At 56.3% G+C, this 55,027-nt stretch carries 54 protein-coding genes, 1 other RNA gene, 1 pseudogene and 1 other annotated feature (1 of these 57 cut by a window edge); of the genes and pseudogenes, 27 read left to right on the top strand and 29 right to left on the bottom strand.

Annotation, left to right across the window (positions count from 1 at the left end):
* Positions 1-144: 144 nt before the first annotated feature.
* Complete coding sequence (locus IM271_RS16645) at positions 145-807, top strand: winged helix-turn-helix transcriptional regulator (RefSeq protein WP_028012851.1); 663 nt, start codon at positions 145-147, stop codon at positions 805-807.
* An 87-nt stretch (positions 808-894) separates the two neighbouring features.
* On the top strand, positions 895-1,533 hold the full coding sequence (locus IM271_RS16640; RefSeq protein WP_082697278.1) for a winged helix-turn-helix transcriptional regulator: 639 nt from the start codon (positions 895-897) through the stop codon (positions 1,531-1,533).
* Between the two features lie 15 nt (positions 1,534-1,548).
* Here the strand turns inward: IM271_RS16640 and IM271_RS16635 are convergent, their stop codons facing one another.
* The 6 genes from IM271_RS16635 to IM271_RS16610 are packed head-to-tail and all read right to left on the bottom strand — an operon-like array spanning position 1,549 to position 7,556.
* Positions 1,549-2,190, bottom strand: a complete 642-nt coding sequence (locus IM271_RS16635) for a LuxR C-terminal-related transcriptional regulator (RefSeq protein WP_028012849.1) — start codon at positions 2,188-2,190, stop codon at positions 1,549-1,551.
* A 41-nt stretch (positions 2,191-2,231) separates the two neighbouring features.
* The gene (locus IM271_RS16630; RefSeq protein WP_193052890.1) at positions 2,232-2,744 is read right to left on the bottom strand and encodes a fimbrial protein; all 513 of its coding nucleotides are present in this window, start codon (positions 2,742-2,744) and stop codon (positions 2,232-2,234) included.
* An 11-nt stretch (positions 2,745-2,755) separates the two neighbouring features.
* The gene (locus IM271_RS16625) at positions 2,756-3,703 is read right to left on the bottom strand and encodes a fimbrial protein (RefSeq protein WP_193052889.1); all 948 of its coding nucleotides are present in this window, start codon (positions 3,701-3,703) and stop codon (positions 2,756-2,758) included.
* A 1-nt stretch (position 3,704) separates the two neighbouring features.
* Complete coding sequence (locus IM271_RS16620; protein ID WP_193052888.1) at positions 3,705-6,248, bottom strand: fimbria/pilus outer membrane usher protein; 2,544 nt, start codon at positions 6,246-6,248, stop codon at positions 3,705-3,707.
* Positions 6,249-6,290: 42 nt separating this feature from the next.
* Positions 6,291-6,968: a molecular chaperone gene (locus IM271_RS16615; RefSeq protein WP_126300203.1), complete on the bottom strand. Its 678-nt coding sequence runs from the start codon at positions 6,966-6,968 to the stop codon at positions 6,291-6,293.
* Positions 6,969-7,025: 57 nt separating this feature from the next.
* Positions 7,026-7,556, bottom strand: coding sequence for a fimbrial protein (locus tag IM271_RS16610; RefSeq protein WP_155026188.1), 531 nt, complete (start codon positions 7,554-7,556; stop codon positions 7,026-7,028).
* Positions 7,557-7,978: 422 nt separating this feature from the next.
* Between IM271_RS16610 and IM271_RS16605 the strand changes: the two genes are divergently transcribed.
* Together IM271_RS16605 and IM271_RS16600 are read left to right on the top strand one after the other, a co-directional pair.
* Positions 7,979-8,638 (top strand): winged helix-turn-helix transcriptional regulator, encoded by a 660-nt coding sequence (locus IM271_RS16605; protein ID WP_049000776.1) that lies wholly within the window; start codon positions 7,979-7,981, stop codon positions 8,636-8,638.
* 77 nt (positions 8,639-8,715) lie between these two features.
* Positions 8,716-9,346, top strand: a pseudogene (locus tag IM271_RS16600) (helix-turn-helix domain-containing protein).
* 50 nt (positions 9,347-9,396) lie between these two features.
* Here IM271_RS16600 and IM271_RS16595 read toward each other — a convergent pair.
* The 3 genes from IM271_RS16595 to IM271_RS16585 form a co-directional block, all read right to left on the bottom strand.
* The gene (locus IM271_RS16595) at positions 9,397-9,591 is read right to left on the bottom strand and encodes a YdiH family protein (RefSeq protein ID WP_003857766.1); all 195 of its coding nucleotides are present in this window, start codon (positions 9,589-9,591) and stop codon (positions 9,397-9,399) included.
* A gap of 85 nt (positions 9,592-9,676) precedes the next feature.
* Complete coding sequence (gene menI / locus IM271_RS16590; protein ID WP_028012841.1) at positions 9,677-10,087, bottom strand: 1,4-dihydroxy-2-naphthoyl-CoA hydrolase; 411 nt, start codon at positions 10,085-10,087, stop codon at positions 9,677-9,679.
* Complete coding sequence (locus tag IM271_RS16585; protein WP_193052887.1) at positions 10,084-13,140, bottom strand: FAD-binding and (Fe-S)-binding domain-containing protein; 3,057 nt, start codon at positions 13,138-13,140, stop codon at positions 10,084-10,086. Before IM271_RS16585 ends, menI begins: the two co-directional genes overlap by 4 nt.
* Positions 13,141-13,338: 198 nt before the next feature.
* Here IM271_RS16585 and ydiK point away from each other — a divergent pair, with 198 nt between their 5' ends.
* Positions 13,339-14,454 carry an AI-2E family transporter YdiK gene (gene ydiK / locus IM271_RS16580; RefSeq protein WP_028012839.1) on the top strand — a complete coding sequence of 372 codons (1,116 nt, stop codon included), beginning with the start codon at positions 13,339-13,341 and terminating at the stop codon, positions 14,452-14,454.
* Positions 14,455-14,663: 209 nt separating this feature from the next.
* Positions 14,664-14,771: antisense sRNA RprA (rprA, locus tag IM271_RS16575), an RNA gene on the top strand.
* Positions 14,772-14,776: 5 nt separating this feature from the next.
* Here the strand turns inward: rprA and IM271_RS16570 are convergent.
* From IM271_RS16570 to ppsA, 3 genes are all read right to left on the bottom strand, one after another.
* A complete protein-coding gene (locus IM271_RS16570; RefSeq protein ID WP_193052886.1) occupies positions 14,777-17,152 on the bottom strand; it encodes a glycoside hydrolase family 3 N-terminal domain-containing protein in 2,376 nt (791 codons plus the stop codon).
* Positions 17,153-17,155: 3 nt separating this feature from the next.
* Entirely contained in the window at positions 17,156-18,556 is a 1,401-nt protein-coding gene (locus tag IM271_RS16565) for an MFS transporter (protein ID WP_193052885.1), read from the bottom strand.
* Between the two features lie 234 nt (positions 18,557-18,790).
* Complete coding sequence (gene ppsA / locus IM271_RS16560; protein ID WP_028012836.1) at positions 18,791-21,169, bottom strand: phosphoenolpyruvate synthase; 2,379 nt, start codon at positions 21,167-21,169, stop codon at positions 18,791-18,793.
* Positions 21,170-21,504: 335 nt separating this feature from the next.
* Here ppsA and IM271_RS16555 point away from each other — a divergent pair, with 335 nt between their 5' ends.
* The 8 genes from IM271_RS16555 (at position 21,505) to IM271_RS16520 (ending at position 29,639) form a co-directional block, all read left to right on the top strand.
* Entirely contained in the window at positions 21,505-22,338 is an 834-nt protein-coding gene (locus IM271_RS16555) for a pyruvate, water dikinase regulatory protein (RefSeq protein WP_028012835.1), read from the top strand.
* 152 nt (positions 22,339-22,490) lie between these two features.
* Positions 22,491-23,537: a 3-deoxy-7-phosphoheptulonate synthase AroH gene (aroH, locus tag IM271_RS16550; protein WP_028012834.1), complete on the top strand. Its 1,047-nt coding sequence runs from the start codon at positions 22,491-22,493 to the stop codon at positions 23,535-23,537.
* Between the two features lie 212 nt (positions 23,538-23,749).
* Complete coding sequence (gene hemP / locus IM271_RS16545) at positions 23,750-23,938, top strand: hemin uptake protein HemP (protein WP_028012833.1); 189 nt, start codon at positions 23,750-23,752, stop codon at positions 23,936-23,938.
* A gap of 72 nt (positions 23,939-24,010) precedes the next feature.
* Complete coding sequence (locus tag IM271_RS16540; protein WP_193052884.1) at positions 24,011-25,993, top strand: TonB-dependent hemoglobin/transferrin/lactoferrin family receptor; 1,983 nt, start codon at positions 24,011-24,013, stop codon at positions 25,991-25,993.
* 35 nt (positions 25,994-26,028) lie between these two features.
* Positions 26,029-27,057 carry a hemin-degrading factor gene (locus IM271_RS16535; protein ID WP_193052883.1) on the top strand — a complete coding sequence of 343 codons (1,029 nt, stop codon included), beginning with the start codon at positions 26,029-26,031 and terminating at the stop codon, positions 27,055-27,057.
* Complete coding sequence (locus IM271_RS16530) at positions 27,054-27,875, top strand: hemin ABC transporter substrate-binding protein (protein ID WP_028012830.1); 822 nt, start codon at positions 27,054-27,056, stop codon at positions 27,873-27,875. Before IM271_RS16535 ends, IM271_RS16530 begins: the two co-directional genes overlap by 4 nt.
* Entirely contained in the window at positions 27,875-28,867 is a 993-nt protein-coding gene (locus IM271_RS16525; RefSeq protein ID WP_045261574.1) for an iron ABC transporter permease, read from the top strand. Before IM271_RS16530 ends, IM271_RS16525 begins: the two co-directional genes overlap by 1 nt.
* Positions 28,860-29,639, top strand: a complete 780-nt coding sequence (locus IM271_RS16520; RefSeq protein WP_193052882.1) for a heme ABC transporter ATP-binding protein — start codon at positions 28,860-28,862, stop codon at positions 29,637-29,639. Before IM271_RS16525 ends, IM271_RS16520 begins: the two co-directional genes overlap by 8 nt.
* On the opposite strand, the gene IM271_RS16515 is transcribed toward IM271_RS16520, so the two are convergent.
* The gene (locus IM271_RS16515) at positions 29,606-30,529 is read right to left on the bottom strand and encodes a LysR family transcriptional regulator (RefSeq protein WP_032644866.1); all 924 of its coding nucleotides are present in this window, start codon (positions 30,527-30,529) and stop codon (positions 29,606-29,608) included. The two genes, IM271_RS16520 and IM271_RS16515, sit on opposite strands and share 34 nt — an antisense overlap.
* Positions 30,530-30,669: 140 nt before the next feature.
* Here IM271_RS16515 and IM271_RS16510 point away from each other — a divergent pair, with 140 nt between their 5' ends.
* From IM271_RS16510 to IM271_RS16490, 5 genes are read left to right on the top strand one after another with little or no spacing between them, the layout of a single operon-like run.
* The gene (locus IM271_RS16510) at positions 30,670-31,377 is read left to right on the top strand and encodes a CoA transferase subunit A (protein WP_049000745.1); all 708 of its coding nucleotides are present in this window, start codon (positions 30,670-30,672) and stop codon (positions 31,375-31,377) included.
* A 2-nt stretch (positions 31,378-31,379) separates the two neighbouring features.
* Positions 31,380-32,036: a CoA transferase subunit B gene (locus tag IM271_RS16505; protein ID WP_193052881.1), complete on the top strand. Its 657-nt coding sequence runs from the start codon at positions 31,380-31,382 to the stop codon at positions 32,034-32,036.
* Positions 32,037-32,045: 9 nt separating this feature from the next.
* Positions 32,046-33,227 (top strand): acetyl-CoA C-acetyltransferase, encoded by a 1,182-nt coding sequence (locus IM271_RS16500; RefSeq protein WP_193052880.1) that lies wholly within the window; start codon positions 32,046-32,048, stop codon positions 33,225-33,227.
* A 41-nt stretch (positions 33,228-33,268) separates the two neighbouring features.
* Positions 33,269-34,663 carry a GntP family permease gene (locus tag IM271_RS16495; protein WP_192971188.1) on the top strand — a complete coding sequence of 465 codons (1,395 nt, stop codon included), beginning with the start codon at positions 33,269-33,271 and terminating at the stop codon, positions 34,661-34,663.
* A 10-nt stretch (positions 34,664-34,673) separates the two neighbouring features.
* Entirely contained in the window at positions 34,674-35,444 is a 771-nt protein-coding gene (locus IM271_RS16490; protein WP_045261579.1) for a 3-hydroxybutyrate dehydrogenase, read from the top strand.
* Between the two features lie 43 nt (positions 35,445-35,487).
* On the opposite strand, the gene selO is transcribed toward IM271_RS16490, so the two are convergent.
* From selO to thrS, 14 genes are all read right to left on the bottom strand, one after another.
* On the bottom strand, positions 35,488-36,930 hold the full coding sequence (selO, locus tag IM271_RS16485) for a protein adenylyltransferase SelO (protein ID WP_193052879.1): 1,443 nt from the start codon (positions 36,928-36,930) through the stop codon (positions 35,488-35,490).
* 61 nt (positions 36,931-36,991) lie between these two features.
* The gene (locus IM271_RS16480) at positions 36,992-37,708 is read right to left on the bottom strand and encodes an EAL domain-containing protein (RefSeq protein ID WP_028012821.1); all 717 of its coding nucleotides are present in this window, start codon (positions 37,706-37,708) and stop codon (positions 36,992-36,994) included.
* 291 nt (positions 37,709-37,999) lie between these two features.
* The gene (locus IM271_RS16475) at positions 38,000-38,464 is read right to left on the bottom strand and encodes a C40 family peptidase (RefSeq protein WP_028012820.1); all 465 of its coding nucleotides are present in this window, start codon (positions 38,462-38,464) and stop codon (positions 38,000-38,002) included.
* Positions 38,465-38,538: 74 nt separating this feature from the next.
* Complete coding sequence (gene btuD / locus IM271_RS16470) at positions 38,539-39,294, bottom strand: vitamin B12 ABC transporter ATP-binding protein BtuD (RefSeq protein ID WP_193052878.1); 756 nt, start codon at positions 39,292-39,294, stop codon at positions 38,539-38,541.
* Positions 39,294-39,845, bottom strand: coding sequence for a glutathione peroxidase (locus IM271_RS16465; protein ID WP_028012818.1), 552 nt, complete (start codon positions 39,843-39,845; stop codon positions 39,294-39,296). Before IM271_RS16465 ends, btuD begins: the two co-directional genes overlap by 1 nt.
* A gap of 22 nt (positions 39,846-39,867) precedes the next feature.
* On the bottom strand, positions 39,868-40,848 hold the full coding sequence (gene btuC / locus IM271_RS16460; protein WP_088205301.1) for a vitamin B12 ABC transporter permease BtuC: 981 nt from the start codon (positions 40,846-40,848) through the stop codon (positions 39,868-39,870).
* A gap of 102 nt (positions 40,849-40,950) precedes the next feature.
* Positions 40,951-41,250, bottom strand: coding sequence for an integration host factor subunit alpha (gene ihfA / locus IM271_RS16455; protein ID WP_003857805.1), 300 nt, complete (start codon positions 41,248-41,250; stop codon positions 40,951-40,953).
* A 4-nt stretch (positions 41,251-41,254) separates the two neighbouring features.
* Positions 41,255-43,642 (bottom strand): phenylalanine--tRNA ligase subunit beta, encoded by a 2,388-nt coding sequence (gene pheT, locus IM271_RS16450; protein WP_193052877.1) that lies wholly within the window; start codon positions 43,640-43,642, stop codon positions 41,255-41,257.
* A 15-nt stretch (positions 43,643-43,657) separates the two neighbouring features.
* Positions 43,658-44,641 carry a phenylalanine--tRNA ligase subunit alpha gene (gene pheS / locus IM271_RS16445; RefSeq protein WP_193052876.1) on the bottom strand — a complete coding sequence of 328 codons (984 nt, stop codon included), beginning with the start codon at positions 44,639-44,641 and terminating at the stop codon, positions 43,658-43,660.
* A 62-nt stretch (positions 44,642-44,703) separates the two neighbouring features.
* Positions 44,704-44,828 (bottom strand) — a sequence feature (Phe leader region).
* Positions 44,779-44,823, bottom strand: a complete 45-nt coding sequence (gene pheM, locus IM271_RS16440; protein ID WP_001386830.1) for a pheST operon leader peptide PheM — start codon at positions 44,821-44,823, stop codon at positions 44,779-44,781. Its footprint overlaps the feature before it by 45 nt.
* A 117-nt stretch (positions 44,829-44,945) precedes the next feature.
* On the bottom strand, positions 44,946-45,302 hold the full coding sequence (gene rplT, locus IM271_RS16435) for a 50S ribosomal protein L20 (RefSeq protein WP_000124850.1): 357 nt from the start codon (positions 45,300-45,302) through the stop codon (positions 44,946-44,948).
* A 50-nt stretch (positions 45,303-45,352) separates the two neighbouring features.
* Positions 45,353-45,550: a 50S ribosomal protein L35 gene (rpmI, locus tag IM271_RS16430; protein ID WP_003030583.1), complete on the bottom strand. Its 198-nt coding sequence runs from the start codon at positions 45,548-45,550 to the stop codon at positions 45,353-45,355.
* A gap of 97 nt (positions 45,551-45,647) precedes the next feature.
* A complete protein-coding gene (gene infC, locus IM271_RS16425; RefSeq protein WP_023616141.1) occupies positions 45,648-46,190 on the bottom strand; it encodes a translation initiation factor IF-3 in 543 nt (180 codons plus the stop codon).
* A 3-nt stretch (positions 46,191-46,193) separates the two neighbouring features.
* Entirely contained in the window at positions 46,194-48,122 is a 1,929-nt protein-coding gene (thrS, locus tag IM271_RS16420) for a threonine--tRNA ligase (RefSeq protein WP_028012814.1), read from the bottom strand.
* A 323-nt stretch (positions 48,123-48,445) separates the two neighbouring features.
* Here thrS and yncL point away from each other — a divergent pair, with 323 nt between their 5' ends.
* Together yncL and yniD are read left to right on the top strand one after the other, a co-directional pair.
* Entirely contained in the window at positions 48,446-48,538 is a 93-nt protein-coding gene (gene yncL, locus IM271_RS16415) for a stress response membrane protein YncL (protein ID WP_021241082.1), read from the top strand.
* A 98-nt stretch (positions 48,539-48,636) separates the two neighbouring features.
* The gene (yniD, locus tag IM271_RS16410) at positions 48,637-48,744 is read left to right on the top strand and encodes a small membrane protein YniD (RefSeq protein ID WP_008500658.1); all 108 of its coding nucleotides are present in this window, start codon (positions 48,637-48,639) and stop codon (positions 48,742-48,744) included.
* A gap of 79 nt (positions 48,745-48,823) precedes the next feature.
* Here yniD and IM271_RS16405 read toward each other — a convergent pair whose 3' ends face one another.
* Positions 48,824-49,582, bottom strand: a complete 759-nt coding sequence (locus IM271_RS16405) for a YdiY family protein (protein WP_045261584.1) — start codon at positions 49,580-49,582, stop codon at positions 48,824-48,826.
* 294 nt (positions 49,583-49,876) lie between these two features.
* On the opposite strand from IM271_RS16405, the gene pfkB reads away from it, so the two are divergent.
* The 3 genes from pfkB (at position 49,877) to IM271_RS16390 (ending at position 52,170) form a co-directional block, all read left to right on the top strand.
* Complete coding sequence (gene pfkB / locus IM271_RS16400; protein ID WP_041910452.1) at positions 49,877-50,809, top strand: 6-phosphofructokinase II; 933 nt, start codon at positions 49,877-49,879, stop codon at positions 50,807-50,809.
* A 104-nt stretch (positions 50,810-50,913) separates the two neighbouring features.
* Positions 50,914-51,204 carry a type V toxin-antitoxin system endoribonuclease antitoxin GhoS gene (gene ghoS / locus IM271_RS16395; protein WP_028012811.1) on the top strand — a complete coding sequence of 97 codons (291 nt, stop codon included), beginning with the start codon at positions 50,914-50,916 and terminating at the stop codon, positions 51,202-51,204.
* A 105-nt stretch (positions 51,205-51,309) separates the two neighbouring features.
* Positions 51,310-52,170: a fructosamine kinase family protein gene (locus IM271_RS16390; protein WP_041910453.1), complete on the top strand. Its 861-nt coding sequence runs from the start codon at positions 51,310-51,312 to the stop codon at positions 52,168-52,170.
* Positions 52,171-52,206: 36 nt separating this feature from the next.
* On the opposite strand, the gene IM271_RS16385 is transcribed toward IM271_RS16390, so the two are convergent.
* Positions 52,207-52,743 (bottom strand): YniB family protein, encoded by a 537-nt coding sequence (locus tag IM271_RS16385; RefSeq protein WP_049000725.1) that lies wholly within the window; start codon positions 52,741-52,743, stop codon positions 52,207-52,209.
* A 147-nt stretch (positions 52,744-52,890) separates the two neighbouring features.
* Here IM271_RS16385 and hxpB point away from each other — a divergent pair, with 147 nt between their 5' ends.
* The 3 genes from hxpB to IM271_RS16370 form a co-directional block, all read left to right on the top strand.
* Positions 52,891-53,562, top strand: a complete 672-nt coding sequence (hxpB, locus tag IM271_RS16380) for a hexitol phosphatase HxpB (RefSeq protein ID WP_028012808.1) — start codon at positions 52,891-52,893, stop codon at positions 53,560-53,562.
* A 127-nt stretch (positions 53,563-53,689) separates the two neighbouring features.
* Positions 53,690-54,451: a 2-dehydro-3-deoxy-D-gluconate 5-dehydrogenase KduD gene (kduD, locus tag IM271_RS16375; protein ID WP_041910455.1), complete on the top strand. Its 762-nt coding sequence runs from the start codon at positions 53,690-53,692 to the stop codon at positions 54,449-54,451.
* A gap of 94 nt (positions 54,452-54,545) precedes the next feature.
* Positions 54,546-55,027, top strand: partial view of a metal-dependent hydrolase gene (locus IM271_RS16370; RefSeq protein ID WP_032644865.1) — the 5' portion only. 109 nt of this gene lie beyond the right edge of the window; the window shows 482 of its 591 coding nt (coding positions 1-482); it begins with the start codon at positions 54,546-54,548; the stop codon falls past the right edge of the window.

The following is a 55,027-nucleotide window of genomic DNA, read 5'->3' as shown; positions in this document are numbered from 1 at the left end:
TAATTGGGCTATTTCAAATTATTAAATATTTGTTAATGGTCGAGTCCATTATGAAATCAACCTATTATTTATTTATACTCCCCTCGGATAGATAATCTCTGACGCATCTTTTGACAAACATAAAGAGCGTCTGGAGGGATTAATATGAATACTAAAATGTCAACGGGAGAAATCACTGAGGTTACTCCTGCGCATGCATTTAAGCCCGTTGATGATATCAATAAAATTATTGAACAAATCGCTCCCTTTGCCACGCGTTTTAATGCGAATAAAGGCGAAGTCCTGCGCTATCATTCCGGTAAAAAAAGAACCTGTTACATACTTCATCAAGGTGGTGTCACGCTGAACCGTCGAGGGGATGGTATGGTGCTTAACTCTGAACAAGCGACTTTCATTATGGGTATCAGTAATCAGTTCTCACAGACCGAAAACCTGTACGTCAGAGTGAATGAAAATGCTGTGATGAGCCGCCTTTCTCTGGAACGTTTCAATCTGCTGATCGAGAGTTTTGGACTGTGGGAGAGTTTGTGCAAGTTAGTGATTTACACCGCTTCTCGCGTTTACGAGCACTGCACATTGATCTCACAGATGTCCTCATATGAGATAATCCGGTTCCAGCTGCTTGAACTGATGAACGAATCGGAGCGTATCCGCAGCAATATTACCGCAGCGAATTACATCCAAAGCAGAACCTACCTGTCTCGGAGCGGCATAATGCGGATCCTTGCAGAACTTCGGGATGCGGGATGCGTTGAACTTAAACGCGGTATCTTGATTTCTATCAATCACTTACCTTTGAAATACTGAACAAAACGCGCGCTTAGGGAGACTCGGCAGGATCCACGCTATACTGAACCCCATGACTACTGGAAGGTTTGACGGACAGGCGCGCGTATGCTCGATGAGTTCTCCACAAAATGGGTATGTGATCCTTCATCAGCGACAAATTTGCTGATCGATTATCTTCAACACGGTTCAGATTTAAAAAAAGTGCTGCCACGCCGTCGATTAAATTTTGTGGTTGGCAATGAGCGTCTCTGTTATGTATTGCTCAAAGGACGTGTCATGATACACCGTAGCAACCACGATTTAGCGATGGCTACGGTTCAAGGGCCCGCGGTGATCGGCCTCAGCAATTTGCATCAGACCCAGATGCGCGGCTATATCAAGACATTCAATAACTGTGACATCGTCATCCTTAAAATGGATTTTGTTAATGAGACGGTTAAGCGTCATAACCTTTGGGAGCCCCTGGCATATCATCTGATGAGCCTGGCAGGTAAGCTCTTTCACAGTTATGAAGATTTAACGGGCCCTTCCGCTTATGATATTGTCATCGCCCAACTTTATGCGCTCTCAAACGAAGAACCCTCGTTCAGGCTCAGTGTCACTGCTGAAAGCTATATCAGAGATAAAACCCACCTGTCCCGGAGTGGCGTGATGCGTATACTCTCGGCATTAAAAGAAGGGGGCTATATCGACATGCAAAGAGGTGTGTTACTTAATATTAATAAGTTGCCTGAAAAATTTTGATTGAGCATTGCCAGGTTATACATAATCGTTTTCCAGGAAGTCGCGAAGCTGGTTGGGTTGGCTCTTTTTCTCCATCAACCTTCTCAGCAATACGATCAGCTCGTAATCGCTGCGCAGATTAAATTTTTGCATCATCATATATTTATGGGTAAAGACCGTTTTCTCGCTCATCTCCAGCGCGTGCGCGATCTGCACAACCGACAGCCCTCTGTAAAAATTCACCATAATGCGAATTTGTTGCCGGGATAAACCTTTATGCTGGCAGTCGAAACAGCTCCTTTTAGTCCACTTGTAACCCGGTAGTTGTGTCCTGAACCACGCGATAAACAGTTCACCACTGATACGATCAAGCGATGCACGGCGAGAGAGAAAAATGATGTCCTGAAAGCAGGAGGGCGACGCTGAAAATCGCAGCTCATCGTCGACGAAACCTATCACAATCCCTTTTTTCCGGGCCAGTAACTCGGGAAAACAGGTCAGTGTTTCACCCTGACACAATGACAGAACAATAATATCGGCCTGACTGACGTTTTCATGGGTCAGGTCAAGATTAAAGGTGATGGCGCGATTAAAGTTTTGCTTAAAAAAATTCTCTAAAAAGTTCTGTAGCCCAGCCTGAAAAAACAGATCCGTTTCCTGAATCAGGATATTTAACATAGTTCCTACCAACGTCTTTAATAGATACGTATCACTGTCATTTAGTTGTACTGCATGGTCATCACAACAACGGCACTGATGCTTCCGGGCGTAACACCGCCTGAAGCGGATTTGACCCAGGCCTGCATGGGCATCGTGGCAGTGCTGTCTGCCGCAATAGCCTTTGTGATACTGGAGCCCGTCCCTTTAAGCGAGCCGGTCGCGGCGTCACTCATGGCGACGGCAACGCCAGTGGCCGTTCCGCTGTTCATGTAGTAGTCCGCGCCTGCTGCGGGATCCGGGTTACCTGCGAACGTCACCGTGACGCTGCGGGTTCCCAGCGGACAGCTTGTAAAAAGCAGATTGAACGCAACCGGATCGGACGTGGATCCTGGCGTCGCCATATTGGAAGCCTGAATATTGCCGAGGTTAATATCCAGATTCGTATTCCCGCCATTAAATATGCAGGGCGATGCCACGATATTCCCCGTTACGCCGATATTGACCGTATCGGCGGAAAACGCCCTCCAGCTCAACAGGGCAAGCAGGAGCGTTTTTTTGTGCGCTATTTTCATCTTCTCACCTGCTACTGGTAGGTTATATTAAGCGTGGCCGAGGCGTTGGCCGTTCCCGACTGAACGGTCCCCAGCGTTTGATAATAACGGGCCGTTAACGGGAGCGTTTCGACTCCACCCGCGGACTGTTTTAATAGCAGGCGACTGTTCATGGCCAGCGGCGTACCGTTATAGATGAGCTGAACGCCCACCCCTTTTGCTGTTCCTGAATTACCCTGCCCCGTCAGGGCCATCACGCTGGTATTGCCGCTATCCGGATTTTGAATGCCGCTCAACGTGACGTTTATATTGGTCCCGGCGCTGCAGTTTAATCCGAGGTTCTGCGTATTTTGCGCGCCTACCGGCGACGTCCCCACACCGCCAGTAAAGGAAGAGGCGGGTATATTTCCAATGGCGAAGGTTAATTGTGGCGTATTAATCGTACACGCCAGGGCATTGATCGTGCCGCTGGTCAACTGCGTTGTCAGGCCATCGCGATAAATAGCGTCGCTGCCCTGAAGGGTTACCACGCCGATGACGCCGGGCGTGAGCGCCCCGGATGAAACCGGCCCGGTCACCACCAGTTCAATTTTTCCGCCATACCAGTCGACGTAGGAGGTTTGCGCGTTGTATGAGAAGGTATTGCTCGGGTTATCAAAATAGTTGTTCGATGAAAATCGAATCCCAATCCCGCTGACGTTGGTATTGTAAACATGATTCCCATAGGTGCTGAGCGTGGCGCCGTTATACCGCATGCTAAAACCCAGCATTAATGGATTGCTGCAGCCGGTCAGATAGGACCCCGTATTTGACGCCGCACCGGAGAATATCACCGTTCCCACAGGCGCATCGCGCTGCACGTTGAGGGTGCCCACCGACAGCGAAGACGTTTGCGGCACGATCGTCGTGCACGTCCCGGCCCAGGCACCATTCCAGCCCGCCAATAAACAGAGCAACAGCAAAAATTTCATCGTTTTCATCTTAATGTTCCCGACGACAAAGGGCGTTAACGAGGGTGACGCCACCATAGGTGGCCTGTTTCGGCAGCGTGAAATCCGCGCGACACTGCTGGCCGGACTGATTTCCCCACGCCACGATCAGCGTCCCCTGCTCGCTCATGCCGGTTAAATAGACTTGTCCGCGATCGCCGACGATAAAACTACTGTGACCGTCTCCGGCGAGCGTCACCATCGCCCCAAATGGAACGAATCGACCGTCGTCCATCAGGGTCATCAGCACCTTGCGCCCCACTTTAGAGAGATAATCTGCCCTGACCACCGCGCCTCGCGTTGGCGTGACCGTGCGCGTATTGATCTCCAGTTCCACGTCGTCAGGCATATTTTCCGGATCGAGCGTGAGGTCGTTTTTGCGGTACACGGAGAGGTTGCTCACCACCGTATAGCCCCGGTAGTCCGTTCGCATACCGGACTGGTTTCGAATATCCACCCCGTGGGCGCCGGGTGCCTTAATCAGGGCATTGGTTTCCCCCAGCGGCTGGGAAAAGGTGATGCCGTCCGCGTGGGCCAGGATGCCCCCCTGCAGGCCGTAGTTCAGACGCTCGCTGTTCCTGTCGTAGCCATAGCCCGCCGTCACTTCGCCGTAGGTCCCTTTGTAATCCCCGTTCATGTTGCCGGTATATCCCACGCCGTCCGTGCCGTAGCCCTGCTGCACGTTCCAGTTAAGGGCGTTGTTTTCCAGGGCCACGCCGTTCATGCCCCGGCTGTGCGTAGTGCCGTTATTCTTGCTGGCGTTCATGCCATAGTTCGCCCACGTCTGCGGGAGGAATTTCTCCAGCGGCACGCTGACGTTAAATGCCAGAAGCTGGTCGTGGTCGTACGTTTTACTGCTTCCGGTGCCATACGAGGCTGCGCTGGCGTTTTTGCTGTATGTCCAGGTCACGCCATAGCTGATGTTATGCCAGTAGTTGTTATACCCGACGCTCCAGGACGCCATTGATTTGCCCGAATTCCAGTAGTCTTCCCGCGCGGCGCTGAGGGTCAGGGACCCCAAATCCCCGCCCAGCGTCTGGCTCATGGTCAATTCGGCGCGGTTACGCCGCCTGTCCTGCAGCGCGGTACTGTCTCCCCAGGAGTCCAGCACTTCCTGCATTCCGTAGTAGCCGCTGGTCGAATAGCGATACCCCGCAATCGAAAAGTTTGTTCCGGTATCAATAAAGTTCTTGCTGTACCGCGCGCGCCAGGACTGGCCGCTGGTTTTGGCCGTGTTATCCGGCGTAGACCAGGCCTGGGTTACGTCGGTGGAGATCGCACCAAAATCCCCCATGTTTTTACCCACCCCAACGGCGAGCGACCGGTACTTGCCCGATCCCTGCACGCCGCCGTACAGCGTCAGGCCCTGCGGGAGACCATAAATACCGGTCAGTTGCCCGAAAGGCGTCTTTTCCACGCTGCTGTTATAGGCGCGATACTGGCCACCCGTGATGGCATACTTCAGACGCCCTTCGCGCTGCAGTACCGGCAGAGAGGCGTAAGGCAGGGTGAAATGCTGTTCGCTTCCATCCGCTTCTTTGATTGTCACATCCAGATCCCCGGCACCGCCCGTCGGGTACATGTCGGTTATCTCAAACGCCCCCGGGGCGACGTAGCTCTGGTAGATCTGATAGCCATTCTGGCGCACCACCACGTGCGCATTAGTGCGCGCAATACCGCGAACCACGGGCGCGTAGCCTTTCAGGGAATCCGGCAGCATGTCATCGTCGGACGCCAGCTGGCCGCCGCGAAAAGGGATACTGTCAAACACGTCAGCCGGGGAAGAGCTGTCGCCGAGCGTCAGCTGCGCTTTCAGGGGAATAACGGCCCGCTGCGCATAGGTGTAAACGGTGTCCCATTTATCCTGACCCGACGCATCCCGGGACCAGGTGGTGTAGTTGCGCAGGCGCCACGGCCCAATGTTGATCCCCGGACGCAGGTTGGCATACTGGCTGTCCGTTCTGTTAGCCCCTCCGGTCTTCGCCCAGGAGTTGGCCCCGCTCAGGCTGTAATTGAGCATGGCGGCATTGATGCCCTCGTCCCACATTTCTGGTGGCACATAGCCACGCGCCGGTATATCAATAGCCGCCTGCGGAATACTGATAACCAGACGCTGCGCGTTGAACTGGAAATCCGTCGAGGCCAGTGGAATGGCCTTAAGATCGGCACAGTCGCTTTTCGCTGAGACCAGCTGTGGAAAGAGCGCTGTCTTAACGCCCCACTGTTTTAATTGTTCAATGCTCAGGCATGGCTGTAATACGTCATTTCCATCAGGCGTTTTTGCTGCGGCAAAGGTAATATCCCGGGTCTCCATGAGCTGATCGTCAAGAATAATATCAACATGGTACGTCCCCGGTGCCTGAGAGCCTGATTCAAATGCGGATAAATCGGCTTTCCCCATCCCTGGGTTGTCCAGCTCGACCAGTTCGGTATTAAACGTTTCGCTGGCATAAAGCGTGGGAGAAGACCCCGTCATTGCCAGGGCGATGAGTGTCGCCAGGCGTCGAGGACGTACTTTATATTGCTGTATTTTCATTGCTGATAACCTGAGTAATGCGGGTATTACCGTTTGTCAAAATCACAAACTGGCTTGATGCAACGCGCCGGGGCTTCCATAATCGTTGATGACTTTAAACGTCAGCGTATTTCCGCTGGTTCCATGCGATAACGGGAACCGGGCCGACGCGCCAGGTAATACATACGAAACATCATCCAGCTTTTTTCCGCCCACAGATATTTCATTAAAATTGATGACATAAGGTGTCGGATTCGTAACCTGAATTTCATTCCCGTTGCGTTGCCACGTTAATTTTCCAGCCTGATCTTCAGGCGTTGACGCGTGAAGATTAGCCGGGCGATAAATCAACTTGATACGCGTTTTCACCGCAATTTGCAGTGCGTTAGCCTGTTTCGTTGCAGAAGGAATGGCTTTTATATTGAGCCAGAATAAACTTTCTTGTTCCTGAGGGAGTGAACCTGTCATAACAATGCGTTCGATATTTTTCTGGCCACCATCCAGTCGATAAAGCGGAGGCGTAATGATAAAAGGCGCTTTATCTGTTTTTCCCTCCGGCGCATCAATCCACGACTGAATTAAAAAGGGCGCGCTATCGGCATTGTCCACGCTAATGGTTGCTTCTTTTTTTGCACCGTCGAAAATAACGCGGGTGCCGCCAATGATGACCCCGGCATTGGCGATTGAAAATGTCAGCGGTAACGCTGCTGCGGCCAGACCGATTGTTGTGATAAAACGCATTGAATACCTCATAAAACAAAGGGGCCGGGTGGCCCCATACTGATTACTGCAAAAGACTTAGTTATAAATCACAGAGAAGTTAGCAACCGAGTTAGCCGGGCCCGCGGTCACTGATGCCGCAGTCGAAATATACTGGGCATAGAAGTTGAGCGTATTATCAGCGGTGCTGCTCAGCGCATAGGTATAGCTGTTGCTACCATGCAGCGGCAGATCGGCCTTATCCCCCGTCATCAGGTTGATGGCCACGCCCGTTGCTGCTCCCACAACGGAGGAATCAATCGCCAGCAGGCTTGCGTTGGTTAAATCTGGCGTGCCGTCAAAACGCACCTTCGCGGAGGTAACGGTCACCGGGCAGTTTTTCAGTACGATATTGAACTGCGTCGCTGCGGTTCGGGAACCCGTTGTCGGGAATTCCGTTTTGTAATAATCGCCGAGGACCACAACCTGATTCTGGGATGCCACATCCACATCGCAGGCATTATCCAAAATATTACCGTTAAAATTAACCGTACCTGCCGCCGCGAAAGCCTGAGTCATTGTCAATGCAGAGCCTGCCGCAAATATGGCAACAATAATTTTCTTTTTCATAAAGCCATTTCCTGTATTACTTTATTTATTACTGATATTCAGGCAAAACAGACGTTCCTCATTCTGCCATTCTTTTTTAGAGGCCATCAGAAACAAAATATCACTCTCATCGTGTCGAGCGTTTCAGATGGGTGTTTCTGTCGACGAGTCAAAATTTATACAACTCTTTTGTGCGAGACAATCTATTTTCAGGTCTAGCTGTAGACTGGAGTTTAACAAAAAATAAACATTTGGATCGTTCACTTTATCGCCAGTCTACTTTTAGACTTTCGCCCTTTAACGATAAAATTCATAACGTTAAGATACTCAACCCTTCCGGTCTATTATTAGACTTCCGAGTATTATTCCCTGCTTCGCTGCTTTTTAAGATAATTCTCCACGCTGATTGAAAAACGATCGCATCTGTTGAAGTGAGGTATATTATGAACACGCGAATTGCAGCCGTTTTAGACAATGAGAAATCGTCAGTGCTGGGATTAAAACCCTTAAGGCACATAGAGCGTATAATTGATAATGTCCTTCCTGGTGCAGAGAAAATCATTCTTTCGAAAAGTGAAGTCGTACAATATTACCGAAATGACGAACGCCAATGTTTTATGCTGTTACACGGCAGCGTGGCGCTGCACCGCCGCGGCGACGGCATTGTGTTAAATTCAGAATCAGCGCCTTTTATACTGGGTGTCAGCAGTCAGTTTTCATCGGAACATCTTTACGTTAGGGCCCTGGAGACATCCGAATTAGCATCCGTACCGCTGGAAACGTTTAACAACGTGGTTGCACAGCACGATCTCTGGGAACACTTTTCTAAATTGCTGATCTACACGGCATCGCGGGTGTACGAGCACTGCGCGCAAATATCACAGATGTCCGCCTACGATATCATCCGCTTTCAGCTGGTTGAATTAATGCAGGAGCCTGAGGCAATTCGACAAAACATCACCGCAGCGGCCTACATTAAGAGCCGTACCTACCTTTCCCGCAGCGGAATTATGCGGATTCTGGCAGAACTGCGTACGGGGAAATACATCACCATGGACCGTGGCGTGCTGATAGAAGTTAACCATTTACCCCGGAAGTACTGAAAGCACAATAATATCTGGAGATAGCGCGAGAGAAGAGCGAAACTATAAGCATAAGATTATCTTCCAGGTTTACGGCTATGTCCTCTACAGATAAATCGTCTCGCGGCTCCCCTTACGCCCAGGAACTGATCGCGCATCTGGAGCCTTATTGCACCGTGCGTCGAACGGGCCGCGGTGAACGACTCAACCTCGAGGTTAACGGTTCAGGGGATCTGTTATTTAATCCTCGAGGGGACGATTGCCCTCTATCGCACCAGCGATAACATGATGCTTTCTACCGCCCGCAGCCCTGCCCTGTTTGGTCTTGCTAACCTGACGGACATCTATTTCAATGATTACCTCGTCACGGTGAGCCCTTGCCTGATAGGCAGTATCCCTACTGAACAGGTGGCTGACATTATCAAAGAAAAAGGGCTATGGGGCCTGCTCTCCAGACAACTGATGTTTGTCTATAGCCGGCTTTATAACAACGTGATGCCGCAGGGCGCACCGACGGCGTATGAGATGATTCGCCAGCAGCTCATAAAGCTGATGGAGGAAGATGAAAGTTATCGCAGCAGCGTAACGGCGGAAAGGTATATTCGGGAGAAAACCCAGCTCTCCCGCAGCGGCGTAATGCGCATTCTGGCGGATTTAAAAACCGGCGGATTTATCGAAATGGAAGAAGGCAGGCTTATTAAAATCAACAAGCTCCCCGCTAAATACTGAATGTCAGACACAAAAAAGGCCGCACTCGCGGCCTGTTCAACAACACTCACTCAATGGACGTGAACGCCCAACCGCCAGGCAAAGTAGATCTCTTCTTTCAGTTCATTCGAAGAGAGCGCCAGCAGATCCGTGAACTCCAGCTCAAGCTGTTTCAGCTTTTTCAGGTACTGCGCCGGAGACAGGTTGCTCTTATCGCGACGTAAATATTCAATTGCCAGCTGTGTTGGGGTTATTTCAGTATCCATGATGTCCTCGCTTATGTACAAATCCTGACCAGTATATCACAACACGCTGGCTAGTTTTTGACCAAAGGCAATTCATCTGAAAACTTTACACGACCGCCGTCGTCAGACGCGACGAGCAGCACAGGCGATCCTGCTCGTCGAGAATATCAATCTGCCACACCTGGTGGCGGCTGCCAGCGTGCAGCGCGCGGCAGATACCGCGCACGCGCCCGCTGCGCACCGAGCGAATGTGGTTGGCATTCACCTCAAGCCCGACCACCTTCTGTTCGCCTTCGGTGCAGAGATATCCCGCGACGGAGCCCAGGGTTTCCGCCAGCACGACGGAAGCCCCGCCGTGCAACAGGCCAAACGGCTGATGGGTGCGACTATCGACAGGCATCGTCGCCTCCAGATCGTCTTCCCCAATGCGGGTGAACTGGATATCCAGCAGCCCCACCATATTCCCCTCGCCCATGGCGTTTAGCGCCTGCAGCGTGACGGCACGTTTCCAGATCATCCAATTATCTCCAGTAAAGCCTGTAATGGGTGGCGTACGCCGTTACCCTCAACCCGTTTCACCTGGCTGCGGCAGGAGTAGCCCGTCGCCAGGCAGCGGTTTCTTGGCAATCGCTGCATCGCCTGATGCCACGACAGCTCATAGATGCCGAGCGAGTTGGCGTGGTTTTTCACCTCGTGGCCGTAGGTGCCCGCCATGCCGCAGCAGCCCACGCTAACGCTCTCCAGCTTCGCGCCGAAACGCGCAAAAATAGACGCCCATTGCGCCGGGGCGCCGGGCAGCGCCGTCACTTCCGTACAGTGTCCGAACAGATACCACGGTTCACCGCCCGCCTCCTGAATGGCCTTCTCTTCCAGGGCTGCCGGCAGCCACTCGTGCACCAGCATGACGTGGAAATCGCCGCGCTTATCACCCAGCGTCTGCTTGTATTCATCGCGATAGCAAAGCACCAGCGCCGGATCGACGCCGACCATCGGCATCCCAAGTTCGGCGATCCGGTTGAGAAAATCAGCGGTTTTTTGCGCCGTTTTCGCAAAGCGGTTCAGGAAGCCTTTAATGTGCTGCGCCTTGCCGTTTGGCGAGAACGGCAGCACTACCGGCTGATAGCCCAGTTTTTCAACCAGGCGGATGAAGTCAGCGACCACCTGCGCGTCGTAGTAGCTGGTGAACGGATCCTGGACCACCAGCACCACCTTCGCTTTTTGCTCAGGAGTAAGCGCTTCGAGCTGCTCCAGGGTCATGTTCGCCGAGCGGTGGCCGACGAGCTGGCGCTGCAGCGACGGCACCGACAACAACGGCAGATCGACCATGCCGATATGCTTTTCGGAAAGCTTGCGCACCAGCGGCTGATTGATAAAGAAGTTAAAGGTCTTCGGCGCGCGCGCCATCAGCGGCGCGTAGCTTTCCACCGTCGCCACCAGATGATCGCGCACCGGACGCAGATAGCGGGTGTGGTAGAGCTGCAGGAAGCGCGAGCGGAATTCCGGCACGTCGATTTTAATCGGGCACTGGGTAGAGCAGGCTTTACAGGCCAGACAGCCGGACATCGCCTCTTTCACCTCATGGGAGAAATCATACTCACCCTTATTGGCATGCCAGCTGTTGCGGGTGCGCTCAATCAGCGAGCGCAGGCTGGCCCGTTTTTCCGGCAGCTCCTGCTCCAGCTTCAGGGGATCGACGCCACGGTCCGCCAGCAGACGCAGCCACTCGCGCACCAGCGTCGCACGCCCTTTCGGCGAGTGAATGCGGTTGCTGGTGATTTTCATTGACGGGCACATCGGGCTTTTCACGTCAAAGTTAAAGCACAGGCCGTTGCCGTTACACTCCATCGCGCCGCGCCAGGACGAGCGCACCGCAATCGGGATCTGTCTGTCATACGTACCGCGCTTAACGGCATCCACCCGGAGCATCGGCGCGTCCACCCCTTCAGGCGGGCAGATTTTCCCCGGATTGAGGCGGTTATCCGGGTCGAACGCCGCTTTGACCTTGCGCAGCTCCGCGTAAAGCTGCTCCCCGAAGAATGCAGGGCTGTATTCCGCGCGGAACCCTTTCCCGTGCTCCCCCCACAGCAGACCGCCGTATTTGGCGGTCAAGGCCACGACGTCGTCGGAGATCTGCTTCATCAGGATCTCCTGCTGCGGGTCGCACATGTCCAGCGCCGGACGCACGTGAAGCACCCCGGCATCCACGTGGCCGAACATGCCGTAGCTCAGGCCGTGGCTGTCCAGCAGGGCGCGAAACTCGACGATATAATCCGCCAGATGCTCGGGCGGCACGCAGGTGTCTTCGGCAAACGGAATCGGCTTCGCCGCCCCTTTCGCATTGCCAAGCAGGCCCACGGCTTTTTTACGCATGGCGTAAATACGCTCGATACCGGCCAGATCGTGACAAAGCTGCCAGCCAATCACGCCGCCTTCGCCATGAGCAATCAGCTCATCCAGGCGCTGGCAGAGCGTCGTCACCTGGCTTTCAATCAGCTCCGCGTCATCACCGGCAAATTCCACGATGTTGAGGCCAAGCATCTCTTTGTCCGGCACGTCGGTAATCAGCTCGCGCACGGAGTGCCAGACGATATCTTCCCGCGCCAGATTCAGCACCTTAGAGTCGACGGTTTCCACCGACAGCGCCTGCGCTTCCACCATAAACGGCGCATTGCGCAGCGCGGAGTCGAAGGAGTCATATTTGACGTTCACCAGGCGACGCACCTTCGGCAGGCGGGTGATATCCAGCCGCGCCTCGGTAATAAACGCCAGCGTTCCTTCGGAGCCGGTCAGCACGCGGGTTAAATCAAACTGCGTCAGGTCGTCGTTAAACACGTGGCGCAGGTCGTAGCCCGTTAAGAAGCGGTTCAGTTTGGGGAATTTGTCGAGAATAAGCTGGCGGTTGTCGCGGCAGCGCTCCAGCACGGTGCGGTAGATGCGCCCGCTGGCGGTGTTATCTTTACCCAGCGTTTCCGCCAGTTCGACCGGCATCGGCTGGGTATCAAGGATATCGCCGCCTAACAATACTGCCCGCACGCCCAGCACGTGATCGGAGGTTTTACCGTAGACCAGCGACCCCTGCCCGGAGGCATCGGTGTTGATCATCCCCCCGATGGTTGCTCGGTTGCTGGTGGAGAGTTCAGGGGCAAAAAAGTAGCCGTAAGGCTTGAGGTACTGATTAAGCTGATCTTTGATAACGCCCGCCTCAACCCGCACCCATCCCTCTTCGGGGTTGATCTCAATGATGCGGTTCATATAGCGCGACATATCAATAATGATGCCCTGGTTCAGCGCCTGACCGTTGGTTCCGGTGCCACCGCCGCGCGGCGTGAAGACCAGAGAGGCAAACCGCTCCTGCGTTGCCAGCCGGGCGATAAGCGCCACGTCGGCCGTAGAACGAGGGAAAACGACCGCATCGGGAAGAAGCTGGTAGATACTGTTATCGGTTGCCATCGTCAGCCTGTCGGCATAGTTCGTGGCGGTATCACCTGTAAAACCCTGTTGCTCCAGTGCCTGCAAAAAATTAAGCACCAGTTGAACGACGCCAGGTGCCTGAGAAATCTGTGGGATCATTACTGTCGACCCTAATTAGAGTTGTGGGAATCGTTTGCGTGTATCTTAAAAGTTTTATCACATTTTTTTCTTATAATCTCTGCTGAATTACAGGCAGAATTCGCCTGTCAAAAACCGCTGCGATCGCTAATGATAAGAGAGACGCGGTTTTCCATTCCCGCCAGTGGTACTGGCGTTCTTTTAAGGAAAGTTTCATTTATGGTCAATCTTCGCCAGCCCAGGGATGTTGCGCAAATTCTGCTGTCGGTGCTGTTCCTGGCCCTCATGATTATTGCGTGTCTGTGGATTGTTCAACCCTTTATTCTCGGCTTTGCCTGGGCTGCGACCGTTGTCGTCGCCACGTGGCCTTTGCTGCTGCGCTTGCAGAAACTGCTGTTTGGCCGCCGCGGGCTGGCCGTGCTGGTGATGACGCTGCTGCTGTTCCTGCTGTTTATTATTCCAGTTGCGCTGCTGGTAAACAGCCTTGTCGACTCCAGCGGCCCGGTGATCCGCGCCGTGACAAGCGGCGACCTGACTCTGCCGGACCTCGGCTGGCTGAACAGCATTCCGGTCGTGGGCGCTAAGCTTTACAGCGGCTGGCATAGCCTGCTGGAGATGGGCGGCAGCGCGCTGATGGCGAAAGTACGTCCGTATATTGGCACCACCACCACCTGGTTTGTCGGTCAGGCCGCACATATCGGCCGCTTTATGATGCACTGTACCCTGATGCTGGTCTTCAGCGCCCTGCTTTACTGGCGCGGTGAGCAGGTGGCTTTAGGTGTTCGTCACTTTGCCACCCGCCTGGCGGGAAAACGCGGTGACGCCGCGGTGCTGCTGGCCGCGCAGGCCGTGCGCGCGGTCGCCCTGGGCGTCGTGGTGACGGCGCTGGTGCAGGCGGTGCTGGGCGGTATCGGCCTGGCGATTTCCGGCGTACCGTACGCCACCGTCTTTACCGTAGTCATGCTGATGACCTGCCTTGCGCAACTGGGGCCGCTGCTGGTGCTGGTTCCGAGCATTATCTGGCTTTACTGGACGGGTGATACCACGTGGGGAACGGTGCTACTGGTCTGGAGCTGCGTGGTTGGCACCATGGATAACGTGATTCGCCCCATCCTCATCCGCATGGGCGCAGACCTGCCGCTGATCCTGATCCTCTCCGGGGTTATCGGCGGGTTAATTGCTTTCGGGATGATCGGTCTGTTCATTGGCCCGGTGCTGCTTGCCGTTACCTGGCGTCTGTTCTCCGCCTGGGTTCATGAAGTGCCGCCGCCTGGAACCGACCCGGACGTGATTCTGAGCGAGCTGGAAGAGCTGGAAGAAAAGAATACCCATTAAGCCTTGTTGCCGGGTGGCGCTTGCGCTTACCCGGCCTACATTATCCCGCACAATACTTTAACACTGCTAAAGTATTTATTCGTTGCACACTGGTCAGACCCGCCATTTCAGCATTAAGTCCGCTATTATTCTCAAGAAATCTTTACGTCTCTTTAACTATTGAGACGAATCCGATCGACGCTGAAAGATGACATGCCTACTATTAGCTCAAGGTTATAAATCAACACCTTGATTTATAAGCATGGAAATCCCCTGAGTGAAACAACGAATTGCTGTGTGTAGTCTTTGCCCATCTCCCACGATGGGCTTTTTTTTATCCTGACTACGCGCGCGTAACCTCACAGGTACTGAGCATCCGCCACTCAGCAGGCAGCACCCGCGTTTCCCCCGTCACATTGACCGTCACCGCCTGGTGGATATCCGCCGACGATGCGCCAATCTGCAGTTCAAACTCGCCCGGCTCAACGACGCGCTTGCCGTCACGGCGGGTGAAGTTGAACATCTCAACCGGCAGCGTGAAGGTGAGCGTGGCGGTTTCGCCCGGCGAGAGCGTGACGCGCTGGAAGGCCTTAAGCTCCTGTAGCGGGCGCACCTGGGTGGCGACCTTGTCCCGCACGTAGACCTGCACCACCTCGCTGCCGCTGCGCTCGCCGGTATTGGTGATATCCACGCTCAGCGTCACCTCACCGTCGACCGGCAGGCTGCTTTCAGCGGCGCGGGCAGTGCCCCAGCTAAACTGCGTCCAGCCGAGGCCGAAACCAAACGGGTAACGCGCACCGAAATGGAACGCGAACGGCGTGCCGCCGCTTTTCAGCTTGTGGTTATAGTAGAATGGCATCGCCCCGGCGCTTTTCGGCACGCTGACCACCAGCCGGCCCTGCGGCTCCGCGCGACCGGTTAACACATCGGCAATCGCCCAGCCCCCTTCCTGTCCCGGCGCCCAGGCCATCATCAGCGCGGCAATCTTCTCCTCCAGCCCCTGAAGGTTGTACGGACGCCCGCCGGTCATTACGACGATCACCGGTTTGCCCGTCGCCACCAGCGCCTCCAGCAGCTGTTGCTGCACGCCCGGCAGATTCAGGGAGTCAGTATCGGAGCCTTCCCCTACCGTGCCGCTCTGGAACAGCCCGGCGAGATCGCCCACGCAGGCCACCACCACGTCACTCTCCTGTGCGGCGCTGACCGCCTCGGGGATAAGTGCGGTACTTTGCGACACCGGAGACTGCTGCATTGGCTTGCCGCCGCTGTCGCCCGGGAAGACCGGCGCACCCGCCATCCGTTTTTCGATAATGTGGCACCCTTTCGCGTAGCGCACGTTCGATGCAGCCAGGTACTGCTCCAGCGCCGCGCGCGGCGTCGTCACCTGCGAGGTCTCCTCAACCATATCGCTGATGATCAGATGGACCGGGAAGCTATACCCGCTGAGTAACGCCAGCGGATCGTCTGCCGTCGGCCCCACCACCGCCACGCGGGGTTTACCGTTCAGCGGCAGAATGCCGTTGTTTTCCAGCAGCGTGACCGATTTTGTCGCCACCTCCCGCGCCACCTGGCGGGTCATCTCATTTTGCAGATCGATGCCGTTTTCATCGGCATACGGGTTCTCAAACAGGCCGAGACGGAATTTTTCGGTCAGCGTACGCGCCACGATCTCATCGACTTTCGCCATAGAGATCAGCCCGCGCTCTACCGCTTCTGCCAGATGGCGTGCGCAGTCATCTTTCGGCAGCTCAACGTCCAGCCCGGCGTTAAACGCCAGCGCGGCGGACTCCGCTGCATCGTGAGAAATCCCGTGGTGCTGGTGCAGCAGGCTGACGCCGCCGTAGTCCGCCACAATAATGCCGTCGAAGCCCCACTGTTCGCGCAGGACGGTGGTCAACAGGAAGCTGTCGCTGTGCCCCGGCTGGTTATCGATGTCGTGGTAGGCGGGCATGACCGAACCGGCGTTTGCCAGCTTCACCGCCATTTCAAACGGCAGCAGGAAGGTGTCGTTCAGCTCGCTAAAGCCAAGATGCACCGGGGCGTGGTTGCGCGCCCCTTCGCTGAACGAGTGGCCCACGTAATGCTTGAGCGTCGCCAGCAGATCGCGCTTGTCGCCCTGTAACCCTTTCACCCAGGCGGTTGCCATCACGCCCACCAGCCAGGGATCTTCCCCGAAGGTCTCTTCGGTTCGCCCCCAGCGGACGTCGCGGGAAACGTCCAGCACCGGGGCCAGCCCCTGCTGGCAACCGACGGAACGCGCCTCTTTCCCGATCTGCTCTGCCGCGCGCTGCACCAGCTCCGGGTCCCAGGTCGAGCCGTAGTTGAGCGAGGACGGGAACAGCGTGGCGTCTTTGCACAGCAGCCCCACCAGGCACTCCTCGTGGAACAACGCCGGAATGCCAAGCCGCGTCTCTTCCATCATCATGCGCTGCAGACGGTTAGCCGCGCGCACCCCGGTTTTCGCGTCAACGATGTGGGTGCCGAGCGGACGGGTGATCTGCCCGACGCCCAGTTTTAGCCGTTCGCTCAGCGCCGCCTGCTCGCTGACGCCGGCAAATTCGTCGCTCAAATCGCTGCGCTCCCGGTGGTTGCCGTTTTCATCAAGGATCAGCCAGTAGGCGTGCATCTGGGCGAACTTCTCTTCCGGGGTCATGCGCGCCAGTAAATCAGCGACGCGCTCGTGCACGGGACGTCCCGCGTCCTTATAGATAGCAGTCATATTTTACTCCTGTAGTGCGGAAGGGGTTGCCGGGCTAAGCTGCCCCGCGTCGGGTCTTACCTCACGCTTGCTGGCCAGCTCCCGGGCGATGGAATCCACCAGCCGGCTGTTGAGCTTGTAGATGGAAAGCAGCGCCACCATGCAGAGGAACAGCGCGCACGGAATAAGGGTGAACAGGGCGTTGATGGTGGAGAGCACGTGCGGCGCCTGGGCTGCCTGGCCCGGGGCGTAATCCACCATGCCGAGCACCCAGCCGACCACCGCCCCGCCCAGCGCAAGGCCAAACTTGATGGCGAACAGTGCGGTAGAGAAGACCAGCCCGTCCAGACGGCGGCCGCTGCGATGCTCTTCGTAGTCGACCACATCAGAGAACATGGTCCACTGGAGCGGCGTGGTGAGGTTTTGAATAAAGCTAAAGACGATGTTAAGGCCAAAGATTAGCCACACCTGCGAAGGCGGCAGGAAGAAAATCAGCGCGCCGAAAATGACGAAGGACATTATCGTCCACTGATAGGCGCGTACGCGGTCAAATTTCCCCAGCAGGCGTTCAGATAATAACGCGCCGCTTAGCGAGGCCACCATGCCAGAAACAATAAAGGCAAAGACCAGCTCCGGGCGCAACAGTACATAGTTGACGTAATACATGGTGGCAGAGCCGCGCGTCACCACCGCCGTTAACAGCAAAATATTAAACACAAACACAATGCGCCACTGGCTGTTACCGGCCAGCAGTTTTAAATCGGTGAGCATGGAGCCGGAGGTATCATTGCGCGGGGAATAACGCTCGCGGGTCATCAGGAAACAGAAAAAGAACAGCACAATTCCCAGCAGCCCCATCAGGCTCATGGCATAGAAATAGCCTTTCTGCAGGTTGCCCTGGCCCAACAATGAGACCAGCGGCAGAGCGATAACCGTTACGATCAACCCGCCAATAAATGACAGGCCAAAACGCCACGACTGCAGGGAGTGACGCTCGCGCGGATCCAGCGTCAGCGCGCCCGGCATGGCGCAGTAAGGCACGTTAATGGCGGAGTAAATCAGACTTAAAATCGCGTAGGTCGCGCAGGCATAAACTATTTTTGCCGTCGGCCCGACGTCCGGTACGTAGAAGGTAATAAGGCAGCTTACGCCAAAGGGAATAGCAAACCACAGCAGCCAGGGCCGGAAACGGCCGTGACGCGTCTGCGTGCGGTCAACCAGCGCGCCAATACACGGGTCGACAAACGCATCAACCACGCGCACCACTAAAAACATCGTGCCCATGATCGCGGCAGGCAAACCAAAAACGTCGGTATAGAAATAAGCAAGAAATAATGTGGCCGTTTGCCAGACCAGCGCGCTGGCCATATCACCTAAGCCATAACCTATTTTATCTTTGGTACGCAATACAGAGGAGAGTGTCATTGTTATTTGCCTTTTTATCAGGTTAAAACGTATTTCAACCAGTTGCGCATCATCTGAAGGGAAATGCGCAGTAAGGCTCAAGTATTAGCAACGCGTTGCGCACTAACAATTGTCTTAATTAACAGACAAATTATGATATTTGGTTTTTTAGATTATTTGTGATGGGGAGCAAATTAGAGGTGAAATAAAAAAGGCGAGGAATAAAATCCTCGCCTTTTTGCGATCGTGTTGCCGTTACTTGTTCAGTTCCGCCAGGCTCAGCCAGGTTTGCACTACCGTGTCCGGGTTCAGGGAGAGGCTGTCAATCCCCTCTTCCATCAGCCAGGCGGCAAAGTCTTCATGGTCGGATGGACCCTGACCGCAAATCCCGACGTATTTACCCTGCTTCTTCGCCGCGCGGATGGACATGGAAAGCAGCGCTTTCACCGCCTCGTTACGCTCGTCGAACAACTCGGAAACCACGCCGGAGTCGCGGTCCAGGCCCAGCGTCAGCTGAGTCATGTCGTTCGAGCCGATTGAGAAGCCGTCGAAGTGCTCCAGGAACTGCTCGGCCAGCAGGGCGTTGGACGGGATCTCACACATCATGATGATCTTCAGCCCGTTTTCGCCGCGCTTCAGGCCCTGACGCGCCAGCTCGTCCACCACCGCTTTCGCCTGATCCACGGTACGCACGAACGGGATCATGATTTCGACGTTGGTCAGCCCCATGTCGTTGCGCACGCGTTTCACCGCCTCGCACTCCAGCGCGAAGCAGTCGCGGAAGCTGTCGGACACGTAGCGTCCGGCCCCGCGGAAGCCCAGCATCGGGTTCTCTTCTTCCGGCTCGTAGCGCTCGCCGCCCACAAGGTTAGCGTATTCGTTAGACTTAAAGTCAGACAGACGCACGATCACGCGTTTCGGGTAAAACGCTGCGCCCAGCGTGGCGATCCCTTCGGTCAGACGGCCGACGTAGAACTCTTTCGGCGAGTCGTAGCCTTTCATCATCTCGCGGATTTCGTTCTGCAGCTTCGCGTCCTGGTCGTCAAACTCCAGCAGCGCGCGCGGGTGAACGCCGATCATGCGGTTAATGATGAATTCCAGACGCGCCAGGCCAACGCCTTCGTTCGGCAGGCAGGCGAAGTCAAACGCGCGGTCCGGGTTACCGACGTTCATCATGATCTTCAGCGGCAGATCCGGCATGGTATCCACGCTGGAGCTCTTCACGCTGAAGTCAAGGATATCGGCGTAGACGTAGCCGGTGTCGCCTTCGGCACAGGAGACGGTCACGTTCTGCCCGTCCTTCATGCGCTCGGTGGCGTCACCGCAGCCGACAACCGCCGGGATCCCCAGCTCGCGGGCAATGATCGCCGCGTGGCAGGTACGGCCGCCGCGGTTGGTGACGATGGCAGACGCTTTCTTCATGATCGGTTCCCAGTCCGGGTCGGTCATGTCGGTCACCAGCACGTCGCCTGGCTCAATACGGTTCATCTCGCTGATGTCGTGGATCACTTTGACCGGACCGGCACCGATGCGGTGACCGATGGCGCGGCCTTCCGCCACGATTTTACCCTGCGCGTGCAGCGTATAACGCTCCATCACCTGGCCGCGAGAGCGAACGGTTTCCGGGCGCGCCTGAACGATAAACAGCTTGCCGGTGTTCCCGTCTTTCGCCCATTCGATATCCATCGGACGGCCATAGTGTTTCTCAATCTGCACCGCCTGCTTCGCCAGCTCCTGCACTTCGGCGTCGGTCAGGGAGAAGCGGTCGCGCTGCTCCTGCGGCACATCTTCAATCTTAACCTGCTTGCCATGCTCCTGGGTTGGGGCATAAATCATGCGGATTTTTTTCGAGCCCATGGTGCGGCGCACCACCGCCGGACGGCCCGCGGCAAGCGTAGGCTTGTGTACGTAGAATTCGTCAGGGTTCACCGCGCCCTGCACGACCATCTCACCCAGGCCCCACGCGGAGGTGATGAACACCACCTGGTCGAAGCCGGATTCGGTATCAATGGAGAACATCACGCCGGAGGAACCCACGTCCGAGCGCACCATGCGCTGCACGCCCGCGGAGAGCGCCACGCCGCGATGGTCATAGCCCTGGTGCACGCGATAGGAGATGGCGCGGTCGTTGAACAGGGAAGCAAATACGTGCTTCACCGCCACCAGCACCGCATCGTAGCCCTGAACGTTCAGGAAGGTTTCCTGCTGTCCGGCAAACGACGCGTCCGGCATGTCTTCTGCGGTCGCGGAAGAACGTACGGCAAAGGAGGCCTGCGCGTCGTCAGCGGAGAGCTGGTTGTACGCGTCATGGATAGCTTTTTCCAGTTCCGGCTGGAAAGGTGTGTCGATGATCCACTGGCGGATCTGCGCCCCGGCTTTGGCAAGCTCGGTGACGTCATCAATATCCGTTTTATCCAGCAGGTCGTAAATGCGCTGGTTTACACCGCTCTGGTCTAAAAACAGGTTAAACGCGTCGGCGGTCGTGGCAAACCCGTTTGGTACGGAGACACCCATACCGGACAGATTTGTAATCATTTCACCCAGGGAGGCATTTTTGCCCCCAACTCTGTCTACATCATTCATGCCGAGTTGGTTATACCAAAGCACCAGCGGTGACGAGCCATTGTTGGACATCGAAACAATCCTTTTGTGATATTTGATCGGAGTAAGTAACACCTGACTACGTATTTATACTGGCATAATTATTTGCGCTAAAAAAACGGTGAATCGTGTAAGCAATTTAAATTTTCAACTTTTCGGATAGTTTCCCACCAGCCAATAAGCTGATGATTCCTCTATATTCAGCCAGAAACCACAAAAATAAAGTCGCTATTTGAAAAATGAAATCCGCTTTTCAGGAAAATCAAAAACATCATTTCATTTTAAATTCAGATAACTTCTTTGCTGTGCAATTAACTTTTTTAATTTATGCTTTCAGACAATTAGGTATGATATTCAGGGTGGGTAAAATGGATAATGCTGTCGATCGTCACGTTTTTTATATTTCTGATGGTACGGCGATCACCGCCGAGGTGCTGGGCCACGCGGTGATGTCGCAATTCCCCGTTTCGATTAACAGCATCACGCTGCCGTTTGTGGAAAATGAGAGCCGTGCCAAAGCGGTGAAGGACCAGATTGACGCCATCTTCCAGCAGACCGGCGTGCGCCCGCTGGTGTTCTACTCCATCGTTATTCCTGAGATTCGCCACATCATTTTGCAAAGTGAAGGCTTTTGCCAGGATATCGTGCAGGCGCTGGTGGCCCCGCTCCAGAGCGAGCTTAAGCTTGACCCGACGCCTATCGCGCACCGCACCCACGGGCTGAACCCCGGCAACCTGACCAAATATGACGCGCGTATTGCCGCCATCGACTACACCCTGGCGCACGACGATGGGATCTCGCTGCGCAACCTCGACCAGGCGCAGGTGATTTTGCTCGGCGTGTCGCGCTGCGGCAAAACGCCGACCAGCCTCTATCTGGCGATGCAGTTCGGCATCCGCGCCGCAAACTACCCCTTTATTGCCGACGATATGGATAACCTTGTGCTGCCCGCTGCGCTCAAGCCGCTGCAGCACAAGCTGTTCGGCCTGACGATTAACCCGGAACGTCTCGCGGCGATCCGCGAAGAGCGCCGCGAGAACAGCCGCTACGCCTCGATGCGTCAGTGCCGCATGGAGGTTTCCGAAGTGGAAGCGCTGTACCGCAAAAACCAGATCCCGTGGCTGAACAGCACGAACTATTCGGTAGAAGAGATCGCCACCAAAATTCTCGACATCATGGGGCTTAACCGCCGCATGTACTAATAAGCTAGTACATTAGCTCAGATTCATGTATCATCCTTTTCAACAGCGGGGCGGTGTCGCCCCGAACTTGAAATCAGCAGGGATTGGTTTAATGTGATGCCCATCACTTCCCGGTAGTCTGCCGATGAAGCAAAAATTTTCTGAGACAAGTCATGAATAAAACCGATGAACTCCGCACGGCGCGCATAGACAGCCTGGTCACCCCGGCTGAACTGGCCGAGCGGCACCCCGTTTCCGCCGCGGTCGCGGAACATGTGACGGCCTCCCGCCGCCGCATTGAAAAAATCCTCAATGGTGAAGACAAGCGTCTTCTGGTGGTGATTGGGCCCTGCTCCATCCACGATCTGGATGCCGCGATGGATTATGCAAAACGGCTTCAGGGGCTGCGGGAAAAATACCAGCATCGCCTGGAGATTGTGATGCGCACCTACTTTGAAAAACCGCGTACCGTGGTGGGCTGGAAGGGGCTGATTTCCGACCCTGACCTTAACGGCAGCTATCGCGTAAACCACGGCATTGAGCTGGCGCGCAAGCTGCTGTTGCAGGTCAACGAGCTGGGCGTGCCGACGGCCACCGAGTTTCTCGACATGGTGACCGGGCAGTTTATCGCCGATCTGATCAGCTGGGGCGCGATTGGCGCGCGCACTACCGAAAGCCAAATCCACCGCGAGATGGCCTCAGCCCTCTCCTGTCCGGTCGGCTTCAAAAACGGGACCGACGGCAACACCCGGATTGCGGTCGATGCGATCCGCGCCTCGCGTGCCAGCCATATGTTCCTGTCGCCGGACAAGAACGGCCATATGACCATCTACCAGACCAGCGGTAACCCGTATGGGCATATCATTATGCGCGGCGGGAAGAAGCCTAATTACCATGCACAAGACATCGCTGCCGCCTGTGAAACGCTGGCCGAATTCGACCTGCCGGAACATCTGGTGGTAGATTTCAGCCACGGCAACTGCCAGAAGCAGCATCGCCGCCAGCTTGACGTCTGCGATGAGGTCTGTCAGCAGATCCGCAGCGGCTCGACCGCCGTTGCCGGGATCATGGCCGAAAGCTTTATCAAAGAAGGCACGCAGAAAATCGTTGCCGGCCAGCAGATGGTATACGGTCAGTCGATCACCGACCCGTGCCTGAGCTGGGAAGACAGCGAGCTGCTGCTGGAGAAGCTGGCAGCGGCGGTTGATTCTCGCTTCTGATGTTATTGTCGGGTGGCGCTGCGCTTACCCGACATACGGTTCGCGCCCTTCTTCCTCTCCCCGTGGGAGAGGGTTGGGGTGAGGGCATCAGGCCGCATTTCCTCCTCCTGAATTTGATCCCGTCACACAATTTTCACAAAAACGCTTGCCGTGAATTTGCAGTTTATTGATAATGATTATCATTGTTACATTGATTGTTATTTATAAACATTATGTCACCGACCGATAACAGCGCGGCAACGCCAGTAAAAACACACACAGCGCCATCCCCTGCTTCCACCGATCGCCGCATCGACAGCAAAAGCCTGTTGGGTGAGGAAGGCCGAGTGATTATTGAGCATGACGGCCAGCAGTATCTGCTGCGCCAGACGAATGCCGGAAAATTGATCCTCACAAAATAAACCAAAACTTTCGCCAGCCACCCAGGTGATCCCCAGGCAGCCAGCGCTTTCGATACTTTATGGAGAGTTGCTATGCTACACCTGCATACCGCACGTTTACGCCCGTCCCTTCTGGCGCTGGCGATTGTCAGCACCCTGCCGGGCGCCGCGTTTGCTGCCGCAGATGAAATAACCGTCACCGCCACAGGCAACGCCCGTAGCGCCTTCGAAGCCCCGATGATGGTGAGCGTGGTTGACGCCACCGCCCCGGAAAAACAGACCGCCAGCTCTGCCGCCGACCTGCTGCGCAACGTGCCCGGTCTGACGCTGGACGGCACCGGCCGCACCAACGGTCAGGACGTTAACCTGCGCGGCTACGACCGCCGCGGCGTTCTGGTGCTGGTCGACGGCGTGCGCCATGGTACCGACACCGGGCACCTCAACAGCACGTTCCTCGATCCGGCGCTGATTAAACGTATTGAAGTGGTGCGCGGTCCGTCTGCGCTGCTCTACGGCAGCGGCGCGCTGGGTGGCGTAATCTCCTATGACACCGTTGACGCCAAAGATCTGCTGGAACCGGGCAAAAACAGCGGTTATCGCGTGTTTGGTACCGGCGCAACGGGGGACCACAGCCTCGGCCTGGGGGCCAGCGCCTATGGCCGTACCGATACCCTGGACGGCCTGGTATCGTGGTCCAGCCGCGACCGCGGCGATATCCGACAGAGCGACGGTGCGACGGCGCCGAACGACGAATCCATCAATAACATGCTGGCGAAAGGCAGCTGGAAAATCGACCAGGCCCAGACCCTGAGCGGCGCCCTGCGCTATTACAACAACGCCGCGCAGGAGCCGAAAAACCCGCAAACCTCTGATGCCAATAGCAGCAACCCGATGACTGACCGCTCCACCATCCAGCGCGATGCGCAGGTTGGCTACCACATTGCGCCGGAAGGATACGACTGGCTGAACGCCGATGCGAAGGTTTACTGGTCCGAAGCGCGCATTAATGCCCAGAACATCGACAGCACCGGCGAGTTCCGCAAGCAGACCACCAAAGGCGGCAAGGTGGAAAACCGTACCCGCCTGTTCAGCGACTCTTTTGCCTCTCACCTGCTGACCTACGGCGGAGAATATTATCGTCAGGAGCAGCGTCCGGGCGGGTCCACGACCGGCTTCCCGGAGGCGAAAATCGACTTCAGCTCCGGCTGGCTGCAGGATGAAATCACCCTGCGCGATCTGCCCGTCACCCTTCTGGGTGGCACGCGGTATGACAACTACCGCGGCAGCAGCAATGGCTACGATGACGTCAACGCCGATAAATGGTCCTCCCGCGCCGGGTTGACCGTCAGCCCGACCGACTGGCTGATGCTGTTTGGCTCTTACGCGCAGGCGTTCCGCGCGCCGACCATGGGCGAAATGTACAACGACGCCAAACACTTCTCCATTGGCCGCTTCTACACCAACTACTGGGTGCCGAACCCGAACCTGCGCCCGGAAACCAACGAAACGCAGGAGTTTGGTTTTGGCCTGCGCTTTGACGATCTGATGCTCGCCAACGATGCGCTGGAGTTTAAAGCCAGCTATTTCGATACCAAAGCCAAAGACTATATCTCCACAACCGTCGATTTTGCCGCCGCGACCACCATGTCGTACAACGTACCCGACGCCAAAATCTGGGGCTGGGACGTGATGGCAAAATACTCGGCCGATCTGTTTAACCTCGACGTGGCCTATAACCGCACCCGCGGGAAAGATACCGATACCGGGGAGTACATCTCCAGCATCAACCCGGACACCGTCACCAGCAAGCTGGACGTTCCGGTGGCGCAAAGCGGTTTCTCCGTGGGCTGGATCGGCACCTTTGCCGATCGCTCAACCCACGTCAGCAGCAGCTACAGCAAGCAGCCGGGCTATGCGGTTAACGATTTCTACGTCAGCTATAAGGGCCAGGAGCAGCTCAAGGGCGTCACCACCACGCTGGTGCTCGGCAACGCCTTCGATAAGGAGTACTGGTCTCCGCAGGGTATTCCGCAGGACGGTCGTAACGGCAAGATTTTCGTAAGCTATCAGTGGTAATTCCCTTCGGGGCCACTCTTCAGAAGGATAAGACAATGCATCACTACGCACGCTGGCTTGAGCTAAAAGAAGAAAATCCGGGTAAGTATGCGCGAGACATCGCAGGGTTAATGAACATCAGCGAAGCGGAGCTGACCTTTTCCCGCGTGGGCCATGATGCCTGGCGACTGCGCGGCGAAATCCGCGATATCCTGGGCGCGCTGGAGGCCGTGGGTGAAACCAAGTGCATCTGCCGCAACGAGTATGCCGTTCACGAGCAGGTGGGCAGCTTCACCAACCAACACCTGAACGGCCACGCCGGGCTGGTGCTGAACCCGCGCGCGCTGGATCTGCGCCTGTTCCTCAACCAGTGGGCGAGCGCGTTTCACCTCAGCGAAACCACCGCCCGCGGCGAGCGACAGAGCATTCAGTTCTTCGATCGTCAGGGCGATGCGGTGCTGAAGGTCTACACCACGGACAACACCGACCTTACCGCATGGGGCGACGTGCTGACCCGCTTTATCTTTGCCGATAACCCGCCGCTTGAGCTGAGCGCTGGGGATGTCCCGGCTCACGCCGAAAACGCGGATGCCGCTCTCGTGGACAAGGAGTGGCGCGCCATGACCGACGTGCATCAGTTCTTCAGCCTGCTCAAACGCCACAATCTCAGCCGTCAGCAGGCGTTTCGCCTGGTGGGCGACGACCTGGCCTGTAAGGTTGAGAACAGCGCGCTGGCACAGCTGCTGGAAGCGGCACGCCGGGACGGCAACGAAATCATGGTCTTCGTCGGCAACCGCGGCTGCGTGCAGATCTTCACCGGCGCGGTGGAAAAAGTCGTGCCGATGAAAGGCTGGCTAAACGTCTTTAACCCTGCCTTTACCCTGCATCTGCTGGAGGAGACGATCGCAGAGAGCTGGGTGACGCGCAAGCCCACGGCTGACGGTCACGTCACGAGCCTGGAGCTGTTTGCCGCCGACGGCACGCAAATCGCCCAGCTTTACGGCCAGCGTACCGAAGGTGAGCCGGAGCAGAGCCAGTGGCGCAGCCAGATTGACGCCCTGACGCCAAAAGGGCTGGCCGCATGAAAACGTGGTTAGCCCTGCTGAGCGCCCTGCCTCTTGTGGCGTTTGCCGCCGCGCAGGAGAAAATTGTCGCCCTTGGCGGCGACGTGACGGAGATTGTCTACGCGCTTGGCGCGCAGTCTTCGCTGGTCGCGCGCGACAGCACCAGCCAGTGGCCGCAGGCGGCAAACGATCTGCCTGACGTGGGATATTTACGCCAGCTTAACGCCGAAGGCATTTTGTCCATGCGCCCCACGCTGGTGCTGGCCAGCGACCAGGCGCAGCCGTCTCTGGCGTTGAAGCAGGTCGAACAAAGTCACGTCAGGGTAGTAACCGTTCCCGGCCGCAACGACCTGAGCGTCATTGACGAAAAGGTTCGGGTGATTGCCAACGCTACGCACCGTGAAGCCGAGGGGGAAGCCCTGCGCCACACGCTGCGTCAGGCGCTGGCGGCCCTGCCCTCCGCGCCCCTCAACAAGCGGGTGCTGTTTATCCTCAACCACGGGGGAATGACCGCAATGGCCGCCGGGCAGCAGACCGGCGCAGACGCTGCCATCCGTGCAGCCGGGCTGCAGAATGCGATGCAGGGATTCACCCGCTATCAGCCGCTGTCTCAGGAAGGGGTCATTGCCAGCCAGCCCGATCTGGTGGTGATTTCGCAGGACGGCGTGAACGCGCTGGGCGGCGAAGAAAACCTGTGGAAGCTGCCCGGTCTGGCGCAAACCCCGGCGGGACGGAACAGGCAGGTGCTGGCGATTGATGATATGGCGCTGCTGGGCTTCAGCGTGCGAACGCCGGATGCCATCCAGCAGCTGCGCGCCAAAGCGGAGCAACTGCCCTGATGTCCCGGCGGATCGCCTTGTCGTTGTGGATGCTGGCCGCGATCCTGAGCATCATGACGCTCACCGCGACCGGGTTTGGGGCACTGCACCTGCCGGTCAGCCTGCTGTGGAGCGGCAGCGATGAGGCCATGCGTCAGATCTGGCTTACCATTCGCCTGCCCCGCGTACTGCTGGCGCTGGTGATTGGCGGAGCGCTGGCGCTGGCCGGCTGCGTGATGCAGGGGCTGTTCCGCAACCCGCTGGCGGATCCGGGTCTGCTGGGGATCAGCAGCGGCGCGGCGCTGGCGGTGGCGCTGTGGGTGGTCATTCCCGCCGCGTTACCTGCCCTGCTGATGCTGTATGCCCCGATGCTAGCGGCGTTCCTCGGCGCGCTGGCCGCAACCGTTATTATCTTCCTGCTCAGCCAGCAGCGTCACGGCTCCCTGTCCCGCCTGCTGCTGGTGGGGATCGCCATCAACGCCCTGTGCGGCGCGGCCGTCGGGGTGCTCTCATGGCTCAGCAATGATGCCCAGCTTCGCCAGCTTTCCCTCTGGGGAATGGGCAGCCTCGGGCAGGCGCAGTGGTCCACCCTGCTGGCGGTAACGTCGCTGATGGTGCCCGCGGTGCTGATTATCTGGCGGCTGGCCGCCCCGCTCAACCTGCTGCAGCTGGGCGATGAAGAGGCGCACTATCTCGGGGTGGATGTCGCGATGGTACAGCGGATCCTGCTGCTGTGCAGCGCCCTGCTGGTTGCCGCGGCGGTAGCCGTCAGCGGCGTGATCGGCTTTATTGGCCTTGTGGTGCCGCACCTGATGCGCATGTGGCTGGGGGCCGACCACCGGGCCGTCGTACCCGGCTCGGTGCTGGCCGGTGCGCTGCTGCTGCTGGTTGCCGACACGCTGGCGCGCACCCTGGTCTCTCCGGCGGAGATGCCCGTCGGGTTATTGACCAGCCTTCTCGGCGCGCCGTGGTTCCTGTGGCTTATCTTTCGTCGCGGAGGTACGCATGGCTGAACGCTATTGTGCAGAGAAGATTTTCTTTCACGCCGGGCAGCGGACGCTGATAGACGATGTGTCGCTTACCCTCTCTCAGGGTGAGCTGGTCGCCCTGATTGGCCCCAACGGTGCCGGGAAATCGACGTTATTGCGGCTGCTTACCGGCTATCTCAAGCCCGCAAGTGGACGCTGCACTCTGGCCGGAACGCCGCTTGCGGACTGGCCGCCGGATACCCTCGCGCGCTACCGGGCGGTGATGCGCCAGAATACTCAGCTCGGATTCGACTGGCCGGTGGACGCGGTGGTCGGTATGGGACGCGCGCCCTGGACTCGCTCCCCTGAAGCGTCGGTAGTTGAGGAAGTGATGGCGATAACGGGCTGTTTACCGCTGGCGGGCAGACGTTATTCGACGCTCTCCGGCGGCGAGCAGCAGCGGATCCAGCTCGCCCGCGCGCTGGCCCAGCTCTGGTGCGACGGAGCCCCGCGCGGCTGGCTGTTTCTTGATGAGCCCACCTCCGCGCTGGATCTCTACCACCAGCAGCATCTGCTGCGCCTAATGAAATCCCTGACCCGTCGGGGTCATCTCCACGTGTGCGTGGTGCTGCACGATCTCAATCTGGCGGCGCTGTGGGCGGATCGCATTCTGCTGTTGCACAACGGCAGGCTGGTCTCCAGTGGCACACCGGAGGACGTGCTGCAGGCCGGGACGCTGGCGCGCTGGTACGGCGCGCAGGTGCGCGTCGGCAGCCATCCGGATCACCCCGTACCGCAGGTATTTCTCGCCCCGTGAGCGGGCTGGTAAAAATCCTTCAGCGTTTCCAGCAGGGCATGCGCCGCTTTAGAGAGCTGCGTGTGCCCCGGATGGATTGCTCCGATGCACTTTTCAATGGGCGGATTATCCAGCGGTATACAGACCGCGCCCAGCGCCGTCATCTGCGCTTCGCAGAGCGCCGGTACGGCACTGCCGCCCAGCCCGCTGGCGACCATGCGACCTACCGTCACCAGCTGATGACTCTCCAGCGCCACGTCCAGCTTTCTGCCGCTTCGGGCCAGCTCCTCCTCCATCATCAGACGTACCGCCGATGGGCGCTGCAGGGTAATAAAATCCAGCGTCAGTAGCTCTTCCCAGGCCAGCCGCTTTTTGCCCGCGAGCGCGGAGTCCTTCGGCACAATGGCGACAAACCTGTCGAGCCCCAGCGGTGTAAACAGCAGGTTGTGCGTGGGGGCCGGCTCAAAGGCGATCCCCATCTCAACCCGCCCTTCCCGCACCATCTCAATCACCTGCTCGTTAATGACGTCATGCACGGTGACGTTGATCCCGGCGTGGCGATCGCGAAACGCCTTGAGCACCTCCGGTAAAACGTTGGCGGCAAATGACGGCATCGCCGCGACCGAGATTTTGCCGCGCTGCAGGGTAAAGCACTGGTGCATCGCCTCCTCCACATTATCCCAGTCGGCAAGCAGTTGCCGCGCCATCGGCAGAAACGTCTCCCCTTCCTGTGTGAGGGCAACCTTGCGCGTGCTCCGCTGCAGCAGCGGGCCGCCGAGCGCGTCTTCCAGACTCTTAATCGTCAGGCTCAGGGCCGGCTGGGAGAGATTTAAGCGTTCGCTGGCGTGCGCGAAATTGAGAGTGTGAGCTACCGCTAAAAACGCGCGTAACTGTTTGACACTCATTCTCATTTTTCATCCTGTTAACTAATTGAAAAGAATTAGTTAACAGGAAATTAATAAGAAAACCAAATGAGTGGGTCACAAATTCAAAATTAACAAATGAGTCGCCGCCCCTAATGATACCGGCACGGTTAATGGGAGGGATGACTATGGCAGGACTGGATAAGCGCGTCGGCAGCTATGCGCAGGCGCTGGAGGGGCTGACGGACGGAATGACCTTACTGGCGGGCGGCTTCGGCCTGTGCGGCATTCCGGAGAACCTGATTGCGGAGGTCCGGCGCCGTCAGGTGAGAGATTTGACCGTGGTGTCAAACAACTGCGGCGTGGATGGATTCGGCCTGGGGATACTGCTCGAAACGCGGCAGGTTCGCAAAGTGGTGGCCTCTTACGTCGGCGAGAACGCGCTGTTTGAGCAGCAGGTGCTGAGTGGCGAGCTGGAAATTGAGCTTACGCCGCAGGGCACGCTGGCGGAAAAGGTGCGCGCGGGCGGGGCCGGTATTCCGGCGTTTTATACGGCCACCGGCTACGGCACGCCCGTGGCGACCGGCAAGGACGTGCGCCAGTTCGCGGGCAAGCACTACATCCTCGAGGAGGCGATCGTCGGCGATTTCGCGCTGATCAAGGGGTGGAAAGCGGACTGGTACGGCAACGTCATCTATCGCCATACCGCGCAAAACTTTAATCCACTGATGGCAACGGCGGGCCGGATCACGGTGGTGGAGGTGGAAGAGATTGTTCCGCCGGGTGAACTGCCCCCGTCGGCAATTCATACCCCGGGAATTTACGTCGACAGGCTGATTGTCGGCCAGTTTGAAAAACGCATTGAGCAGCGCACCCTGCGCGCGCAAGGAGTGTGACGATGTTAACCCGTGAACAGATGGCCATGCGCGTCGCCCGCGAGCTGCGCGACGGTTATTACGTCAACCTGGGGATCGGCATCCCTACCCTGGTGGCGAACTACATTCCGGACGGGATGGACGTGATGCTGCAGTCGGAAAACGGCCTGCTGGGGATGGGGGCTTTTCCCGACGAGCAGACCCTTGATCCTGACATGATCAACGCCGGTAAACAGACCGTGACCGCGCGGACCGGCGCGGCCATTTTCGACTCGGCCCAGTCGTTTGCCATGATCCGCGGCGGCCACGTGGACCTGACCGTGCTGGGCGCATTTGAAGTGGACTTGGAGGGCAACATCGCCTCGTGGATGATCCCCGGAAAGATGGTGAAGGGCATGGGCGGCGCGATGGATCTCGTTGCCGGGGCGCAGAACATCATCGTGGTGATGACCCACGCCTCAAAGAGCGGTGAGTCGAAGCTGCTGCCGCGCTGCACGCTGCCACTCACGGGCGCGGGCTGTATCCGTCGGGTCTTGACCGATCTCGCGCTGCTGGAAATTCAGGACGGCGCGTTCATCCTGCGGGAATACGCCCCGGGCATCAGTATTGACGAGATCGTGCGTAAAACGGCAGGGAAAATCATTGTGGCGGACGACGTGCGCGAGATGCGCTTCACCTGAGGGGTCAGCATGAAAAAGGTCATGATTGTCGGGGCAACGCGAACCCCCATTGGCAGTTTTCGCGGATCGCTCTCGTCCCTTGCTGCGGTTGAGCTTGGGGCCGTCACGGTACGGCACCTGCTGGAGAACAGTGGTCTCAGCGCCGAACAGGTAGACGAACTGATTTTCGGCCAGGTGCTGACGGCCGGATGCGGGCAAAACCCCGCCCGCCAGACGGCCATCGGCGCCGGGTTGCCCGTCAGCACGCCGGCGACCACCGTCAACCTGGTGTGCGGCGCGGGCTTAAAAGCGGTCCAGCTCGCCGCCCAGGCGATCCGCTGCGGCGACGCGGAGGTGGTTATCGCCGGCGGTCAGGAGAGTATGAGCAACGCCCCATATCTGCTGGACGGCGCACGTGCCGGGCTACGTTTCGGGCATGCGGGCCTCAAGGACAGCATGATTACCGACGGCCTGTGGGACGCATTCAACGATTACCACATGGGGATCACCGCTGAAAACGTCGCCCGCGAGTATGACATTTCCCGCGAGCAGCAGGACGCCTTCGCCGCCCGCTCGCAGCAAAAAGCGGCGTCCGCCATTGAGTCCGGCCGGCTTGACGCCGAGATAGCGCCGGTGACGGTGAAACAAGGTAAAAAGCCGCCGCTGGTTATTGATCGTGACGAACAGCCCCGACCAGGCACTACTGCAGAGCAGCTTGCGCAGTTGCGCCCCGCCTTTTTGCACGAGGAAGGCACCGTCACGGCGGGGAATGCCTCCACGCTCAACGACGGTGCCGCCGCGGTGCTGCTGATGAGCGAGGAAAACGCGCGGGAGAGCGGATTGCCTGTCCTTGGCCGCATCGTGAGTTACGCCGTGACGGGCGTTGACCCGTCAGTAATGGGCATGGGCCCGGTCAGCGCCTGCCGGACGGCGCTGGCGCGGGCGGGCTGGACGCTCGACGAGGTGGACCTCATTGAAGCCAATGAAGCCTTTGCCGCCCAGGCGTTGGCGGTGGGCCAGCAGCTCGGCTGGGATGAGCACAAGGTCAACGTTAACGGCGGTGCCATCGCCCTGGGCCATCCGATTGGTGCTTCCGGCTGCCGAATCCTCGTGACCCTGCTGTACGAAATGCAGCGCCGTGACGTCAAAAAAGGGCTCGTCACCCTGTGCGTAGGCGGCGGACAAGGCATTGCCCTGACCGTCGAGCGTTAAACCTCTCGTTGGTATCCGAATAATAAGTAAAGTGAGGAGTCATAATGAGTGTGTTAATAGCCCTGGCGGCGCTGGCACTGCTGATGCTGGCGGCCTACCGCGGATACAGCGTTATTTTGTTTGCGCCGATCGCGGCGCTCGGTGCCGTGCTGCTGACCGATCCGGGTGCCGTCGGCCCGACGTTTACCGGCCTGTTTATGGAAAAGATGGTGGGCTTCGTCAAGCTCTACTTCCCGGTGTTCCTGCTGGGTGCGGTGTTTGGCAAGCTGATTGAGCTTTCCGGCTTCTCACGCTCCATCGTCGCCGCCGCAATCCAGATCCTCGGGCGTCGACACGCCATCCCGGTGATTGTCCTGGTATGCGCGCTGTTAACCTACGGCGGCGTTTCGCTGTTCGTGGTGGCGTTTGCGGTGTACCCGTTTGCCGCCGAGCTGTTTCGCCAGAGCGGCATCCCTAAGCGGCTGATCCCGGCCACCGTGGCGCTGGGGGCATTCTCGTTTACCATGGACGCCCTGCCCGGCACGCCGCAGATCCAGAATATCATCCCCACCAGCTTCTTCGGCACGAACGCCTGGGCGGCCCCGTGGCTGGGGCTTATCGGCTCTCTGTTTATTATCATCTTTGGCCTGCTCTGGCTGGAGCGCCAGCGCCGGAAGGCGCTCAATAATAATGAAGGTTACGGCACGGATCTGAAAAATGAACCCGAGACGCCGGATAACATTAATCTCCCGCATCCGCTGATTGCTATCTCCCCGCTGCTGGTGGTGGGCATACTGAACCTGCTGTTTACCCGCTGGATCCCCGGCTGGTACGGCGTGAGTCACGAGCTTACCCTGCCTGGCCTGGCGAAACCGATTGTGACCGAGGTGAGCAAGATCACCGCCATCTGGGCCGTGGAGGCGGCGCTGATCGCCGGTATCGTGCTGGTGCTGATTTTTGGCTTTCGCAATATCCGGGGGCGTCTGGCTGAAGGCAGCCGAACGGCGGTGAGCGGAGCCATTCTGGCGGCGATGAATACCGCCTCGGAATACGGTTTCGGCGCGGTTATCGCGGCGCTGCCTGGGTTCCTGGTGTTATCCAAAGCGCTGGCTGCCATTCCGAATCCGCTGCTAAATGAGGCCATCAGCGTTACCGTGCTCGCGGGGATCACCGGTTCGGCGTCCGGCGGGATGAGTATTGCCCTTGCCGCCATGTCCGACTCGTTTGTCGCCGCCGCCCATGCGGCCAATATCCCGCTTGAGGTGCTGCACCGCGTGGCCTCGATGGCGAGCGGCGGGATGGATACCCTTCCCCATAACGGCGCGGTGATTACTCTGCTGGCTATCACCGGCCTGAGCCATCGCCAGGCCTACGGCGGCATTTTCGCTATCACCATCATTAAAAGTCTGGCAGTACTTTTTGTCATTGCCGTGTTCTATCTGACCGGCATTGTGTAAGGAGAGAAAAATGAATCTGAACGGTAAAACCGCCCTGGTCACCGGCTCAACCAGCGGCATTGGTCTGGGGATCGCCCGCGTGCTGGCGAAGGCGGGCGCGCAGCTGATCCTCAACGGCTTCGGCGACAGCGCATCGGCACGGGAAGAGATTGCGCAACTGGGCAAAAAGCCGGGCTATCACGATGCGGATCTGCGGGACGTATTGCAGATTGAGGCCATGATGCGCTACGCCGAATCGCAGTTTGGCGGCGTGGACATTCTTGTGAACAACGCCGGGATCCAGCACGTGGCTCCGGTTGACGCCTTCCCGGTAGAGAAATGGAACGACATTATCGCCATTAATCTTTCCGCGGTGTTTCACACCAGCCGGCTGGCGCTGCCGGTCATGCGGGATAAAAACTGGGGGCGCGTCATCAATATCGCCTCCGTTCACGGGCTGGTCGCGTCGAAAGAGAAATCGGCCTACGTTGCGGCCAAGCACGGCGTGGTGGGCTTTACCAAATCCCTGGCGCTGGAAATCGCCCGCACGGGTATTACCGCCAATACTATCTGCCCCGGCTGGGTACTGACCCCGCTGGTGCAGCAGCAAATCGACAAACGTATCGCGGACGGCGTACCGCCGGAGCAGGCTCGCGAACAGCTTCTGGCGGAGAAACAGCCTTCAGGGGAGTTTGTTACCCCGGAACAGCTGGGCGAGCTGGCGCTATTTTTGTGCAGCGACGGCGCCGTGAACGTTCGCGGCGCCGCGTGGAATATGGATGGCGGCTGGGTTGCTCAGTGATGAACAGGCCGGGAAAGGCAACGTCGCCGCCCGGCTAAAATCGCTAGCTTGAGCAGCTGACCTCCAGCCGCTTGCCCCAGTCAGGCGGGCGGCTGACGTAATCATCATCCCGGTCGGCAAACGGCGTGCGCAACGCCAGATGCAGACGGTGTAGCTCGTCGTACTCACCCTGCTCTGCCTGCTCAATCGCCCGCTGCGCCAGCCAGTTGCGTAATACCATCGCGGGATTCGCTGCGTTCATCTGCGCCTGACGGGTAGCGTCGTCTACCTGCTCCTGCTGCAGCCGCGTGCGGTACTGTGCAAACCAGTCGTCAAACGCCTGACGGTCAATAAACTCGTCGCGCAGCGGCGAGGCGGCGCTGTGCTGCTCCGTCTGGCTCAGCATTCGGAAGGTGCGGGTGTAATCGCTCCCTTCACGCGCCATCAGGGTAAACAGGCCGTTGAGGATGTCGTTGTCGCCCTTCTCCTGGGTCATCAGCCCCAGCTTGTTACGCATCAGCGTGCCGTATTCCCGCAGCAAAAGGTCCTGATAGCTGTCGAGCGCATCGTTCAGGGCATCAACGTCGATAAACGGCGATAAGGTTTGTGCAAGCCGCTGGAGGTTCCACAGCCCAACCGCCGGCTGATTATCAAAGCTGTAACGCCCCTGATAGTCGGAATGGTTGCAGATATACCCCGGCTGATAATCGTCCAGGAAACCAAACGGACCGTAATCAAAGGTCAGGCCGAGAATCGACATGTTGTCCGTATTCATGACCCCGTGAGCAAAGCCTACCGTTTGCCAGCGCGCAATCATCGTGGCGGTACGGGCAACCACGTCCCGGAACCAGAGAACGTATTTATCCGCCTCATCCTGCAGATGCGCCCAGTGGTGGCGAATGGCGAAGTCCGCGAGCTGGCGAACCTTGTCCGGCTCGCGGCGATAGTAAAAGTGCTCAAAATGACCAAAGCGGAGATGGCTTTGCGCTATGCGCATCAGCATAGCCCCCTTTTCCACCGTTTCGCGCGTCACCGGCGTGTCGCTGGTGACGATCGACAGCGCGCGGGTGGTGGGAATCCCCAGCGCATGCATCGCTTCGGATGCCAGACTTTCGCGTATCGTTGACCGCAATACCGCGCGCCCGTCGCCCATTCGTGAGTAAGGGGTAAGACCTGCGCCTTTCAGATGCCAGTCAACCGTCTCCCCGTTGGGAAGCCGTTGTTCGCCGAGCAGGATCCCCCTGCCGTCACCCAGCTGCCCCGCCCAGACGCCAAACTGGTGTCCGCTATAGACCTGAGCCAGAGGCTGCATACCGGGGAGAAGCGTCTCGCCTCCCCAGACGCCAGCACTGTCTGAACGCTGAAACAGATCGGGCGGAATGGCCAGCTCATCGGCCAGCCGATCGTTATGCCAGATAAGACGTGAATTATGTAACGGTGTTGGTTTGAGTGCGGTGTAAAAGCCAGGCAACTCGTCATGCCAGTGAGCAGTAAAAGACAGGGTCATAAGTCCTCCTGCCTTTAGTGTAGAGGGTTTACCCGGACTTAAACACGGGCGAAAGGCAGGGTTATCGCTGCTGAACGAGCGTCGTGACGTGCTCCGCCGAGACGGCTGGCCAGAGCGCACCCTGCATGGCACCAAAATTGAAGGACAGAACGCGCTGCAGCAAACCGTGGTCGTCAATGCCGGAGACGATCACCGACTGGCAGTGCGGCGTTATTTGCCAGAGGATCGCGCGCATAAAAGGCTCGAAAGAAAGCTCAGAAGCACGCTGCTGGATGAATCCTTTATCAAGAATAACCCGTTTAAATAATCCATCATAGACGGCCTTGAGCGATGCAGCACCGGCTCCAAAGTTTGCCAGCACCAGCGGAAAATGGATCGCCATTCTTGCCAGCTGCAGATCGTCCTTTCCGTTATTTAAACCTGGATAGTTCTCATTAACAGTAAACTCAAGAAACGGATAACGCTCAAGAATTGAAACAGCATTCCCATTACTTAATAAAAACTCAACAATTGCTGGTGTAATATTGATCCATGCAATTAACTGATGCTGAATAAAAAACAGTTTACAGGTATCAAGCAATTGCAGTTTTTCGTTAAACAGCGCTAACTCCTCTGCCGCTGAAAGCCGAGGGATAACGAGCTCAGTGGGGATCCTCACATCGGTGCCGACGCCAGTAAAGTTAACCAGTATTTCTAAACCTTTTAGCTCGCCTGCGCTATTACGGGCAGGCAGAAGCATCAGTTCAGACTGGTAAGCATTATCTAGCGTAATAATCATTGCACTCGCCCCGCATTAAAGATGAGAGAGGACATCCTGGAGCAATTGCTGACACAATTCCACTGTCTTGATTTTAATAAGTTTAATTTCATTAGTTCCGTATTAATTTTCAGATTTATCCCTGAATCTAAAATAATCTTATCCTGGTTACTGAATAATAGCCAGTTTTAGATAAAACAGACACATAAGGATGTTGCTAATTTAGGTAAATTTAACTTTAATCAGCTTATTTGAGAAAAACGGCATGGTTTAATAGTTACCATGCCGACATAAGAAACGTGTTCGGGCAGTCTAAATACGTCGCGCCTGCCAGAAATTTTTACGCCAGTACACGTTATCGAGAGAAGAGCGCATCACGCCGCGGCTGGTAGAGGCATGAATAAACTGATTGTCTGTATCATATATCCCAACATGCAGGCCGCTTTCTCCCGATCCGGTTTTGAAAAAGACCAGGTCACCGGGAAGGAGATCGTCTTTATCAATTTCAGTGCCTATTTCCGCCTGCTTGCGCGTGTCTCGCGGAAGCTGTAAATCAAACTTGTCACGAAACGTCATCAGGACAAAGCCTGAGCAGTCCACCCCGCCGCGGCTCATGCCGCCGTAGCGATAAGGCGTGCCGCGCCAGTTGCTCAGCTGATCGTTAAGGCTGGCAATAACGGTGATAGAATCCGATAGCCGCGGATTAGGCGGCGGTGCACGATGGCTGCTGCATCCCGCAAGAAAGAGTGCCGCCACGAAGAGAAACCAGAATCGCATTTTCAGACGAATCCTCTGCTTTTATTGTTCTTTTGGTAATTTAGCGTGCAATTGTGTTAACAGGCAAGAAACGGTTACTCCTGCCCGGTAGAAATCAGCATCTTATGTCCCTCTATATCCAGCCTGCGGAACGACATGTTGTAGGCGCGGGCAAGATTTGGCGGCGTAAGGACCCGATCCCGCGTACCGCTGGCGATCATCCTGCCGCGCGACAGGAGCCACACGCGATGGGCGTGACGTAACGTATGGTTAAGATCGTGGCTGCTCATCACTACGGCGATACCTTTCCTGCTCAGAGCGCTTAGCAGGCTATCCAGCGCCGCCTGCTGGGCAACATCCAGACCGCTCATCGGTTCATCCAGCAGCAGCATCCTCCCGTGAGGATTGCCCGCGGGATGGATCTGCAGAATGACCGCCGCCAGACGCACCCGCTGCCATTCTCCTCCAGAAAGCTGGCTGGCATGCCGGGACAGTTTATCTTCCAGCCCTAACGCCGCAGCCACTTCCTCCAGCAGTGCCGTATGCTGTTTGTCGTGCAGATGCAGCATCAGATAATGCCAGACCGGCATCGCAAAAGGCGGTACCTGCTGCTGCACCATGTAGCTGCGCCGGTGGGCCAGCGAGGCGGGTGACCAGTCGACCAAAGCATGTTCCAGCAGCGTAATCTGCCCTGGCCCGGTGGTCAGCCCCGCCATCCGCGCCAGCAGCGTACTTTTACCCGCGCCGTTTGGCCCGACGAGATGCAGGATTTCACCCGAATTGATGTCGCAGGTTACCGGCTCCAGACGCCCCTTCTCGGCGACGTCCGTGAGCTGCATCAGCAGCGACATTATTTCGCCAGCGCCAGCTTAATAGATTCCATGACGATCGGGTCCTCAGGCGTCATATCCGGCGAAAAACGCTGAACGACCTGGCCGTCACGACCAATCAGGAATTTTTCGAAGTTCCACAGAATATCGTCCGGATAGAGCGGCGCGCGGCCTTTGCTGGCCATGCGCTCGTAAAAACCGCTCTCTTCCGGCGCAACGGCCTTCGGCGCGGCGGCAATCAGCTTCGCATACAGCGGATGGCGGTCTTCACCGTTGACGTCAATTTTGCTGAACATCGGGAACGTCACGCCATAAGTGGTGCTGCAGAAGGTTTTGATCTCTTCCTCGCTGCCCGGCTCCTGGCCCAGGAACTGGTTGCACGGGAAGCCCAGCACGGTAAAACCGTCTTTCTCCCAGGCCTTCTGAATATTCTCCAGCTGCTCGTACTGCGGCGTCAGGCCGCATTTCGATGCCACGTTGACGATGAGCAACACCTTGCCTTTGTAGCTTTCCAGCGTGGTGTTATCCCCATCAATGGTGGTCACTTCGGTATTCAGGATATCTGACTGCATAGCATTTCCTCAGGTTGTCGATTTAACGTCCAGCTTTTAATAGTAGCCAGATAAAGACTGGCGCGCCCAGCGTTGCGGTCACCACGCCAACAGGCAATTCTGCGGCCGTCAGGGCGAGACGGGCGATGATGTCGGCCACCAGCAGCGTGGCTGCCCCGGCAACCGCCGAGGCCGGAAGCAAGGTTCGATGATCCGTGAAGCCGCAAAGACGTAGCATGTGCGGAATAACCAGCCCGATAAAGCCAATCGCCCCCGCCAGGGCCACGCTCACGCCTACCAGCCAGCCAATGGCAATGACCAGTACGTTACGCCAGAAACCAATCGGCATGCCCAGCTGGCGGGCAGAGATTTCCCCCAGCGCGAGCCGATTCAGCGGCTGGGCCTGCAGCGCAGCCCACGCGATGACCGGCACCAGCAGCGCCATTAGCCAGCCCTGGTGCCAGTCGACGCCGCCAAAGCCGCCCATCATCCAGTACATGAGCTGACGCAGGTCAAAGGAGGTCGAGAAGTAGACCGCCCAGGTCATCAGCGCGCTACAGATGATCCCCAGCGCGACGCCGGCAAGCAGCAGCCGGCTGGTCGACAGGTGACGTCTGGCGAAGCGAAGAAGAATGACTGTGATCAGCAGTGCGCCAAGAATGGCGCTCAGGCTAATGCTCCAGCCGGAGAGTCCTCCCCCGCCCAGCATCACCGCCGCAATCAGCCCGACGCCTGCACCGTTCGACACCCCCAGCAGGCCGGGCTCCGCCAGCGGGTTTTCGAACAGCGCCTGCATAATAGTGCCAGACAGCGCCAGCGCGGCGCCGACCAGGATCACCGCGACGGTGCGCGGCAGGCGAATTTGCCAGACGAAGAGCTGACCGTCAGGCCCCAGCCAGCTTTCAGGCCCGATCCAGCTGTCGCCTGCGCAGAGGCTAATACCCGCGGCAAGAATAAGCAGCAGCACCAGCAGAAGCAGGCGACGCCGATCGGAACGGTGCTGGCGATGAGCATAATCAAGCATGTGTACGGTTTGTTAGCGAGTGATGTAATTGATTTTACGGCGTGTTTGCCGGAGAGCGCAAAGAAAAAAGGCCGCGTGGGCGGCCTTTTTGGTTAGTTCATATTACTCTGCTTTAGGCGTTGCGTTTTCGACGCGGCTCTTTAACTTCTGGCCGGGTCTGAAGGTCACCACGCGGCGGGCTGTAATGGGAATATCTTCCCCCGTCTTCGGGTTACGGCCCGGACGTTGGTTTTTGTCTCGCAAATCAAAATTGCCAAAACCGGAGAGTTTTACCTGCTCACCATTTTCCAGAGCACGACGGATCTCTTCGAAAAACAGCTCTACCAGCTCTTTGGCATCCCGTTTGCTAAGCCCAAGCTTATCAAACAGATATTCTGACATTTCAGCTTTTGTAAGCGCCATAGGTTCAATCCCTCAATGATGCCTGGAATCGCTCTTTTAATGCCTCTACACATTTGGCGACGGTAGCGGCAATCTCCTCTTCTTCGAGTGTACGGCTGGTATCCTGAAGGATAAGGCTGATAGCGAGGCTCTTGAAACCTTCTGCTACGCCCTTGCCGCGGTACACGTCAAATAAGTTTACGCCAACTACCTGATTTACGCCAACTTTCTTACATTCGGCCAAAATATCTGCTGCGGGCACGTTTTCAGCGACTACAACCGCGATATCACGGCGGTTCGCCGGGAAGCGGGAGACGTCCTGCGCCTGAGGAATGACGCGGTCTGCAACCGGGCTCCACTCCAGCTCGAACACGATGGTACGGCCGTTCAGGTCCAGCTTACGCTCCAGCTCCGGGTGGACAACGCCAATGAAACCAACGCGTTTGCCGTCTAAATAAATCGCCGCGCTCTGGCCCGGATGGAGCGCAGGAATCGCTTCCGCGCGGAACTCAATTTCAGATAATTTACCGGTCAGATCCAGAATCGCTTCCAGATCGCCCTTCATATCGTAGAAATCAACCGTGCCTTTTGCCAGGTCCCAGTGCTCTTCGTAGCGGTTACCGCTGATGGCACCAGCCAGCATGAGATCCTGACGGATGCCTAAATTTGCCTGATTATCCGGCACAAAGCGCAAACCGCTTTCGAAAATGCGCACGCGGTTTTGCTGGCGGTTCTGGTTGTAAACGATAGTCCCCAGCAGGCCCGTCCACAGGGACAGACGCATCGCGGACATTTCGCTGGAGATTGGGCTTGGCAGGATCAGCGCTTCCTGACCCGGGTGGATCAGCTGCTGCAGCTTAGGATCAACGAAGCTGTAGGTGATCACTTCCTGGTAGCCTTTGTCGTTCAGCATGGTTTTCACACGCTTCAGGGACAGGTCGGCTTCACGGTGGGTGCCCATCACCAGACCCGCCTGCACAGGCTCGTCAGGGATGTTGTTGTAGCCGTAAACACGGGCCACTTCTTCCACCAGATCTTCTTCAATTCCCATGTCGAAACGCCATGACGGCGCAACGGCCTTCCACTCGTCCTGACCTTCGGTCACTTCACAGCCCAGACGCTTCAGGATATCGGTCACCTGCGCGTCGGCAACGTGGTGCCCAATCAGGCGATCCAGCTTGCTGCGGCGCAGGGTAATGGTCGCACGCTTCGGCAGGGTCGCTTCGTTGGTGACGTCGATAACCGGGCCCGCTTCGCCGCCGCAGATGTCGATCAGCAGGCGGGTTGCACGCTCCATCGCTTTGTACTGCAGCGCTGGGTCAACGCCGCGCTCGTAGCGGTGAGACGCATCGGTGTGCAGGCCGTGACGGCGCGCGCGGCCGGTGATGGAGAGCGGGCTGAAGAACGCACATTCGAGCAGGACGTTTTGCGTTTCGTCGTTGACGCCAGAGTGTTCGCCACCAAAGATACCGCCCATCGCCAGCGCTTTGCTGTGGTCAGCAATCACAAGGGTGTCGGCGTTCAGTTTGGCTTCTGTGCCGTCCAGCAGCACCAGGGTTTCCCCCTCTTTCGCCATGCGCACAACGATGCCGCCGTCGATACGATCTTTATCGAACGCGTGCATCGGCTGGCCCAGCTCCAGCAGAACGTAGTTAGTGACGTCAACCACGGCGTCGATTGAGCGGATACCGCAGCGGCGCAGCTTCTCTTTCATCCAAAGCGGGGTTGGCGCTTTAACGTTAATGCCTTTTACCACGCGACCGAGGTAGCGCGGGCAGGCATCAGCAGCGTCAACCTGAATCGGCAGCACGTCACTGATGGTCGCTTCAACCGGCACAATCTCCGGCGCGTTGAGTTCGGTCTGGTTCAGTACGGCAACGTCGCGCGCCACGCCGATGATACCTAAGCAGTCGGCACGGTTTGGCGTGACGCTGATTTCGATAGTATTGTCATCAAGCTTCAGGTATTCACGGATATCGGTGCCAACTGGCGCATCCAGCGGCAGCTCGATGATGCCGTTGTGGTCGTCGGAAATACCCAGCTCGGAGAACGAGCACAGCATGCCTTCAGACGGCTCACCGCGCAGCTTGGCCGCTTTGATTTTGAAATCACCTGGCAGCACGGCACCGACGGTCGCCACGGCCACCTTCAGGCCCTGACGGCAGTTTGGCGCACCGCAGACGATGTCCAGCAGACGGTCGCCGCCTACGTTCACTTTTGTCACGCGCAGTTTGTCAGCGTTAGGGTGCTGGCCGCACTCGACTACTTCACCCACCACGACGCCGTTGAAGGCACCGGAAACCGGCTCAACGCCGTCAACTTCCAGGCCCGCCATGGTGATCTGGTTGGAAAGCGCTTCGCTGTCCAGCGTGGTGTTCACCCACTCGCGTAACCACAGTTCACTGAATTTCATTGTTCTGTCCTGCCCTTATTTAAACTGTTTGAGGAAACGCAGATCGTTTTCGAAGAATGCACGTAAGTCGGTCACGCCGTAGCGCAGCATGGTCAAACGCTCCATGCCCATGCCGAAGGCAAAGCCGGAGTATACTTCCGGATCGATACCCACGTTGCGCAGCACGTTTGGATGCACCATGCCGCAGCCCAGCACTTCCAGCCATTTGCCGTTTTTACCCATCACGTCAACTTCCGCAGACGGTTCAGTGAACGGGAAGTAGGACGGACGGAAACGAACCTGCAGATCTTCCTCAAAGAAGTTGTTCAGGAAATCGTGCAGCGTGCCCTTCAGGTTGGTGAAGCTGATGTTTTTATCAACAATCAGACCTTCCATCTGGTGGAACATTGGGGTGTGGGTCTGATCGTAGTCGTTACGATACACGCGGCCCGGCGCGATGATGCGGATTGGCGGTTCCTGATCCTTCATGGTACGGATCTGAACGCCAGAGGTCTGGGTACGCAGCAGACGCGTCGCGTCAAACCAGAAAGTGTCGTGGTCAGCGCGTGCCGGATGATGGCCAGGAATGTTCAGGGCGTCGAAGTTGTGGTAATCATCTTCGATTTCCGGGCCAGTCGCCACGGTAAAGCCGAGCTCACCGAAGAAACTTTCAATACGATCGATAGTACGGGTAACCGGATGCAGACCACCGTTTTCAATACGGCGACCCGGCAGAGAAACGTCGATGGTTTCTGCCGCAAGACGCGCGTTTAGTACCGCGCTCTCCAGCTCGGCCTTACGCGCGTTCAGCGCCTGCTGAACCTGCTCTTTGGCTTCGTTAATCACCGCACCCGCTGCCGGGCGTTCTTCTGGCGGCAGTTCACGCAGGGTTATCATTTGAAGGGTCAGGTGCCCTTTTTTCCCAAGATATTCGACGCGGACATTGTCTAACGCGGCAACATCTGAGGCCTGATTAATGGCGGCTGTTGCACTGGCAACCAGCTCTGCGAGATGTGACATGATTTTCCTCATTATGTCGGTGCAGACACCGATTTGGTGGAGTTATTCTCTCAAATTCAGGCACAAAAAAAGCCTCCATCGGGAGGCTTATCTGGCGCTGTTTTTCGTTTCATCTTTCACGCGCTAGCCTCCTGGAGTCAGGTGCTAAAGTAAAAGAAGAAACGGAAAATAGCAGCATTCATGCTTGCGTTACCTTGTTGGGTATAAACCGGTAAGACCTTATTGAAAAGCCTGCACGGATAAATGTCAATCTTCTGATGGTGTTAAATGAAAAGAGGGAGCCAGGCCCCCTCTCTCAACTGGCTTATGCCAGTGCTGCTTTCGCTTTTTCGACCAGAGCGGTGAACGCTACTTTGTCGAATACTGCGATGTCAGCCAGGATCTTACGGTCGATTTCAACAGAGGCTTTTTTCAGGCCGTTGATGAATTTGCTGTAAGAAATACCGTTCTGACGTGCTGCTGCGTTGATACGCGCAATCCACAGTTGACGGAACTGACGCTTACGCTGACGACGGTCACGGTAAGCGTACTGACCTGCTTTGATAACAGCCTGGAAGGCAACGCGGTATACGCGTGAACGCGCACCGTAGTAGCCTTTAGCTTGTTTCAAAATTTTCTTGTGACGTGCACGTGCAATTACACCACGTTTTACGCGAGCCATATGTGCTCTCCTGTATCTATATTCTTAGTAAAAAATTAAACGTTAACGGCTTATGCGTACGGCAGGCACGCGATAACCAGACCCAGATCGCCTTTAGAAACAAGGCCTTTTGGACGCAGGTGACGTTTACGCTTAGTAGATTTTTTGGTCAGAATATGACGCAGGTTTGCGTGCTTACGCTTAAATCCACCACCACCGGTTTTTTTGAAGCGCTTAGCAGCACCGCGTACGGTCTTAATTTTTGGCATCTTAATAACTTCCACTTCGCATTGTTAAATAAACGAAACATAGGCGAACAAAACCTATGAAACCCGAAGGCTCCACAGATTTTGCTGCTTGAAGGCCTTACTGTTTCTTCTTAGGAGCGAGCACCATGATCATCTGGCGGCCTTCGATCTTCGTAGGGAAGGATTCGACTACTGCCAGTTCACTCAGATCGTCACGGACGCGGTTAAGCACTTCCATACCAATCTGTTGGTGGGCCATCTCACGACCGCGGAAACGCAGTGTGATCTTGGCCTTATCGCCATCTTCCAGAAAGCGAATCAGGCTGCGGAGTTTTACCTGATAATCGCCATCGTCGGTACCAGGACGGAATTTGATTTCCTTAACCTGGATAACTTTTTGCTTCTTCTTCTGTTCCTTAGAAGACTTACTCTTTTCATAAAGGAACTTGCCGTAGTCCATGATACGACAAACTGGCGGTTCGGCGTTAGGGCTGATTTCAACTAAATCTACTCCAGCTTCTTCAGCCTTTTCGATCGCTTCTCTCAGACTCACAATCCCCAGCTGCTCGCCTTCCAGACCTGTTAAGCGAACTTCCTGGGCGCGAATCTCGCCATTGATACGATTCGGACGTGCCGTTTGAACTCGTTTTCCGCCTTTAATACCTTATTCCTCCAGTTGTTGAAGACTGCGGCTGCGAATCTCTTGTTGCAGCTTCTCAATCACTTCACTTACGTCCAGGCTGCCCAGGTCTTTACCACGGCGGGTGCGAACGGCAACTTTGCCTGCTTCCACCTCTTTATCACCACAGACCAACATATACGGGACACGACGTAAAGTGTGCTCGCGGATTTTAAAGCCAATCTTCTCATTTCTCAAGTCTGCTTTTACGCGAATGCCCGCATTTTGTAGTTTCTGCGTCAATTCTTTAACGTAATCTGCCTGAGAATCGGTAATGTTCATCACCACGACCTGCACTGGCGCAAGCCAGGTTGGGAAGAAGCCCGCGAACTCTTCGGTCAGGATGCCGATGAAGCGCTCCAGAGAACCGAGAATAGCACGGTGAATCATGACCGGTACCTGACGCTCGTTGTCTTCGCCAACATAAGAGGCGCTTAAACGCTGCGGCAGGGAGAAGTCCAGCTGTACAGTACCGCACTGCCATGCGCGATCGAGGCAGTCATACAGGGTAAATTCAATTTTCGGACCGTAGAATGCGCCCTCGCCCAGCTGGTATTCGAACGGAATACCGTTCTCTTCCAGCGCTACGGCGAGATCCGCTTCTGCGCGATCCCAGGTCTCATCGCTACCGATACGTTTTTCCGGACGCGTTGAGAGTTTGACCACGATCTTCTCGAAGCCAAAGGTGCTGTACATATCGTAGACCATACGAATACAGGCGTTAACTTCATCACGTACCTGATCTTCAGTACAGAAGATATGCGCATCATCCTGAGTAAAGCCACGAACGCGCATCAGACCGTGCAGCGCACCTGATGGTTCGTTACGGTGGCAGCTACCGAACTCCGCCATACGCAGCGGCAGGTCGCGGTAGGATTTCAGACCCTGGTTGAAGATCTGAACGTGGCCCGGGCAGTTCATTGGCTTGATGCAGTATTCACGGTTCTCGGACGAGGTGGTGAACATCGCATCTTTGTAGTTGTCCCAGTGGCCGGTTTTTTCCCACAGCACACGGTCCATCATGAACGGGCCTTTCACTTCCTGATACTGGTACTCTTTCAGCTTGGAACGTACGAACGTTTCCAGTTCACGGAAGATAGTCCAGCCATCGTTATGCCAGAACACCATACCCGGCGCTTCTTCCTGCATGTGGTACAGGTCAAGCTGCTTACCGATTTTACGGTGGTCACGCTTCGCGGCCTCTTCCAGGCGCTGCAGGTACGCGTTCAGGGCTTTCTTATCCGCCCACGCGGTACCATAGATACGCTGCAACATCTTGTTGTTGCTGTCGCCACGCCAGTAGGCGCCGGCGATCTTCATCAGTTTGAAATGATGACAGAAGCGCATGTTCGGCACGTGCGGTCCACGGCACATGTCGACGTATTCTTCGTGATGGTACAAGCCAGGCTTGTCATCATGAGCAATGTTTTCATCGAGAATAGAGACTTTATAGCTTTCGCCACGCTTGACGAAGGTTTCACGCGCTTCGTGCCAGCTGACTTTCTTCTTGATGACGTCATAGTTGGTCTCGGCGAGCTCGTGCATACGTTTTTCGAGCGCGTCGATATCTTCCTGGGTCAGGGTGTGGTCAAGATCAACGTCGTAGTAGAAACCGTTGTCGATAACCGGACCGATCGCCATTTTGGTGTTTGGCCACAGCTGCTTGATAGCATGACCCAACAGGTGTGCGCAGGAGTGACGAATGATCTCCAGACCTTCTTCGTCTTTCGCGGTGATGATTGCAAGCGTCGCATCGTTTTCAATCAGATCGGACGCATCAACCAGCTCACCGTTAACACGGCCGGCGATGGTCGCTTTCGCGAGGCCAGGACCGATGTCCAGGGCGACATCCATAGGGCTAACAGCGTGGTCGAAATGGCGTTGGCTGCCATCAGGAAGAGTAATTACAGGCATTTTATATCCTTATTTGCAGTGATGCCCCACACATAAGAGCATATACAAAGAAAATAATCGTGATTTGACAATAGATTACGACACCATCTGACCAACAATCGTCAAATTGGTTCGTCATCATTCACCTGCCGGAAAATCAGACAACGCCGGATATACGGCAAGCCTTGCAATGTTAACACTAACAAAAGGGAGATTGCACCCTCTGCTGGCAGATTGATGTGCTGGCACTTTCGCATGAATTTGCAGATCGCAATTCCCGATGCTCGCATTTCAGAGATGCTGGGCTACTCTTGAACAGATCTTTAAACCCAAAGGTGCATACTATGAACGTATCCAGTAGAACGGTTGTGATTTTAAACATCCTTTCCGCCACAGGTTTATTGTTGATTCTCGCCGAACGATTCCACTGGTTCTGAGCTGAACCCTACGCTGGCATAACCCAATCGATCCCGAGAAGGGGCATATTTCGGTCCTGTTTGGTAGACTGTGGGTATCAACGAACAAGGATTAGGTTATGCCAACAAAACGCTTTGCCGTAAAACACTGGAAAATGGTGCTGGTGCTGATTGCCATCTGCGGCGCGATGCTGTTACTCCGCTGGGCGGCAATGATTTGGGGCTAGGGGCGAAGACAGCTCATCAGAGGGACGTCACAAGACCAGAGCGAATAAACGGGCCGACATGATTATCGGCCCGTTTTCATTACATTCTATAACCCAGTGAAACCGTGGTTCTGCGGTCGGTGTGATCCGGTGCAGATTCAGGTGGTGAAGAGTTCCAGGTCACGTTGTAGGCGACTTTCAGACCAAAGTGTTCGTTGATGGCCACGTTCAGCGCCGACTCAGAGTTCAGCGTCGTGTCGTCGGCACCAAATACGGAAACACCCTGGGTAAATTTGGTGTTGTCAGTCATCTGCCAGGCATAGGTGCCGGAAGCGTAACCGAGCGGTTGGGTTTTGGTATCGCCATTGGTGTACTCGTCGTAACGCACACCTGGACCGAATTCAAAACGGAGGCTGTGTACCGGACCGTTCAGGAACTGGCGACCATAACCCGCGGTGAACACATCGCGCTGGCGATAGCCATTGTAACGGTCGGTTAACCAGCTTGCCTGACCAAACAGGTAATCATAGTCGGTCATGTTGTAACGGCTACGTCCGCCTACCGCATATTTCTCGGAAGAACGTTCGTCATTAGCGGACGTATTGCTGGCATTCCCCCACAGAGACCAGGCGGTGGTATTACCGTACCAGGTGAGCGTACTGTCCGCCGTCAGAGAAGAGCTTTTGGTGTTACCGGATTGTGCCAGGTACCCGGCATTCAGGTTACCTTCGAACGGTTTTTTCGCGGTGGAAGGATCGTCCATGACAGTAAAAACGGAATCATCGGCGGTCGCGTTCATAGCCGCAAACACGCCACCCGCCAGCATCAGTGCAGCGGGCACTGTCTTTAAAAGCTTCATTTTATTAAGGAGTCCGTACAACAAAAAAAGAGACCACACGGTCCCGGAATCTTTCTTGAGGATCAATGACAAGGCGTCCAGAGAAAGGTAACAAATTATAAAAAGGCGCAAATAACATAGCAATGATTTCTTATTTCATTTTTTGAATAAGAACGATCCCAAAAAACGTTTTATTTTATATATCCCTCATCGCATTTATGTCAGCATTCATTTTTAAAATCATACTGTTATTTACATTGCCTTCCTGTCGATCGGTGCCAGGCTTAAAAGAACCCATGCTAAAAGGAGGTTATGATGGCTTCTATTTATACGCTGACGCTCTCCCCTTCCCTCGACTCCGCGACCATAACGCCGCAGATTTACCCGGAAGGTAAACTACGCTGTAGCGCACCCGTATTTGAGCCGGGCGGTGGCGGGATTAACGTTGCGCGCGCGATTACCCACCTCGGTGGTAAAGCGACTGCCATCTTTCCGGCCGGTGGTGCAACGGGGGAGCATCTTGTTGCCTTGCTGGCCGATGAACAGGTTGCCGTGGATACCGTTGACGCCAAAGACTGGACCCGGCAGAACCTGCATGTCCACGTTGAGTCCAGCGGGGAACAGTATCGTTTCGTTATGCCAGGCGCCAGGCTGAGCGATGATGAGTTTCGTCAGCTGGAAGAGAAGGTGCTAACCATTGAAAGCGGCTCGCTGCTGGTCATCAGCGGTAGCCTGCCGCCAGGCGTCAAAACAGAAAAGCTGACAGCACTGGTTGATGCCGTACTTCAGCGCGGCATTCGCTGCATTGTCGACAGTTCAGGCGAAGCCCTGCAGGCGGCATTAGAACCCGGACAGCTTGAGCTCGTTAAGCCTAACCAGAAAGAGCTGAGTGCGCTTGTTAATCGCGAACTTAGCCAGCCGGATGACGTGCGTACTGCCGCAGAAGAACTGGTTCGCAGCGGCAAAGCGCACCGCGTTGTCGTCTCTCTCGGTCCTCAGGGTGCGCTGGCCGTCGACAAGACGGGCTTTGTGCAGGTTGTTCCGCCCCCAATGAAGAGCCAGAGCACCGTCGGCGCAGGCGACAGTATGGTCGGCGCGATGGCGCTGAAGCTGGCGCAGGGCGCATCACTTCTGGAGATGACGCGCTATGGCGTCGCGGCGGGGAGTGCCGCCACCATCAATCAGGGAACGCGCCTGTGTTCGCTTGCCGATACGCAGAAAATCGTCGATTACCTGTCACGAAGCTAACCGATATATCCCCCTCCTGACGGAGGGGGAATATCTGTGGAAGTCGCCAAATATGGCGTATCGACTATGCTAAAAAAACTTTCAGGATAACAACGAGGTGAATTATGAGCAGTGGTGATATCACCCGCTACGTCGTGACCATCAGCCTTCATGAAGCATCGCTGACCGAGCTTAACGAGCTCAACAATGCCTTTACACGGGCGAATTTCCTGCTCACGCTAACGGATGACGAAGGTCATATTCATGATTTAGGCACCCTGGCGTTTGGCCTGATCGCAGCCCTGAGTGAAGAAGAGGTGCATGCGCTGGCCGCCAGCCTGGTGGAAAGCGTGACCGACAAGCCTGCCGACATCACCGTGGAGACGTGGGAACGCTGGCAGAAAAAAGAACAATAAGTGCCCTGCATGAAATTAATCCGCTCAGGTGTGCGTTAGTTCGTATTTTTTTACCGCAGTTATGCGCTAACTTTATGATCTGGCAGACAACATGGGAGAGTCAACATGTGGCAGGCTATCAGTCATCTTTTACATGAGCAATTGGGTGAAGGTGAAATTGAACTGCGTAACGAGCTGCCGGGCGGGGAAATTCACGCCGCGTGGCATTTACGCTACGCAGGACGCGATCTGTTCGTTAAATGCGACGAGCGAGAGCTGCTCCCGATTTTTACCGCTGAAGCCGATCAGCTTGAACTGTTGTCCCGCAGTAAAACGGTGACGGTACCTGAGGTGCTGGCCGTGGGCAGTGACCGGGACTACAGCTTTCTGGTGATGGACTATCTCCCTGCCCGCCCGTTGGACGCCCATAATGCCTTTATTCTCGGGCAACAGTTAGCGCGTCTGCACCAGTGGAGCGACCAGCCCCAGTTTGGTCTCGACTTCGACAACGACCTTTCCACCACGCCGCAGCCCAATGCCTGGCAGCGCCGCTGGTCGACGTTCTTTGCCGAGCAGCGCATCGGATGGCAGCTTGAACTGGCCGCAGAGAAAGGGCTGGAATTTGGCAATATTGATGCCATCGTCGAGCATGTGCAACAGCGCCTGGCCTCCCACCAGCCTCAGGCGTCTTTGCTGCACGGTGATTTATGGTCCGATAACTGCGCGCTGGGCCCCAACGGCCCGTATATCTTCGACCCGGCCTGCTACTGGGGCGACAGAGAGTGCGATTTGGCCATGTTGCCCCTGCATCCCGAACAACCGCCGCAAATATACGATGGGTATCAGTCTGTCTCCCCCCTGCCGCCGGACTTCCTTGAGCGCCAGCCCGTGTATCAGCTCTATACGCTGATGAACCGAGCCATTCTTTTTGGCGGGCAACATCTGGTCAACGCCCAGCGCGCGCTTGAACGCGTGCTTGCGGCTTAAAGACAAAACGGGTGGCCTTGCCGCCACCCTAATTCGTTACAGAAAACCGAGCAGTGAGAAGAAGAAATATCCCGCCACGATGATGATAACCGGCAGGATATAGAGCGGGAAAATTTGCAGGAAAATGGTGTGACGAGGCACCACAATGCGGGATTCAATCTGCTCCCGGCTCATTCCTTCAGGACCTTTCGCCTTCTCAAGGATAAGCTGATCTTCCACCCCTTCCCGTAAAAAACGGGTCTGGCGACTCATTCGTGCGCCCGATGCCTGCAGCGCCATCGCAATAAAAATCAGCGCATAGATAATCCAGAACCCAATATTCAGCTGCTGGTGAAAGTCCGGCGTTGGCGAGTTGAACCAGAAGACGTTCAGGAACGGGGTGTTAAACCGCACCATCTCAATCATGACATGCGCAAAATCAAGCATTACCGCATTAATGCCCGGCTGTTTTTCGCTGTGATCGTACATAAACTTCAGCACGGATATCAGCGTAGAAATGACGGCAGGAATAAAAATCACCCAGCCTGCAATACGTTTTAAGACAGCAATGCGTCCAGCTTGTTGATACGTCATCAGTTCCTCTTCATAAAGACGCGTGATTTGAGCCTAAGTCTACCTGCTGGACATCAATTTCGCCCGCTCTTTAAAAGCAATATGCTAAATTGCAGACTGTGCTTAGCACTTATCGTCTGTCGAACACCTGGATAAGGAGACGTTGTGATGTCGACACCGCGCCAGATACTTGCCGCTATTTTTGACATGGATGGATTACTGATTGATTCCGAGCCGTTGTGGGATCGCGCCGAGCTGGACGTGATGGCCAGCCTGGGCGTTGATATCAGTCGCCGTAATGAACTTCCCGACACGCTGGGCCTGCGTATTGATATGGTCGTTGACCTGTGGTACGCCCAACAGCCGTGGGTTGGGCCCGATCGCGACGAAGTCACCTCGCGTATTATCAGCCGCGCCATCGCGCTGGTGGAGGAGAACAAGCCGCTCTTGCCGGGCGTACATGAGGCTGTCGCGCTGTGCAAGTCTCAGGGGCTGAAGGTTGGCCTGGCTTCCGCTTCACCGCTGCATATGCTGGAAAAAGTGCTGATCATGTTTGAGCTGCGCGACAGTTTTGACGCCCTGGCGTCTGCGGAAAAACTGCCCTACAGCAAGCCGCATCCGCAGGTCTATATGGACTGCGCCGCGAAGCTGGGTCTTGATCCGCTTACCTGCGTCGCGCTGGAAGATTCAGTAAACGGCATGGTGGCCTCCAAAGCCGCGCGTATGCGCTCCATTGTGGTTCCCGATGAAGAAAACCGCCACGATCCCCGGTATGCTCTTGCCGACGTTAAGCTGAATTCGCTGGCTGAACTGACGGTACAACACCTGCGCGGCGAATAGCGCCCCTCCTACAGGCAGCGTCATGCTGCCTGATAAAAACAAAACACAGTTTCATTTTGTTTGCTTTTCTCATCCCTGCCTCCTATCTTTAACGTCAACACGACGATAACCAGCTTCTGAGGCGCGTATGATACTGGACACCTTTACTCTTTCAGGCAAAGTGGCCCTCATCACCGGGTGCGATACCGGGCTGGGGCAAGGCATGGCTATTGCGCTGGCGCAGGCAGGTTGCGATATCGTTGGGGTAAATCGCAAAGCTCCAGAGAAAACGGCCAGCGCCGTCACCGCCCTGGGAAGACGTTTTGTGGCTATTCGGGCCGATCTGAGCCAGCAGGAAAATCTTCAGTACGTCGTGGACACCGCCGTGGCGGAGATGGGACGAATTGATATTCTGGTGAACAATGCCGGGACGATTCGACGGGAGGAGGCTCTGACGTTCAGCGAAAAAGACTGGGATGACGTTATGAACCTGAATCTCAAGTCGCTCTTTTTCCTCTCTCAGGCGGTCGCTAAGCGATTTATCACCCAGGGCCAGGGCGGCAAAATTATCAATATCGCCTCTATGCTCTCCTTTCAGGGCGGCATTCGCGTGCCGTCGTATACCGCCTCGAAAAGCGGCGTACTGGGGATCACGCGCCTGCTGGCAAATGAGTGGGCGCTACATGGCATCAACGTGAATGCCATCGCGCCGGGCTACATGGCGACGAACAACACGCAGCAGCTGCGCGATAACGAACAGCGTAACGCGGAGATCCTTGACCGCATCCCGGCGGGTCGATGGGGAGTACCGGATGACCTTCAGGGGCCGGTCGTCTTTTTAGCCTCCCCCGCATCAGATTACGTGAATGGTCACACCTTAGCCGTCGATGGCGGCTGGCTGGCGCGCTGAGGCGCCTTTGTGACAAACAGTTACACCGTCACCTCTTTCGTCCACTGTATAAAAACCCTATACTGTATAAATTGACAGTTTCGTGGGTTTTATCATGACGGCGGAAGGCCACCTGCTTTTTTCAATTGCGTGCGCAGTATTTGCCAAAAACGCAGAACTTACTCCCGTGCTTGCACAGGGAGACTGGTGGCATATTGTCCCTTCTGCCGTTTTAACCTGTCTGCTGCCCGATATTGACCACCCAAAATCCTTCCTCGGACAGCGCCTGAAGTGGGTGTCGAAGCCCATCGCCCGCGCGTTCGGCCACCGCGGGTTTACCCACAGCCTGCTGGCCGTTTTTGGCCTGCTCACGCTTTTCTATTTAAAAGTCCCTGAAAGCTGGATAGTGCCGGGCGATGCCATTCAGGGCATGGTGCTGGGTTATTTAAGCCATATCCTCGCCGATATGCTGACGCCCGCGGGCGTGCCGTTGCTTTGGCCCTGCCGCTGGCGTTTCCGTTTTCCGATCCTTGCGCCGCAGAAAGGGAATCAGCTTGAACGCGTGCTGTGCATGGCGCTGTTCGCCTACGCCGTCTG

The sequence above is a fragment of the Enterobacter cloacae complex sp. I3 genome, assembly GCF_014896175.1.
Classification (GTDB): Bacteria; Pseudomonadota; Gammaproteobacteria; order Enterobacterales; family Enterobacteriaceae; genus Enterobacter; species Enterobacter bugandensis.
This window is presented reverse-complemented; position numbering and strand designations above follow the sequence as displayed.

Excerpts from the sequence above, each read along its gene's own strand:
- IM271_RS16645 (WP_028012851.1), top strand. The coding sequence starts at position 145 with ATGAATACTAAAATGTCAACGGGAGAAATCACTGAGGTTACTCCTGCG.
- IM271_RS16640 (WP_082697278.1), top strand. The coding sequence starts at position 895 with ATGCTCGATGAGTTCTCCACAAAATGGGTATGTGATCCTTCATCAGCG.
- IM271_RS16635 (WP_028012849.1), bottom strand. The coding sequence starts at position 2,190 with ATGTTAAATATCCTGATTCAGGAAACGGATCTGTTTTTTCAGGCTGGG.
- IM271_RS16630 (WP_193052890.1), bottom strand. The coding sequence starts at position 2,744 with ATGAAAATAGCGCACAAAAAAACGCTCCTGCTTGCCCTGTTGAGCTGG.
- IM271_RS16625 (WP_193052889.1), bottom strand. The coding sequence starts at position 3,703 with ATGAAAACGATGAAATTTTTGCTGTTGCTCTGTTTATTGGCGGGCTGG.
- IM271_RS16620 (WP_193052888.1), bottom strand. The coding sequence starts at position 6,248 with ATGAAAATACAGCAATATAAAGTACGTCCTCGACGCCTGGCGACACTC.
- IM271_RS16615 (WP_126300203.1), bottom strand. The coding sequence starts at position 6,968 with ATGCGTTTTATCACAACAATCGGTCTGGCCGCAGCAGCGTTACCGCTG.
- IM271_RS16610 (WP_155026188.1), bottom strand. The coding sequence starts at position 7,556 with ATGAAAAAGAAAATTATTGTTGCCATATTTGCGGCAGGCTCTGCATTG.
- IM271_RS16605 (WP_049000776.1), top strand. The coding sequence starts at position 7,979 with ATGAACACGCGAATTGCAGCCGTTTTAGACAATGAGAAATCGTCAGTG.
- IM271_RS16595 (WP_003857766.1), bottom strand. The coding sequence starts at position 9,591 with ATGGATACTGAAATAACCCCAACACAGCTGGCAATTGAATATTTACGT.
- menI (WP_028012841.1), bottom strand. The coding sequence starts at position 10,087 with ATGATCTGGAAACGTGCCGTCACGCTGCAGGCGCTAAACGCCATGGGC.
- IM271_RS16585 (WP_193052887.1), bottom strand. The coding sequence starts at position 13,140 with ATGATCCCACAGATTTCTCAGGCACCTGGCGTCGTTCAACTGGTGCTT.
- ydiK (WP_028012839.1), top strand. The coding sequence starts at position 13,339 with ATGGTCAATCTTCGCCAGCCCAGGGATGTTGCGCAAATTCTGCTGTCG.
- IM271_RS16570 (WP_193052886.1), bottom strand. The coding sequence starts at position 17,152 with ATGACTGCTATCTATAAGGACGCGGGACGTCCCGTGCACGAGCGCGTC.
- IM271_RS16565 (WP_193052885.1), bottom strand. The coding sequence starts at position 18,556 with ATGACACTCTCCTCTGTATTGCGTACCAAAGATAAAATAGGTTATGGC.
- ppsA (WP_028012836.1), bottom strand. The coding sequence starts at position 21,169 with ATGTCCAACAATGGCTCGTCACCGCTGGTGCTTTGGTATAACCAACTC.
- IM271_RS16555 (WP_028012835.1), top strand. The coding sequence starts at position 21,505 with ATGGATAATGCTGTCGATCGTCACGTTTTTTATATTTCTGATGGTACG.
- aroH (WP_028012834.1), top strand. The coding sequence starts at position 22,491 with ATGAATAAAACCGATGAACTCCGCACGGCGCGCATAGACAGCCTGGTC.
- hemP (WP_028012833.1), top strand. The coding sequence starts at position 23,750 with ATGTCACCGACCGATAACAGCGCGGCAACGCCAGTAAAAACACACACA.
- IM271_RS16540 (WP_193052884.1), top strand. The coding sequence starts at position 24,011 with ATGCTACACCTGCATACCGCACGTTTACGCCCGTCCCTTCTGGCGCTG.
- IM271_RS16535 (WP_193052883.1), top strand. The coding sequence starts at position 26,029 with ATGCATCACTACGCACGCTGGCTTGAGCTAAAAGAAGAAAATCCGGGT.
- IM271_RS16530 (WP_028012830.1), top strand. The coding sequence starts at position 27,054 with ATGAAAACGTGGTTAGCCCTGCTGAGCGCCCTGCCTCTTGTGGCGTTT.
- IM271_RS16525 (WP_045261574.1), top strand. The coding sequence starts at position 27,875 with ATGTCCCGGCGGATCGCCTTGTCGTTGTGGATGCTGGCCGCGATCCTG.
- IM271_RS16520 (WP_193052882.1), top strand. The coding sequence starts at position 28,860 with ATGGCTGAACGCTATTGTGCAGAGAAGATTTTCTTTCACGCCGGGCAG.
- IM271_RS16515 (WP_032644866.1), bottom strand. The coding sequence starts at position 30,529 with ATGAGAATGAGTGTCAAACAGTTACGCGCGTTTTTAGCGGTAGCTCAC.
- IM271_RS16510 (WP_049000745.1), top strand. The coding sequence starts at position 30,670 with ATGGCAGGACTGGATAAGCGCGTCGGCAGCTATGCGCAGGCGCTGGAG.
- IM271_RS16505 (WP_193052881.1), top strand. The coding sequence starts at position 31,380 with ATGTTAACCCGTGAACAGATGGCCATGCGCGTCGCCCGCGAGCTGCGC.
- IM271_RS16500 (WP_193052880.1), top strand. The coding sequence starts at position 32,046 with ATGAAAAAGGTCATGATTGTCGGGGCAACGCGAACCCCCATTGGCAGT.
- IM271_RS16490 (WP_045261579.1), top strand. The coding sequence starts at position 34,674 with ATGAATCTGAACGGTAAAACCGCCCTGGTCACCGGCTCAACCAGCGGC.
- selO (WP_193052879.1), bottom strand. The coding sequence starts at position 36,930 with ATGACCCTGTCTTTTACTGCTCACTGGCATGACGAGTTGCCTGGCTTT.
- IM271_RS16480 (WP_028012821.1), bottom strand. The coding sequence starts at position 37,708 with ATGATTATTACGCTAGATAATGCTTACCAGTCTGAACTGATGCTTCTG.
- IM271_RS16475 (WP_028012820.1), bottom strand. The coding sequence starts at position 38,464 with ATGCGATTCTGGTTTCTCTTCGTGGCGGCACTCTTTCTTGCGGGATGC.
- btuD (WP_193052878.1), bottom strand. The coding sequence starts at position 39,294 with ATGTCGCTGCTGATGCAGCTCACGGACGTCGCCGAGAAGGGGCGTCTG.
- IM271_RS16465 (WP_028012818.1), bottom strand. The coding sequence starts at position 39,845 with ATGCAGTCAGATATCCTGAATACCGAAGTGACCACCATTGATGGGGAT.
- btuC (WP_088205301.1), bottom strand. The coding sequence starts at position 40,848 with ATGCTTGATTATGCTCATCGCCAGCACCGTTCCGATCGGCGTCGCCTG.
- ihfA (WP_003857805.1), bottom strand. The coding sequence starts at position 41,250 with ATGGCGCTTACAAAAGCTGAAATGTCAGAATATCTGTTTGATAAGCTT.
- pheT (WP_193052877.1), bottom strand. The coding sequence starts at position 43,642 with ATGAAATTCAGTGAACTGTGGTTACGCGAGTGGGTGAACACCACGCTG.
- pheS (WP_193052876.1), bottom strand. The coding sequence starts at position 44,641 with ATGTCACATCTCGCAGAGCTGGTTGCCAGTGCAACAGCCGCCATTAAT.
- rplT (WP_000124850.1), bottom strand. The coding sequence starts at position 45,302 with ATGGCTCGCGTAAAACGTGGTGTAATTGCACGTGCACGTCACAAGAAA.
- rpmI (WP_003030583.1), bottom strand. The coding sequence starts at position 45,550 with ATGCCAAAAATTAAGACCGTACGCGGTGCTGCTAAGCGCTTCAAAAAA.
- thrS (WP_028012814.1), bottom strand. The coding sequence starts at position 48,122 with ATGCCTGTAATTACTCTTCCTGATGGCAGCCAACGCCATTTCGACCAC.
- yncL (WP_021241082.1), top strand. The coding sequence starts at position 48,446 with ATGAACGTATCCAGTAGAACGGTTGTGATTTTAAACATCCTTTCCGCC.
- yniD (WP_008500658.1), top strand. The coding sequence starts at position 48,637 with ATGCCAACAAAACGCTTTGCCGTAAAACACTGGAAAATGGTGCTGGTG.
- IM271_RS16405 (WP_045261584.1), bottom strand. The coding sequence starts at position 49,582 with ATGAAGCTTTTAAAGACAGTGCCCGCTGCACTGATGCTGGCGGGTGGC.
- pfkB (WP_041910452.1), top strand. The coding sequence starts at position 49,877 with ATGGCTTCTATTTATACGCTGACGCTCTCCCCTTCCCTCGACTCCGCG.
- ghoS (WP_028012811.1), top strand. The coding sequence starts at position 50,914 with ATGAGCAGTGGTGATATCACCCGCTACGTCGTGACCATCAGCCTTCAT.
- IM271_RS16390 (WP_041910453.1), top strand. The coding sequence starts at position 51,310 with ATGTGGCAGGCTATCAGTCATCTTTTACATGAGCAATTGGGTGAAGGT.
- IM271_RS16385 (WP_049000725.1), bottom strand. The coding sequence starts at position 52,743 with ATGACGTATCAACAAGCTGGACGCATTGCTGTCTTAAAACGTATTGCA.
- hxpB (WP_028012808.1), top strand. The coding sequence starts at position 52,891 with ATGTCGACACCGCGCCAGATACTTGCCGCTATTTTTGACATGGATGGA.
- kduD (WP_041910455.1), top strand. The coding sequence starts at position 53,690 with ATGATACTGGACACCTTTACTCTTTCAGGCAAAGTGGCCCTCATCACC.